Raw genomic sequence first — 51,474 nt, forward strand, 5'->3', positions numbered from 1 at the left:
ACGGCAAGGAATTCCTCGGCGGAGATCACGCTCAGGCCTTGGCCGCGGCGGTCTTGGCGCCCGCGCTTTTACCAGCGGACGAAGCCGCGCCCTTGGCCGCCGCCGGCGCGGATGCCTTGGCCTTGTCGGCGGCGTTGTCGGCGGCAGCCGCCTCTCCCTTGGCCGCCGCGGCCGTGGCCTCCTCGTCTTCGGCGAACTGGTCGGCCGGTGCGAGCAGACCGAAGGCGGCCTTGACCTTGTTCTCGATCTCCTCGGTGATCTCGGGGTTGTCCTTGAGGAACTTGCGCACGTTCTCGCGGCCCTGCCCGAGCTGGTCGCCCTCATAGGTGAACCAGGAGCCGGACTTCTTGACGACATCGACCTGCTGGGCCATGTCGAGCACGGAGCCCTCGCGGGAGATGCCCTCGCCGTAGAGCATGTCGAATTCGGCGGACTTGAAGGGCGGGGCCATCTTGTTCTTGACGACCTTGACGCGAGTGCGGTTGCCGACGGCCTCGTCGCCGTTCTTGAGGGTCTGCACGCGGCGGATGTCGAGGCGCACCGACGAGTAGAACTTCAGGGCCTTGCCGCCGGTGGTGGTCTCGGGGTTGCCGAAGAAGACGCCGATCTTCTCACGCAGCTGGTTGATGAAGATGGCCGTGGTGCCGGCCTGCGCGAGCGCGCCGGTCATCTTGCGCAGCGCCTGGCTCATGAGGCGGGCCTGAAGGCCGACGTGGCTGTCGCCCATCTCGCCCTCGATCTCGGCCTTGGGCACCAGGGCCGCCACCGAATCGATGACGATGACGTCGAGCGCGCCGGATCGGATGAGCATATCGGCGATCTCCAACGCCTGCTCGCCGTTGTCGGGCTGGGAGACGATCAGGGAGTCGGTGTCAACGCCAAGTTTGCGGGCATAGACCGGGTCGAGCGCGTGCTCGGCATCGATGAAGGCCGCCACGCCGCCGTTCCTCTGGGCATTGGCGACGACGTGCAGGGCAAGCGTCGTCTTGCCGGAGGATTCGGGGCCGTAGATCTCCACGATGCGACCCTTGGGCAGTCCCCCGATGCCCAGGGCCATGTCAAGCGCGAGGGATCCGGTGGGAATGACCTCCACATCCTGTTCGGGACGGTCGCCAAGTCTCATGGCCGATCCCTTGCCGAAGCTCTTCTCCACCTGCGCCAGGGCGGTGTCAAGCGCCGCCTTGCGCCTGGGATCGAGCTCATGCGCCCCCTGCTTCTTCTCCTCGGGCTGGGCCGTCGCCTTCGACGCGCCGCTTGTCTGCTGTGCCATGGTGTCTCCTTTGCAGGTCGTTCCGAATGGTCGCCGCCCACGGTATGCCCCGGATCCGTCGGAAGGCAAGCCCGTCCGGCCAATGTGGTCGGAGGCTGTTCTCCCTAGGCGTAATCGTCGCGCCATGCCGGCGACGCATCCGTTTAAGGTCACGGGTGTCCGTCGCTGTGTTCCACCATAGCGTCCATAGCGAACATTTGTTCGAATACATCGAGCGACACGCCGGAGCGCACCGCCGACACGCCGACGTCCGCCGGCTCAGCGCGCGGGCATCGGCGGGGCATTGTGGTCGCGGCCCCAGCGCTCGGCATCGGGCACATCCATCTGATCGCACAGGACGTTCCACACCACGCGCGGCTCCACGCCGCTCTCAAGCGCCTCGAGCACGGTCATGCCGTCCAATCTCACCAGACTCTGGTCATGCGCCAGCGAACGGCCATAGGTGCGGCCGAACACCTCCTCAAGCAACTGCCAGAATTCCCGTTCACGCATGCCCCTACCCTAACGCACGCCCAAAGACGACGAGGCCCGCGGCCTGTCCGGCCGCGGGCCAATGCAAAACCAGCAAGACGGAGGACTACGCCTCCTCGCCGGACTCGAGGTAATCGGCCACCAGCCGCAGCATCTGCGCGGTGCTCACGCCCAACGACCGGGCGATCGAACTCAGCAACTCGGAGCTGGCCTCCTTCTGCCCACGCTCCACCTCGGAAAGATATCCCAAAGACACTCCGGCCTTCTCGGCGACCTCGCGCAGGGTCTTGTGATCGCGCAAACGCAGGTCACGCAGCACACGGCCGATGGCATCGCGCAGCGACAGGCTGGCGGGCTCGCGCTTGCGCTCGGCGACTTTGGCCGCCGCCGGCGCCGCATCGGCGTCCTCCTGGCTCCACATGCGGTTCAGCGCCGCCTGGCGGTCGTCCTTGGCCTTCTTCGCAGCGCGCGCCTTGAGCACCTGCTGCTGCGCGAACATCACCGCACGGCGTTGCGCCGGCGTCAGCTCACGCATGCGCGCGGACCCGGGCCTGACCATCGTCGGCGCCGCGACCTTCGCATCCGCCGCCTCGATACGGGTCATCGTCTCCATATCCCATCCCCTTTCGTCGGTTGTCCATTCATGCGTTCCATAGGGAACAACCCGCGAAGGGGAATAATATTCCTGCGAAAACCCTGTGAAACCGCTAGGCTTCCCCTGAAGTCCCGCCGGACCGCATGCCCAGGGCCTCGTCAAGACGGGCCAGCAGCCGCGCCACGACTCCCCGGCGCACCTCCTCGCGTCCGCCGAGCACATGCAGCTCGAAGGGCCGCGTATGTCGTTCGCCGCCCACAAGGCAGGGGGGCAGGGATATACCGACGTAGGCCAGGCCGGCGGGCTTGTCGCCGTCGGGACCGGGACCGGCGACGCCGGTGGTGGACAGGCCGATCACAGCATCCCCGTATTCCGACTGCGCGTAGAGGCGAGCCGTTCCCTCGGCCATCTGCCGGGCCACCTCGGGATGGACGGCACCCTCGCGTTCCAGCAGCGCGGCATCGACGCCGAGGATCGAGGCCTTGGCCTTGATGTCATAGGTGACGGCGGACCCAAGGAAGACACGGGAGGCGCCCGGCACGCGCACGAAGGCATCGGCGAGCAGCCCGCCGGTCAGCGATTCGGCGGCGGCTATCCTCAGGCCACGCGCCTCGCATGCGGCGAGGACGCGCGCGGCGATATCGTCGCAGGATGTCGACCCATCCTTCGGGTTCGGTTCCATTGGCATGGTCCAACCTCCTTGAACTCACAATCGACGGCGCCGATATGGAAACGGGGCCGCCATGGCGACCCCGGACAGCGGTTGCTCGGCACCGCTCACTTCGTCTTGCCGGCCTTGCGGCCGGTGAAGGTGTTGATTAGATACAGCGCGCCGGAATAGAGGCACAGGACCAGCGCCACGTAGATCAGAGCGTAGGTGAGGACCAGATAGACGGTCAGCCACAGCGGATCGCTCAGGCCCGGCGCGAACTGCCAGACCGGCAGCAGCAGCATCGACAGGCCGATGCACTGGAACAGCGTCTTGAGCTTGCCCGGCCACGCGGCGGCGATGACCTTGCCGCCGGGGCGTTCCATGACGAAGAAACGCATGACGGTGATGCCGATCTCGCGAATCAGGAAGAGGATGGTGGCCCACCAAGGGATCTCGCCGAACGCGGAGGCCACAATCAGAGTGGCGCAGGTGAGCAGCTTGTCCGCGATCGGGTCCATGAGCTTGCCCAGTTCGGTGACCTGGTTGTATTTGCGGGCCATCCAGCCGTCGAGCTTATCGGTGGAGGCGGCGATGATGAACAGGATGGCCGCGGCCCAACGCATCGGATAGCTGTTGACGCCCCATGGACCGGCCGCGATGTAGAGGCCGAGGAAGATCACAACCAGCACGATGCGGGAATAGGTGACCAGATTCGCGGGGGTGTTCCAGCCGTCGAACAACGAGGATTGCTTGGAAGCGGAGACGTTCTGTCCTTCAGTCATGCGCTTCACCTTACCCGCGGCGCTCTACCTTGGCTGGAGAATGGACGCGGCGTGGCTGGCAACGGGATGAGAAAACGCTGGCGCAAAGCTCTCCTATTCGCCGAGCTTGGGCTGTTCGACCGAGGGCACGATGCCATCGGTCTCGCCACGGATGAAGGCAAGCACCTGCGGCAGGTCGCCCGGCTGAACCAGCACCTCGCGCGCCTTCGAGCCCTCGGAGGGACCGACGACGCCACGGGTCTCCAGCAGATCCATCAGGCGCCCCGCCTTGGCGAAGCCGACGCGCAGCTTCCTCTGCAGCATCGACGTGGAGCCGAACTGCGAGGTGACGACCAGCTCGGCCGCCTGCAGCAGCACATCCATATCGTCGCCGATCTCCTCGTCGATCTCGCCGCGCTCGGCCTTCTTATCGGCTTCGGCGGCCATCTGCTCGATGTCCTCGCGATATCGCGGCTTGCGCTGCGTCTTGACGAAATCGACGGCCTTGCGGATCTCCGATTCGTTGACCCACGCGCCCTGCACGCGCAATGGCTTGGCCGAACCCATCGGCAGGAAGAGGGCGTCGCCCTGCCCGATCAGCGACTCGGCACCCACGGTGTCGAGGATGACGCGCGAATCGGTGGCCGAGGAGGTGGCGAAGGCCAGACGCGAGGGGATGTTCGCCTTGATCAGGCCCGTGACCACATCGACGGAGGGGCGCTGCGTGGCGAGCACCAGGTGCACGCCGGCGGCGCGCGCCAGCTGCGTGATGCGCTGGATCGAGCTTTCGACGTCGTTCTTGGCGACCATCATGAGGTCGGCCATCTCGTCGACGACGACGAGGATGTAGGGATACGGAGCCACCTTGCGCTGGGACCCGGCGGGCGCATGCACCTTGCCGGCGCGCACGGCCTCGTTGAAATCCTTGATATGGCGGAAGCCGAAGTATTCGAGGTCGGAATAGCGCGCGTCCATCTCCTTGACCACCCATTCCAAGGCCTGCGCGGCCTTCTTCGGATCGGTGATGATGGGCGTGAGCAGATGCGGGATGCCGGCGTAGGCCGACAGCTCCACGCGCTTGGGATCGACCATGATCAGGCGCACCTGCTCGGGCGTGGCGCGCATGATGATCGAGGTGAGCATCGAATTGACGAAGCTCGACTTGCCGGAGCCGGTGGCGCCGGCGACCAGCAGATGCGGCATCTTCGCGAGGTCGGCGGTGACGAATTTGCCCTCGACGTCCTTGCCGATGCCGGCGAGCATCGGATTGGGGTCGTTCATGGCCTTGTCGCTTCGAAGCACGTCGCCCAGGTGCACGATCTCGCGGTCGACGTTCGGAATCTCGATGCCGATGGCTGATTTGCCCGGGATCGGCGAAAGGATGCGCACATCGGAGCTGGCCACCGCGTAGGCGATGTTCTTCTGCAGGTTGGTGACCTTCTCGACCTTGACGCCGGCGCCGAGCTCGACCTCGTATTGCGTGACGGAGGGGCCGCGCAGGAAGCCGATGACCTTGGCATCCACATGGAACTGCTGGAAGGTGGAGGTCAGGGCGGCGATGACATGGTCGTTGGCCGGGGTGCGCGCGGCATGCGGCTGGCCCTTGGCCAGGATATTGAGATCAGGAAGACGATACGGAGCCACGGCATCGTCAGGCGCATCGTTCCCTTCCCCGCCAAGGCCGGCAACGCCCTCGGAACCTCCGTCGCTTCCCGTCGCCGCGTCGGCGGGCATGGCCACGGTGCCGGCCCCGCCGTCCGCGGCCACGATCGCGGCCCACGGGTCGTCGCCAGCGGCGCGACCGGCGGTGTCGCCGCCCAACCGGCTTCCCTCCGCGCCGGGGAGCGGGGTCGTCGCATCCTCCGGACGGGAGCCGGCGGACTGCCCCATCGCAACGGTTCCGTCCATGCCGCCGATGCGCGGCGAACCGGGCATATGGGCGGCGTCAAAGGCAGTTCCAGAAGCCGTTCCCACAGTCGACGACACGGTTCGCGGCACAGCCGTGGCATCCGCGGCATCCGCATCCAGCAACGAGGTCTCCGCGGCCTCTCCATGCCGGTTCGCGGCGTTGGCGAAGGGATCGTCGCCCTCGTATCGTTCAAGCGAGCGATCCTCGTCCTTCTTGCGGCGAGAACGGGAGAACAGCCGGGAGAACAGTCCGGGCTTGCGCGCAGCGGACTCGTCTTCCTGTTCGTCAGCGCCGTCATGGGTCGGCACTCCCTCGGCGAAGGCAAGCGTGCCATCGCCGACGCGCACCTCGTTCGGGAACTGCTCGGACTGCGCGTCCTCATCCGAAGCGGAGGGCATCGGCTTGCCGGTCGCACGGGCGAACAATCCGCGCGCCACATCGGGCAGATCGGTGACATGGGTGCGGGTGATCATCAGCAGCGAGAACAGCCCGACGACCACGAAGACGACGATCGCGAAGGCCTTCGACAGGCCCCAGGCCAGAGGAGATCCGAGGAAGAAGCCGAACAGACCGCCCGCGCCTTGCAGCACCGCCATATCGAATCCGGGGACATCGGCGGCAAGCGCCACATCGATGATCGAGCACACGGACCACATCAGCAGCACCCAGCCGGAAACGACGCGCGGATTGTCGGAACCATGGCCGGAGTTGCGCATGAGCCGGATGGCGACGAGGAACAACAGCGGCGGCAGCACGACGCTCATCAGGCCGAACACGCCGGAGGCGACGGCGTGCAGGAACACGCCGAGCAGACCGGAGACGCGGAACCATTCGGAGGCCACGAAGCATACGCCGAGCAGCATGAGCAGGAAGCACAGGCCATCTCGCCGATAGGCGGGGTCATAGTCCCCCACGCCGGTGACCGAGCGCACCAGGGAGCCAAACGCCCGGGGCACGGCGAGCAGGGCCTTCTTCCAGAACGGCTCCGCCTCCTCTTGCCCGTCTGCGCCCGGTTTGGCGGCGGCGCCCTTCATGACCTTGGTGCGCGCGGTGTCGTCCCGCTCGGTGCCGCGGGATCTGTTGTTCGGAGATGTTGCATTTCGTGCCATAACGTTGTCCGATTCTACTTCAGGGCATCCACTCCGGAGGCTTGTCTTGTTCCGTAGGCGGTTTTCTCGCCCCGTAGGCGGTCACGCCGGAGTGGCCACACCAACAGTGGCGGAAAATCAAGGCTTTTTTCCAAGCTTTTCGGCCCGAACCACCTACGGAACCGAAAAACCGCCTACGGAACCGGCGACATCTTGCCAAGGCTCCGGTCCAGAGCGTCCCACGCCTCGTATGATGGGGATATGACACCGGCAGAGCGTGCGAGCGCAGTCGCATTTGCATTGAGGAACTGCGCGATGGAAGCGATGACGCCCGGCGCCGCGACGATGCGCGCCGCGACGGAATACCAACGGGGATCGATTGACGTGGCCGCTTTGATCGATGCGGCAGACGGCGAGTCCAGCGCCGCCGCGGCCTCCCGTCTGGCCGATGGCAGCCTTGACGACCATGCGGCGGACCATGCGGGCAGCGTCTTCGCGCGCACGGTGCTGCTGGCCGAACGACCTTGGCGACCCACCGGCGATCTGGCCGAGCTGACGGCCATCCACCGGGGCCTGTTCGAGGGCGTGTTCGACGACGCCGGCGCGCTGCGCACCTCGGACACGACGCGCGGCGCCAGCGACGACAAGCAACGCGCGCGGAACCCGGAGGCCTTCTTCCCGGCCGGACTGATCGAAACGGGAGCCCTCAACATCGCCACGGAACTGGCGGACCAGCGCAATCTCCAGGTGATGGACCGGCCCGATTTCGTGCGCGCGCTGACGCATGTCTACGACGAACTGGGCTATCTGCATCCGTTCAAGGGCGGCAACGCGATGGTGCTGCGCATGTTCGCCTCGCGCCTGGCGCATGACGCCGGATGGGACCTCGACTGGGGCACGGTGACGCGCGAGGAATACAAGTCGGCCAAACGCCAGGCCTATACGGGCGAGACCGGAGCATTCGAGCGCATGTTCGACCGCATCGCACGCCCGGCGAATCCCACGCGGGTGTTCCTCATCGCCGGATGGGACCAAGGCCCGGCGCACTGAGATCGTCGCGCGACTTGTCATCCTGAGCGGAGCGCGAAGTGCGAAGTCGAAGGATCTCATGGCTTCGGCGTATGAGATCCTTCGACTCGCTTCGCTCGCTCAGGATGACAGGGCAGGCCGCTCGCTCAGGATGACAATGCAAGCAATCAGCCGGCGATGTCGCCGAGGTGGTGCTGCACGTAGTCGTCGGCCTGGGCGTCGATGGCGTCATAGTCACCGGCATCGGCATGTTCGACGATGGCGAGCGCGTTGTCGAGCAGATCCGGGTTGAGCGCGTTGAGCCAGTGGATCCTCGGGTCGCGGCCGAACCATCCCATCTGTTTGCGGGCCAGACGGCTGGTTTTCTGGGCGATGTCGGCCCAGGCATCCGCCTCCTCATCCCAAAGGCCATCGATCAGATCAATCATCTGCTGGTATCCCAAGGCACGCCCTGCCGTGAAGCCGAGGCGCGGGCGCAGACGGCGCACCTCCTGTTCGAAGCCCTCCTCACGCATGCGCTGGGTGCGGATGGCGATGCGACGGTCCAGTTCCTCGCGCGGCAGGTCAAGGCCGATCTGCACGGAGGGGATGACATAGCGATATCGAGGCAGCGAGGCTGAATACGGCCGCCCGGTCAGCTCGATGACCTCCAGGGCGCGGATGGTGCGCCGAGGGTTGCGCGGATCCATGCGCGCGGCGGCCTCGGGGTCCCTGGCCTTGAGCTCCTCGAAGAGTGCGGTCGCCCCCTCGGTTTTCTCCCGCTCCTCAAGCCGGGCGCGGATCGCCGGGTCGGTGCCGGGGAAGGAGATGTCGTCGATGGCGGCGCGCGCATAGAGGCCGGAGCCACCGACCAGTATCGGCCTGACGCCACGCATTTGCAGGTCGGCGATGACCTCGCGGGCCATCTGCTGGAAGCGCGCGACGGTCATCGTGTCGTCCGGCTCGATCACGTCGATGAGATGGTGCGGCACCTCGGCCTGTTCGTCGGGCGTGGCTTTGGCGGTGCCGATGTCCATGCCGCGATACATCTGGTAGGCGTCCGCGTTCACGATCTCGGCACGTTCGCCGCGGGCGGCCAGCGCCTTGGCGAGCGCGATGCCCAGCCCCGTCTTTCCGGAGGCGGTGGGGCCGACGATGGAGATGACGCGAGGTTCAGTGGCGGACATGGTAGGTCTGCCCGGCTTTGGGATCGGGGTCGGCGATGAGATTGTGCTTGGCGGCGTGCGTGACGGTGGCGGTGACGAAATCGCCGACCTCAGGCATGGGCTCGCCTTCGGGCACGCCGATATGGACGAGCACGCCGGTCCGCTCGCGCCCGGTGACGCGATGGGTGTCGGAGTCCTTCTTGCCCTGTTGGCCGGTGACCATCACCTCGACGTCGCGGCCTTCGAAGCCCTTGAGGTTCTCGGCGGTGATCTCCTCCTGCAAGGCCACCAAACGCTCGAAACGCTCCTGGACCACGTCGTGCGGCACCTGCTCCATCTCGGCGGCCGGCGTGCCGGGGCGCGGCGAATAGATGAAGGTGAAGGCCGAGGAGAAGCGCGCCTCGCGCACGATGTCAAGCGTGGCTTGGAAATCCTCTTCAGTCTCCCCCGGGAATCCGACGATGATATCGGTGGAGATCTGCGCGTCGGGCATGGCCTGGCGCACCTTGGAGAGGATGTCCATGAACCTCGCCGTGCGGTAGGAGCGGCGCATGGCGCGCAGGATCCGGTCGGAGCCGGATTGCAGCGGCATATGCAGCTGGTGCATGACGTTGGGGGTCTCGGCCATCGCGGCGATCACGTCGTCGGTGAAGGCCGCCGGATGCGGCGAGGTGAAGCGCACACGCTCCAGCCCTTCGATATCGCCGCAGGCGCGCAGCAACTTGGAGAAGGCGAATCGGTCTCCGATGCCATATCCGAAGGAGTTGACGTTCTGCCCCAGCAGCGTGACCTCCTTGGCACCGTTCTCGACGCAGGCGCGCACCTCGGCGAGGATGTCGCCCGGGCGACGGTCCCGTTCCTTGCCGCGCGTGGTCGGCACGATGCAGAAGGTGCAGGTGTTGTTGCATCCCACGGAAATCGACACCCAGGAGCTCACGCGCGAGGCGCGCATGGCCGGCAGATCGGAGGGGAAGCATTCGAGTTCGTCGACGACCTCGACCTGCGGCTTGTCGGTGGCGCGGTTCTGGTCGAGGAGCCTGGGCAGCGCGCCGATGTTCTTCGTGCCGAACACAGCCGACACCCACGGGGCCTTCTCTGCGATCTTCTCGCGGTCGAGCTGCGCCATGCAGCCGCCCACGGCGATCTGCAGGTTCGGCCGGTCCATCTTCATGCGGCGGAACAGGCCGACCGTGCCATACATGCGTTCGGCCGCGTTCTCGCGCACCGCGCAGGTGTTGAGCACCACCAGATCGAGATCGTGCGTCTCGACCTGCTCCTCGCTGGCCGGCACGTAGCCGTCGGCTTTGAGCACGCCGGCAATGCGCTCGGAATCATGCACGTTCATCTGGCAGCCGAGCGTGTGGATATGGAACACGCCTTTGCCGCGATCCGGCAGCGCATCGGACCCGGCCGTGGCCGAGGCACGCTCCTGCCCGGTCATCATGTCTTCGTTCATGCGCCCCATCGTATCGGCGGGGCTTGTCAGCGGACGCGGCGCGACTCCGCGGCGTTTCCCCAGGCCGGCAGGTATATTGGAAGGTATTCCATCGATGGCCGACCGACGAAAGACTGACGGACGTGATACTTGACCGAAACAGCCGACTGAAATCCTCCGACCTCAGGGCACGGCTGAAAACGCTGGATCTGGAGGGCGCGAGCTTCAATTCCGATGAGGTCGGCGAATTCATCGATCTCATGCAGGTCTACGAAGGCGCGATGTATGAGATCTCGACGAAGCTGGAGATCCTCGACGACGAGTTCCAGGTGCGTTTCTCCCACGATCCGATCCATCATATGGAGCGCCGCCTCAAGTCCGTCGATTCGATACTGGGCAAACTGCAGCGCCGCGAACTGCCGCTCAACACGCGCGCGATCAAGGACAATCTCTTCGATGTGGCCGGCATCCGCGTGATCTGCAACTATCGCGACGACGTGTATTCGGTGGCGAACTATCTGTCCGCGCAGTCCGACATCCAGGTGCTGCGGGTCAAGGACTACATCAAGAACCCGAAGGTCAACGGATACCGTTCGCTGCACGTCATCTACGCGGTGCCGGTGTTCCTGTCGTCGGGCGCGCATTACACGCCGGTCGAGGTGCAGTTCCGCACGATCGCGATGGATTACTGGGCGTCGCTGGAGCATGCGCTGCGATACAAGACGGATCTGCCGGATGAGAGGTTGGCCGAGCATTCGCAGACGCTGCTCGACTGCGCGCGTTCGCTGCAGAACATCGAGGTGCAGATGCAGAACATCCACCGCGACATCAATGGCGCGCCGCAGGTCGAGGAGGCGCCGAGGAGCTGAGGTCGGCCAAGTCGGCCGAATATGGCAGGGCCCCGGATTCGCGTGAGGCGAATCCGGGGCCCTGCCGTTGGAGAAACTGCGTCAGTCGTTGCTGCTGGCGCCGACGAGGCGCAGCAGATAGAGGAACATGTTCACAAAATCGAGGTAGAGGTTGAGCGCGCACAGGATGGACACGCGCTGGATCATCTCCGGGCCCTGCGACTCGTAGGCGGCGAAGATCGCGCGCGTCTGCTGGGCGTCATACATCGTCATGCCAGCGAAAAGCACCACGCCGATCGCCGCGACGATGCGCAGCGTGGTCTCGGAGGGCGCCACGAACATGAGGATCAGCTGCGTGACGATGAGCACGATCAGACCGACCATGAGAATCGGCCCCATGCGGGTCATGTCCTTCTTCGTGGTCAGCGACAGCATGGTCAGCGCGAGGAAGAACACGGCGCAGATCGCCAACGTGGTCACGACGGTGCCGGGAGCGTAGACACCGAGGATGGAGCTCAAGGTGAAGCCCATCAGCGCGGCGTAGACATAGAACATGAGGCGCGCCGTGGCCGGGCGCATCTTCATGACGCGCACGCCGAGCACCATGGCCAGCGCCACCTGGGCCACGACCAGGCCGATCATGCCGAATGCGCCGGTGGCCATGAGGAAGCGGTAGAGCAGGCCGGTCATCTGGGTGAACAATGCGACGGCCGCCGTGACGATCAGGCCGATGGTCATCTCGCCGTAGGCCTTCGACACGGAGACGCGGCGAGCCTTCTCATAGGCGTAGGCCGCGGATGTGTCGATGGTGGCGGTGCCGCCGCCGGCGTAGGCATACTGCGGGCCGCCGGCCGGAGCGTATTGCCCCGGGGCCTGCTGTCCGTAGGGATATTGGTTGGCGGGCTGGTTGTATCCGTACTGGTTCTGGTTATACTGACCCTGCCCGTATTGCATCTGGGGGTTGAGATTGAGATTGTCGCCGCCCTGGGGCTCATACTGCCCGGTTCCACGCGGCTGCTGGCCAAATGCCATGGTCACTCCTTTGCATCATATCGTGACTCCCATCCTACCGGGGCCAACCTGACGATTCCATGAAAGCAGTGCGCCATGGGCGAACGACGAAATCTCTTACAGCGTGAAGGTATGGGTGACCTTCGACTCATCCGACACCGAGAACAAGGCGGTCACGTCGACGGTGACCGGAGAATCATCTTGAAGCACATAGCCAAGCGTCGCCGTCGCAACGGCACCGGGCTGGACCTCGGCCAAGTAGGAGTTGGCATCGTAGCCGGCCGGAGAGTCCATATAGACCGCCGTGGGCAGCTCGGTGCCATTCTGGAAGGCCTTCGGACTGGTCAGAACCGCGAAGGAATTGTTCTTCGTGGTGTTATTGGTCCATTCGTAGGTCACGAGCACAGTGGGCTTGCCTTCGTAGTCATTGTTGCTGCGAACGGCGGAGACGATCTTGACATGGACGCCTTCAATATCGCCCTCCATGTCCTGCTCGCCTTTCGCGGCGTTATCCGCCTCGGTGCCCTCATTGGAGTCGGTCTTGTTTCCGTCGCTTTTGTCCGCCGGCTGCGAGGTGGTCACGCCCTTTGAATCCTTCACCGCATCGTCAATGGCTTTGCCATACATCGCCTGTGTGCCTAAGCACAGTGCGAAGCTCAGAATCGACACAATGACGCCGGCAACAGCCAGTCCCCTTCCATGGCGCTTGCCACCCTTCTTGGTCGTCACGATGCCAATGACAGCAAAAATCAAGCCCAGCACCGAGAACAGCGGGGTGATGTTATTAACAATCGGCACCCATGAAAGCAAGATACCGACACCTCCGAGAATGAGAGCAGTGACGGCACACGCTGACAGATGAGTCTTCGATGCTTTCTCACCATATCCCGGGGTTTCGGGCTGGGTGGGTGCGAAAGGCTGAGCAGGCTGGGGGTTCTGTTCGGTCATGGTTCCTTCTTTCTCTCTGGTCCCCTATCATTTCCGATCCCTGGGGTCCGGATTGAAATCACGATAAGACAGGGGGGGGGACAACTTTTTCCGTTCTTCCCACGCTAGCGGCGGGCGATGGTTCGCGTCAGTGTACGAACGGCCATATCGGGGTGCACCTTCGGGCAACGCGGGTCCCGGGGACATGCCCGGCCGGCCAATGGCGGCGGGTGACGCGGGGCAATAGAGTGGACGGCATGAGCGAACGAGACGAAGGTCGTATGACCGCCGTTGGCAACGGCATGCCCACAGGGAACGGCCGGATGCCGGGATTTGCCGTCAATGACGAGGTGCCGGTGCGTTCCCGCTGGTGGTGCTCGGCCATCATGGTGCCGCTGGCGGCGTTCATGTGTCTGGCGCAGGTGTCGTTCGCGGCGCAGCCCTATATGCATCCGCCCCAGGGCGGCCGGTTCGTGTGGATGATTCTGGCGACGTTGCTGGGGTTTGTGTTCCCGTTCCTGCTGTTGCTACGCGACCGCCATCCCGAACCGGTGTTCTGGGTTTGCTGCGCGGTCACCGTCGTGTTCCCCTACGATCCGTTGATGGCGATGATGGCGCTGGCCTCGCTGTTGGCGCGGCGTTCGTCGCATACGCGCACAGTGCGCGCGATCGCCGCAGGCGCAGGCGTGGCCGTCTATGCGCAGCTGCGGGATGCCTTGCAGACGGCCGACGCCTCGATATGGCATATGATCTTCGCCAAACCGCACACCGGGCGGAACGGCGTGCCCATCGCCATGCTCACCGATGAGACGACGATTCTGGTCACGGCAGGCGTGTTCGCCGTGATCGAGGTGACAATCGCCACGCTTGTCGGATTGCATATCCGTTCGCGGGCCAATCTCGAAACCGCGAAGGCACAGGCAGACGCGGCCACCACGCACGCGGCCACGCTGCAATCCGACCTCGACGACCAGCATCTGGCGGATGCCATCGCCGCGGAAGCGCATGACACGTTGGCCCATTCGTTGTCATTGCTGGCGCTCAACGCCTCCGCATTGCAGGCCGAGGCGACCAAACTCGGTGAATCGCCGGCTTCAAGCCGCATCGCCAGCAAAGCCGAGGATATCCGCCGTCAGGCCGCCGGTGCCTTGGACGAGGCGCATGCGATCATCGATATGCTGCGCCACCCGGCCACGGCATGGCAGCAGCTTGCTCCGGGAGACGAAACCGCGCTGACGCGCGAATCGCTGGGAGAGCTCATCGGACAGGCACGCACCGCCGGCATGCGATTGGACACATGGATCGACATCCATCAGCTCAGCGAGCTGGACGATGCCACCGCCAAGGTCGCCTACCGGGCGATTCAGGAGGGGCTGACGAATGCGCGCCGCCACGCGCCCGGCGCGCCGGTCTCGCTGGAGGTGGATGTCTCGCCCACTTCGGGAATTCACGTGCATCTGTCCAATCCGGCGACATCCGAAAACTCCGCCAGCACCGCGTCCAACCCCGTCGCCGATGCCGTATCCGACGCCATGTCCGACGGCGCCCACACCCCCTCCGCCGACCCCTCGCCGTCCCGCCCCGCGCATGTCGGCGCAGGTCTGGCAGGGCTGACGGCCCGTGCGCAGTCGGTCGGCGGCACCTGCCGACATGGACTTGACGAGCGTGGCGCGTTTCACTTGGACGTGCATCTGCCTTGGCGTGCGAGTGCGGACCAGCACCGCCACATCGCTGATAGGTAAGATGGCATCCGTGAGCGAAACGAGACAAGGGACACCCGTGCGCGTCAGCGTCATCGACGACGATCCGATGATATGCCAGGCGATGAGCCTGATCCTCACCGACTACTCCGACGGCCGCATCGCCGTCGTCTCCACCTCGACCGATGGCGCGGACGCCGTGGCGCGCGCCGCCGAGGAGCATCCGGATGTCGTGCTGATGGACATCGCCATGCCCGGGGTCGATGGCATCGAGGCGACACGTCGCATGCGCGCCCTGCCCCAGCCACCTCATGTGCTGATCCTGACCTCGCTGTCGCCCGGCAACACCGTGGAACGAGCGGTGGAGGCGGGCGCGGAAGGTTTTGTCTCGAAAACAGACGCACCGGACGACATCATCCGCCGTGTGATCGGCGTGACCGAGGGCGCGCCGCAATTCAACACCGCCAGCCAGCGCCAGCTGATCGGCGATCTCAACGCCGCCCAGCCACGCTCGCGGCGCGACGCGGCCCGCGCCCTGCTCGACGCGTTGCCCGAACGCGAGCGCCAAGCCGTGCTGCTCGCCGCCGAGGGATGCACGAATGCGGAAATCGCCGCACAGATGTTCATCTCGGAGCGCACGGCGAAGGCGCACCTGTCGAGCGCCGGCGACAAGCTCGCGATGGGACGCGTGCAGATGGCGCGGCTGGTCGAGCGGGCGGATCTGCCGGCGCGCGGATAACGGAGCGGATAACAAGTAAGAGCCGGAATCGCCCCGTCGGAATGCGATTCCTACGCCTGCGCGGAATCGACGAGCTCGATGTCGACGTCGGCCATCTCGCGGCGGGCCGCCTCGCCGAGTTCCGCGGAAACCGGCACGGTCAGATCGGTGAACACACGCACGTCGTAGCCAAGGCGCTGCGCATCGAGCGCGGTTTCCTTGACGCAGTGGGATTCGGCGATGCCGACCACATCGACCGCGCTGACATCGGCGTCGGCGAGCGCATTGGCCAGCGTATGCCCCGCCTCAAGCCCGGCCTCGACCTCGGCGCGCGTCTGGATGGCGTCGGAATTGTCCTCGATGCCTTCGAAACCGGAATACGCCGCCGAATACTGGCCCTTCTTGAAATGGTGCTCGATGCCGAGCGCCGCGATCGCCGGGTGCAGCGCGGCGTTCGGCGTGCCCGCCTTGCCATGCACGGGCCAAGTGTCGACGAAGTCGGGCTCGTCGGACCAGTGCGAGCCCGGTTCGATATGCCAGTCCTGCGTGGTGGCGATGTAGACATAGTCGGAGCGATGGGCCGCGACGAAGGCGGCGATGCGCTCGGCGACGGCATTGCCGCCGTCCACACCGAGTTCGCCTCCCTCGCAGAAAGTCGGCTGCACATCCACCACGATAAGAGCTCTGCGCGTCATATCATCCTCGTTTTCGTTGTTCGAAGAGGGCCGTTTCCGTTCCACGACCTGTCTTAATTCACAGTATCGTCGTCCTCGGCATGGCGGGCGCGGATGAGGTCGAGGGCGTGAGACAGATCCGCGGGATATTCCGCGCAAACAGTGGTCCACACATGGGTGCGCGGATGTCGGAACTCAAGGCGGGTGGCGTGCAGCCACTGGCGTTCGAGGCCAAGGGCGGCGGCCAACACGGGATTGGCGCCATACATCGGGTCCCCCACCAGGGGGTGCCCGATCGAGGAGAAATGCACGCGGATCTGATGCGTGCGCCCGGTCTCCAGATTGACCTTGACCAGCGTGGCCTCGGAGCCGAAGCGCTCCATCACATCCCAATGGGTGACGGCTGGTTTGCCCGCCGGCGTGACGCAGAAGCGGAAGTCGGAGACCTTGGCGCGCCCGATCGGTGCCTCGATCGTGGCTTTGTTCTGCTTCAGACGCCCTTGCGCAAGCGCATGGTAGGTTTTGACGACCTCATGCTCGGCGAACTGCCGGCGCATCTCGACATAGGCGAGTTCGGATTTGCATACGAGCATCAAGCCGGAGGTGCCCACGTCAAGCCGGGAGACGATGCCTTCGCGCCCCGCCGCGCCATAGGAAGTGATATGCACGCCGCGGTCTCTCAAGGAACCGAGCACGGTGGGGCCGGTCCAGCCGACCGAGGCATGCGCGGCGACGCCCACGGGCTTGTCGACCACGACCACGTCCTCGTCCTCATAGACGACGGCCATGTCGTTGCAGATGGGCTCGGGCTCATGGATTTCCTCGGCGATATCGAATTCGACGGTATCCCCCGCCATCAGCGCGCCGGAACGCGCGATATCGCGCCCAAGCACGCGCGCCTGACCGGAGTCGATGAGGTCGGCGGCCTTGGAACGGGACACACCGAGCATCTTGGAGACGGCGACATCAAAACGCTTGCCGATGAGGGCGTCGGGGGCGGGCACCATGCGGGACGGCATCAGGCATCACGCTCCTGCGCGACGGCTGCGTCAGCCGCGTCGGCAATGGATCGATCACCGCCATCCGATTCAGCCGGCGTATCCGGGACCTGCGAGGCAAGCCGCTCCTGCCGCTCCACGGAGCGGGCGGAGAAGGGCACGTCGAGCACCAGCATGACGACGATGCCAATGCCCGCGGCCATGAGGAAGACATCGGCGACATTGCCCACCGACCAGCCGTAGTCAAGGAAATCGACGACCTTGCCATTGAGGAAACCATCGGCATAGGCCACGCGGTCGATGAGATTGCCCAACGCGCCGGCGAATGCCAATGACAGCAGCGCGGTCCAGCGCATCGACACCGTGCGCACGGCGAGCACGGCGAGCACGACGCAGGCGGCGATGGCCAGCAGCGAGATCATCCATGTCGCCGAGGACCCCATGCCCAGCGAGGCGCCGGGATTATGCACAAGCGTGAACGACAGCAGGCCTGGGATGACGCGCACGCTCCGCCCGTCGGCCAATGCGATCTGCGCCCACATCTTGGTGAGTTGGTCGATGGCCAGCGCGGCCACCGCAATGCATGCGAAGACGGCCGCGCGCACGCGCAGCCGTCTTCCTTGGTTGTCCTTATGGACCATATCGAGGTCAGTCCCGGATCACTTGCCCGCCTGCTCGGTGCTGGCGTAGTTGTTCGTATCGGTGACCTGGGAGACCAGCTGGCCGAGGAACTCGGTCAGGCGAGCGCGATATTCGGTCTCGAACTGCTTGAGGCCCTGGATGTTGCCCTCGACGACCTTGGCCTGCTGGGCGAGGTTGTCGCGCACCTGCTGGGCGTAATCGTCGGCGGCGTTGCGCGTGTTCCTCGAGTATTCCTCGGACTCGGCGCGCACCTTCCTGTCGTTCTCGGCGGCGCGGTTCTGCACGTCGGTCTCGTACTGATCGGCGTCGGAGTGCTTGTCCTTCGAATAGACGTCGGCATCCTGACGGGTCCTGACCGAGTATTCGTCGGCTTCCTGACGGGTCTTGGCCGAATAGGCATCCGCATCCTGATGGATCTGGGCGGACTGCGCGTCGGCGTCCTTATGCGTCTGATCCGCATAGGCGTCCGCATCGGAACGGGTCTTCGCTGAATAAGCATCGGCATCCTGATGGACCTGGGCGGAATACGCGTCGGCGTCCTTATGCGTCTGATCCGCATAGGCGTCCGCATCGGAACGGGTCTTCGCCGAATAAGCATCAGCATCGGTGTGGACGCGCTCGTTGTACTGGTCGGCCTCGGAGCGGGTGCGGTCGGAGTAGTCGTTGGCCTTGGTGACCAGCTCCTCGTACTTGGCCTGGCTGGCGTCGGTGATCTCCTTGGCCTTGGCCTTGCCCTTGTCGACGTACTGGTCGTGCAGCTGCATGGCCAGCGTGAGCATCGCGGTGGCACGCTCCGGGTCGGAGGCCGCGGAGCCGGCGGCGCCGGCGATCTTCTGCAGGCTGCCGGTCTCGGTGTTCGGCTCGACCTTGGCCACCTGCTCGCGCAGCTGCTCTTCGCGCTGGCGCGCCTCGGCGAGCTGACGCGTCAGGTCCTCGACCTGCGAGGCGGCCTGCTGCGCGTCGGCGAGCTGACGGCTCAGATCCTCTCTCTGGGCGCGGAACTGATCACGCTCGGACTGGACAGCGGCGATCTGCTGGGAGACGGCGTCCTGATCGCCGGAGGCCTGCGCCACCTGAGCGGTCAGCTGGTCGACCTGCGCGGACAGACGGTCCGCCTGGTCCTTGAGCTGCTCGTTGGCCGCGGCCAGCGTGTGGTTGGATTCCTCGGCCTCGGCAAGCTTGGCGGCATTGGCCTGCGCGATCTCCTGGGCGGCCTTGACTGCTTCATCATCGCCGGAGGCGGCGGCCTGAGCGGCCTTGAGGCCTTCGTTCTCCTGGGAGAGCTGCTGCACCTGCGCGGTCAGCTCGGAGATCTTCGTGTTCAGTCCGGCGACATCCGGGCCGAGCGACTGGGTCGCCTGTCCGCCCGAGACCGCCTGCTTGCCCAGCGCCTCGACCGTCTCCGTGATCTGGTCCAGGAAGTCGTCGACCTCGTCGACGTCGTATCCTTCCTTGAAACGGACCGTGGAGAAGGTATGGGTCCTAATGTCCTGCGGCGTCAAGAGAGCCATAAATCATACACCTCGCTTTGGGGCTGTGCCTCGCTGTGTTGGTATCAGCACACAACTCTATCACGCATTGCGCCCACAGCGGCCGCCATATTCCCCATGCGGGGCCATGTTCCCGGTCATAGGATGACCTGAAGCACCACCAGCGCGAAATACAGGACGATGAAGCTCACGTCGAAGGCGATCGGCCCCATCTGCAGCGGGGGGATGTAGCGGCGCAGCCAGCGCAGCGGAGGTTCCGTGAGACGGTAGACGATGTCGATCAGCGAGGCGGCGATGCCGCGCGGATACCAGCGCGGGGCGAGCATGCTGGTCCAGTCGAGGATCATGCGCGCGAAGAGCACCATGATATAGGCGCCGATGAGAACGTCGAGGATGCGGGAAATCAGCAGAAGCAGCATGCCACCCCACAATACACAACGCGCCCGAAAGCACGGGCGCGTTGAAGAAAGCGATGCGGGCCGGAACGGGGCTCAGTCGGCGAACAAATCGTGCGCGGAACCGGCGGAGGAGGGCTCCTCGACCTTGATGTTCACCTGGGCCGGGCTCAGGAGGAACACGCGCGGGGTGACGCGCTCGATGGAGCCGCGCACGCCGAAGACGACGCCGGCGGAGAAGTCGACGATGCGATAGGCGACGGCCTCGGCCACGCCCGTCAGATTGAGGACGACCGGCACGCCGTCGCGAATCGCGCGGCCGACGAGCTGCGCGTCCTCATAGGACTTGGGGTGGATCGTCGTGATGCGGCTGACACGGCTCTGGAAGGGATTCGACTCGCGCGAGGCCGAGGGCGCGGTCACGGCCGGAGCGGCGGACGACATCGGCGTGACGGAGTGGTCCGAGTCGAAGGAAGAGGTCTTCGCCTCCGGCTCCTCGTCGAGGAGGTCATCGTCCTCGGCCACGTCGGTCATGCCCAGATAGGACATCGCGTTCTTCATGAAGCCTGCCATATCGGTGTCCTTTCGGTTCAGCGAAGGAAGTCGGGGATGTCAAGGTCGCCCGGATCGTTGGCGCTGATGGCCGGGTGCTCGGAGGTCGAGTCGTCCAGCGGCATCGAGGCGGCATCGCCGGAGATCGGAGCGAAATCGGGCACCGTCGGCGTGGCCTGGGCCCCGGGCTGCGCTTCGGAGGATCCGGACCGGCCGTTGCCGGCGTTGTCCGCGGCATCGGCGGCCGGCGTGGCCACGGGCTGGACGGCCGGCTGCGCGCCGGCCTTCTTCGATGCCATATCGAACCCGGCGGCGATGACGGTGATGCGCACCTCGTCGCCATAGGCGTCGTCGAGGGCCAGGCCCCAGATGATCTGCGCCTCGGGATGGATGGCCTTGCGCACCAGCTCGACGGCGGCGGAGGCCTCCTGGATGCCGATGTCGGTCGGGCCGGCCACATTGATCAGCGCGCCGTGGGCGCCTTCGATGCTCTCCTCGAGCAGCGGCGAGCTGATGGCCAGCTCGGCGGCCTGGGTGGCGCGATCTTCGCCGCGCGCGGAGCCGATGCCGAACAGGGCCGTGCCCGCGCCCCGCAGGATGGCGGTGACATCGGAGAAGTCGACATGGATGTAGGAATTGGAGGTGATGAGGTCCGTGATGCCCTGCACGCCCGCCAGCAGCGCCGTGTCCGCGGTTTTGAAAGCGTCCATGATGCTGATCGTGCGATCGGAAAGCTCGAGCAGACGGTCGTTGGGGATGACGATCAGCGCATCGACCTCGTTGCGCAGATTGTCGATGCCCAGATCGGCGGAGGCCGCGCGCTGCGGGCCTTCGAAGGAGAACGGACGCGTGACGACGGCGATGGTCAGGGCACCCTGCTGCTTCGCCGCGCGCGCGACGATCGGGCTGGCGCCGGTGCCGGTGCCGCCGCCCTCGCCGCAGGTCACGAAGACCATGTCGGCGCCCTTGAGGGACTCCTCGATGTCGGACTGGTGGTCCTGCGCCGCCTTGCAGCCCTTCTCCGGGTCGGCGCCGGCGCCCAGGCCTCGGCTGGAGGCATCGGACAGCGAGATCTTCACATCGGCGTCGGAACGCAGCAGATCCTTCGCATCGGTGTTGATCGCCACGAACTCGACGTTCTGCAGTCCCTCTGCGATCATGCGGTTGACGGCGTTGCCGCCGGCGCCACCGACACCGACGACCTTGATATTGGTCTTGTCGTTGAACTCAGGCTGGGCAATCTCGCTCACGTCAATTCTCCTGTCCACACTTCACGGTTACGCCCAACAATAGCGCAGGGGCACGCCGTTTCGACGCATATCGTCAGGCGTGTGTGCCCCATTCGGCCCTAGGATTCCCCATGAGTCCCCACGGACGTCCATGGAGTCGGCGGGCTGCGATGCTCAGTAGCCGGCGTCGAGCGGATCGTCGCCGAACAGGGCCTCCCGCTCGGCATGCGTGGTGGTGCGCGAATCGAGCCATCCATAGGGCAGATGGACCTTCTTGGCGAAGCGCACGCGGCCGCGCGGCTTGTCGACCACGCGCGGCGGGAAGACGATCGACGGATCGAGCCTGCCGATCTCGCGCTCCACGTCGGCGAGCGTCTCGCACTCCATGAAGGCCTTGCGCGTCGAGCCGCCCACCGGGAAGCCCTTCAAATACCAGGCGATGTGCTTGCGCAGATCATGCACGGCCATGCGCTCGTCGCCGTCGTAGAACTCGGCCAACAGGCGCGCATGGCGCGCGATGACCGCGCACACCTCGCCGAGCGTGGGGTTGATGCGTTCGTCGGAGCCCTCGAAGGCTCGCTTGATGTCGGCGAACAGCCATGGCCGGCCCTGGCAGCCGCGGCCGATGGCCACGCCGTCGCAGCCGGTTTCGCGGATCATCGCAATCGCATCGTCGGCGCCCCAGATATCCCCGTTGCCGAACACCGGGATGTCGAGGGCGGTCTTGAGCTCGCCGATACGGGACCAGTCGGAGTGTCCGCCGTAATATTCGGCCGTGGTGCGCGCATGCAGCGTGACGGCGGCGCACCCCTCCTCCTGGGCGATATGCCCGGCTTCGAGGAAGGTCTCGTGCGCATGGTCGATGCCGACCCTGATCTTCGCGGTGACCGGAACCCCGGCCGGCTCGCACACGGCGACGACACGGCGCAGCAGCTCGGTGAAGATGTCGGTTTTCCATGGCAGGGCCGAGCCGCCGCCACGGCGGGTGACCTTGGGCACAGGGCAGCCGAAGTTGAGGTCGACATGATCCGCCATGCCCTCGTCGATGACGATTCTGGCGGCCTGTTCGGTGATCGAGGGGTTGACGCCGTAGAGCTGCAGCGAACGGACGCGTTCGCTGGGCGCGAAACGGGTCAGGCGCAGCGCCTTGGGATTGCGGGCGACCAACGCGCGGGCCGTGATCATCTCCGCGACATAGAGGCCGTCGGGACCGTATTCCTCGCAGATCACGCGGAACGGCCAGTTCGTCACCCCCGCCATCGGAGACAGCACGACGGGCGTCGGCACCGTGATGTTCCCGAGCCGCACCGGCGCGATTACCGGCTTTTTGTCATCGCGATGTTCCCCGTCATCCTGAGCAGAGCCCGAATAGCCCTTGTTCTCATCCTGAACAGGGCCTGCACCACTCTTCTTGTCATCCTGAGCGGAGCCCGTCAGGGCGGAGCCGAAGGATCCCGAACGCGGATCCTCCCCGGTCCGGCAGTCCTCGCGCACGTCATATACATATTCGTGTTCAGGCATGGCTGTCCTTTGCATAGCGCCGTTATGCCAGCGAAGCGAGCCGGGGAATCCGGATGCGGTGGGCATGGGGATTCTTCGACTCGCTTCGCTCGCTCAGAATGACGAAACGGAACTCCGCTCGCTCAGAATGACAAAAGGGGGCTCGCTCACTCGGAATGACAAGAGGAGAGCTCCGGTCATGGGGTGACGAGGCCGTTAACTCAGTAGAGGCCGCCGGCTTCCTGGATATGGACGGATTCCGGCCATGCCTCGCCGCCCATGGAGACGGGCTTGGCCGGCACGGACACGCGCTTCTCTCCGATGCGCTCGGCGACGTAATCGCGCACCTTGTCGAGCGCGACGCGTTCCTGGGCCATCGTGTCGCGGTCGCGGATCGTCACGGCCTGGTCATCGAGCGTGTCGAAGTCGACGGTGATGCACAGCGGGGTGCCGATCTCGTCCTCGCGGCGGTAGCGGCGGCCGATGGCGCCGGCCTCGTCGTAGTCGATCATCCACTCGTTCTGCCTCAGGTCGGAGGCGAGCCTCTGGGCCACGTTCTGCAGCTCGGGCTTCTTGCTCAGCGGCAGCACGGCGGCCTTGACCGGGGCCAGGCGCGGATCGAGGCGCAGCACCGTGCGCTTGTCGACGCCGCCCTTGGTGTTCGGCGCCTCGTCCACGTCGTAGGCGTCGACGAGGAAGCACATGAGGGAACGGGTCAGACCGGCGGCCGGTTCGATGACATAGGGAATGTACTTCTCGCCGGTGGCCTGGTTGAAGTAGCTCAGGTCCTCGCCGGAGTGCTTCGAATGGGCCGTCAGGTCGAAGTCGGTGCGGTTGGCGATGCCCTCGAGCTCGCCCCAGTCGGAGCCCTGGAAACCGAACTTGTATTCGATGTCGACGGTGCGCTTCGAGTAGTGGGAGAGCTTCTCCTTGGGATGCTCGTAGTGGCGCAGGTTCTCCGGCTTGACGCCGAGGTCGATGTACCACTGCGTGCGCGCGTCGATCCAATACTGGTGCCAGTCCTCGTCGGTGCCGGGCTCGACGAAGAACTCCATCTCCATCTGCTCGAACTCACGGGTGCGGAAGATGAAGTTGCCGGGCGTGATCTCGTTGCGGAAGGACTTGCCCATGTTCGCGATGCCGAACGGCGGCTTGGAGCGCGAGGAGGTCATGACGTTCTTGAAGTCCACGAAGATGCCCTGCGCGGTCTCGGGACGCAGATAATGCAGGCTGTTCTCGTCCTCGACCGGTCCCAGATGCGTGCGCAGCATCATATTGAAGTCACGCGGCTCGGTCCACTGGCCGCGGGTGCCGCAGTCGGGGCACGCGATGTCCTTGAGGCCGTTCTCCGGCAGCTGGTCGCCATGCTTCTCGGCATAGGATTCCTCGAGCTTGTCGGCGCGGTTGCGCTTGTGGCAGTTGAGGCATTCGACGAGCGGATCGTTGAACACGCTCACATGTCCCGAGGCCACCCACACGGCCGGCGGCAGGATGATGGAGGTGTCCACGCCGACGACGTCGCCGCGCGTGACGACCATCGAACGCCACCATTCGCGCTTGATGTTGTCCTTCAGCGCCACGCCGAGGGGACCGTAGTCCCATGCGGAACGGGTGCCGCCGTAGATCTCGCCGGCGGGGAACACGAATCCGCGGCGTTTGGCGAGGGAGACGACTTCATCGAGTTTGGACTGAGCCACAATGCACCTTCTGGTTTGAACGGTTTGGGGTCTGGTTACAACCGCCCCACAATACCGTCACTGTCTGACACGGCGCGGCGTCAGATCAGGTCCTTGGGATCGAGTTGGAACCGCAGCTCGCCGCGTTCGCGCGAGGCGACGTGGCGCGCCACCTCGCGGCGCAGACGCTCGGCCAGCTCGGCGCGGCAGGATATGGGCGCGCGCACGACCGCCTTGACGCGGTCGGCGGTTCCCTCGAGTTCGCGTGCGTCGACGGTGCGCGGCTGTGGTATCGGCACAGGTCCCAGCACGGCGGGCAGGTCCATCGCCGCCGGAGCGCCGTTCGACGCGCCCCCCTCCCCGGCCGATGGAGCCGCGAGCACGACGGCCATATCGCCGCCGAGCGCGCCGACGTGGCGCAGCAAACCGCCCACGGCGTCGCGCCGGCCCCACACGCAGGCGGCCGCCAACGCCGGCGGCAGCCCGGTCTCGGCCCGTTCCGCCAGTTCGCGGGCGGCCAGCAGCGACGAATCCCACAACATCAGCGACTGCGCGATGACGGGGTCGCTTTCCCCCAGCAGCAGGGCCTGGCCGCCGCGCGCCCTGGGCGCGCACAGCGAGACGGCCCGCATCCAGTCGGCCAGCGTGTCGACGCGCGCATCCACCCCGGGTTTGTACAGGCTCGTCCAGGCGTCGAGCACGGCCACGGCGGCATATTCGCCGTCCAGCCCGCCCGGCGTGCGCACCCGCGGCTCGGCGCCGGGCGTGGCCACGGCGATCATCGGTCCCGCCGGAATCTCTCGCACCACTCCCCCGGGCTGCGAAGGACTCGACAGCACGATGCGCACGCCGCGGAACAGTCCCTGCAATTCGGCCGCGGTGCCGGCCGCGCCGACGCGCACGACCCTCAGTCGTTCGCCTTGGCAATGCGGGCAGACCCAGTTGACCGCGGCCTTGCCGCACCAGCGGCAGCGCGGCACACGCGCGCCGGCGGCATGTTCCAGAGGCCCGGTGCAGCGCGGACAGCGGGCCTGGCGCAGGCACTTGGCGCAGCTGAGCGCATCGGCCACGCCGTCGGCGGGAATCGAGAACAGCACGGGCCCGGCATCGAGGGCCTGCCGGATGTTGGCGACGGCGGTGTGCGGCACGCGCGCGCCGATGCTCGGGTCGGCCAGACGCGCCAGCTCGGCGCGGTTGAGCCAGCGGATCCACGGGCTGACGTCCTTGGCCACGGTCGGCAACGGGCGGATGGCCTCGGAAGGGCCGGTCAGCTCGATGTCCTCCAGCCGCCCCGCGACCTCGCGTTGGCTGATCGGGCTGCGCGCGTTGGCAAGCGCGACGAACACGCCGCCGCGCCGACGGGCCCGCAGCCGCAGCACGCCGCGCGCCTGCGCATAGGGCATCATGCCGTCGGCCTGCTGATAGGCGATGTCGTCCATGATGGCGAACAGGGCCGGCCCCTCGACCGGAGCGTACATGGCGGCGCGCGAGCCGATCACGCAGCGGACCTGCCCGGTGGCGGCCGCGAAATAGGCCCGGTATCGGTCGGCGGCCGGCATCTGGGCGTTCAGCACGGCCACATCGCCGCGCCAGCCGCCGGCCCCGGTGTTCTCGCCGCCCTTCGGCGGGGCGAAGGGCTTGAGTCCCAGCGCACGCAGGGCGGCCATCACGTCCTCGGTCTCCTTGACGCCGGGCAGCACGACCACGGCCGGGCGGCCCGCGGCGAGCGCGGTCGCGGCCATCCACGCCAGGCATCGGGCGGCCTGGCCGACGCCTGGCAACGGGTCGAGGACGAAGGATGCGAATCCGGTGGAGCGCAGGGCGTTATGCAGGCGCGCCGCACGGTCATAGGAGGCGAACATGGCGGCATCGGCATGGCTCAGGGCCTCGTCCTGGGCGCTGCCATTGCATTCGCCGCCGACCGGGGGCCGTGAGAACGAGGAGACCAACCGTTGTTCGGCCTCCACCTTGGCCACGCGCGGAGGCACGGCGAGGCGCAGGATATTGGCGCGCGTGCCGCCATAGGCGTCGGCGATGGCGGCGATGTCGCCGCGCAGGGATTCGGGCACGAGGATATCGGGGCTCAGCACACGCTCGAGATATCGCAGGGCCGAGGCGGCGGTGTGGCTTTGCGAAGCGCGTTCCCATATCACGCCGGACACACGGCGGCCGCCGAATCGCACGCGCACCAGCGCGCCGGGGCGGGCATCCTCGGATTGCCGCTCGTCGACGAGATAGTCGAAGGTCTGGCCCAGATGCGTGGCCTGCACATCGAGCACGACGCGGGCGATCGGGTTTTCCGCCGCCGGCGTGTGGACCGTGGGCGCGCGGCGCCGGCGCTTGCGCGGGGCCAGCCCGTCAAGCGCCGGCTGCTCGGCGTCCATCGTGCTCATGGATTACATGATACTTATCGCTTCAGAGCCACCAAGGACGAAGAGGATAGGTGGCGCCGTGGCCGACCGGCGGCTTGACGCAGAGGTATTGGTGGATCTGGATGGTGTTGAGCTCGAAGTTGAGCGCGCATCCGGCCATGTAGAGGCCCCACAGGCGGGCCTTGGGCTCGCCGACCATCGCGGCCGCCTCGCTCCAGTGCTCCTGCAGGTTGGCGTTCCAGCGGTGCAGGGTCATCGCGTAATGCTGGCGCAGGTTCTCCTCATGGATCACCTCGAAGCCGGTGTCGTGGATCTTCGTCTCGATCTCGCCCGGAGAGGCGAGCTCGCCGTCGGGGAAGATATACCGGTCGATGAACGGACCGGCCGATTTGCCCACATAGGAGTTCGTGCGCGTGATCTGATGGTTGAGCAGCATGCCCTCGGGCTTGAGCTTGTCGTAGATCTCCTGGAAGTAGGCCGGGTAATGCCTGACGCCGACATGCTCCATCATGCCCAGCGAGCAGATGCCGTCGAAATCGCCCTCGGGCACGTCGCGGTAGTCCATGAGTCGGATCTCGGCGAGATCCTCCAGACCTTCTCGGCGGATCCAATCCTGGCCCCAGGCGACCTGCTCCTCGGCCAGCGTCACGCCGAGCACATGGATGCCGCGCTTGGCGGCCTCGATCTCCATCGAGCCCCAGCCGCAGCCGATGTCGAGCAGCCGGTCGCCGGGCTTCAGGTTCAGTTTGTCGAGCACGAGGTCGAGCTTGCGCTTCTGCGCCTCTTCGAGCGTGTCGTTGGGCGAGTCGAACACCGCGCAGGTATAGGTCATGGAGGGACCCAGGAACATGCGGTAGAAGTCGTTCGACTGGTCGTAGTGATAGCTGACCGTGGCAGCGTCGCCGGCCTTCGAATGCGGCGTCAGCCCCTCGGCGAGACGCTTCAACTTGCTCGGCCCTTCGATCGAGGGCGCCGCCGGATGATGGATGCCGTGCGAAGCGACGGTCGCCAATGCCCGCGCCAGACCGGCGGGATTGGGCCTGCGCGTATGGCCCTTGAGCGAGGTCAGCTGTTTGAACACCTCGTAGGGATCGCCGGGCTTCAGATCCGGCGAATCGATGTCGCCCTGCAGATAGGCGCGTGCCAATCCCAGTTCGTTAGGATTGTCGACCATGTAATACACGGCGCGCGAATTGCGCACGACCAGATGCAGCGGAGCGTCGGACGGACCGAAGGACGATCCGTCGAAGGCGTCGATTCTCAGCGGAGTGTCGTCCTTGAGGAACAAGGCGACCATATCGCATACGGACATACCGGACATAGATGAACCTCCCGACCCCTAGAAAAACACCAAACCACAGGTGAAGCGTAGTACCGCTTTCTCAAGGAAACGCCGGTTTTCTCGCAGAGGATATTTCCTCGAATATGACGCGGGCCCGACCGGTGAGTGCCGGTCGGGCCCGCGGAAAGGATGTCACATCACAGCGCGGCGATGGCCGCCTTGAGTTCGTCGACCCTGTCGGTGCGCTCCCAGGGGAATTCGGCGTCGTCGCGTCCGAAATGGCCGTATGCGGCGGTCTCCTCGTAGATCGGACGCTTCAGGTCGAGCTCGTCGATGATGGCGGCGGGGCGCAGGTCGAAGACCTTGCGCACGGCGGCGGCGATCTGCCCGCGGGTCACGCCGATCTCGGAGCCGAAGGTCTCGACGTTGACGCTGACCGGTTCGGCGACGCCGATGGCATAGGCCACCTGCACCTCGACCTTGTGCGCCAGCCCGGCGGCGACGATGTTCTTGGCCACCCAGCGCGTCGCATAGGCGGCGGAACGGTCGACCTTGCTCGGGTCCTTGCCGGAGAAGGCGCCGCCGCCATGATGGGCCGCGCCGCCATAGGTGTCGACGATGATCTTGCGTCCGGTCAGTCCGGCGTCCGCGGCCGGGCCGCCGAGCACGAAGGAACCGGTCGGGTTGACCAGCTGGCGGTAATCGTCATGACGCACCCCGTCGCCCAGGGCCTCGTCGAGCACCGGGTCGATGACATGCTCCTTCAATTGCGAGGCCAGCCACTCCCGCGTGGCCTCGGGATCATGCTGGGTGGAGATCAGCACGGTGTCGATGCGCATCGGGCGGTCGTCGGCGTCGTATTCGACGGTCACCTGGGTCTTGCCGTCGGGGCGCAGATGCGGCACCTCGCCGCTTTTGCGCACCTGCGCCAGGCGGAAGGCGAGACGGTGCGCCAGATAGATCGGCAGCGGCATCAGCGTCTTCGTCTCGTCGGTGGCGTATCCGAACATCACGCCCTGATCGCCGGCGCCCTGCGCCTCATATCGCTCCTCGCGGCTGGCGGTGGATTCCCTGTCCCCCGCCAGCCGGCGCACGCCTTGGTTGATCTCGGCGCTCTGCCCGGTGATGGCCACGACCACACCGCAGGAGTCGGCGTCGAGCCCCACTTCGGAGGAGGTGTAGCCGATGCGCCGCAGCACCTCGCGCACCTTGGACTGCACGTCGACGTATCCCTCGCTCGTCACCTCGCCGAACACCATGAACACGCCGGTGGCCGCGCAGGTCTCGACGGCGACATGGGAGGTGGGATCCTGGGCCAGCAGATCGTCGAGGATCGCGTCGGAAATCTGATCGCAGACCTTGTCGGGGTGCCCCTCGGTCACCGACTCGGCGGAGATCAGCTTGCGTTCTGTCATATCATCCCTCTTTCGGACTTATCGCCCCGCGCATGGCGGGGCACAATGATACGGCGATAAAAATAGTCGCCGCCTTGCCCGCAGGCAAGACGGCGACCTGAAAAGTTACGTCGAGGGCGAAACCGACGGTCAGTTGCCCTCGCTCATATCGTCCTCGCCGAGCGTCTCCTCGAGCAGGCCGTCGTTGATCTCGCGGAACGCGATCGACAGCGGCTTCTCCTGGTTCTGGTATTCGACCAGCGGGCCCACGTTCTGCAGCAGGCCCTCGTTGAGCTGGGTGAAATAGGAGTTGATCTGGCGCGCGCGCTTGGCCGCGAAGATCGCGAGCGCGTACTTCGAGTCGGCGTGCTCCATGAGATCGTCGATCGGCGGGTTCGCAAGTCCGGTCGGGGTGGGTGCGGTGCCAAAAGCCATGTGAATTCTCCTACGCGCGTGTTCCTTTAGGTCAAGCCAAGTGGATTATAGCCGCGGCGCCGGACCTGTTCCCATGCCCCGCCTTGCGTGCGCGGCCATTCCACCATGTGGGTGGCGGCTTGGGAGTGTCCCGTTGGAGGACTTGAATGGAAGGCATGGAAATGCGCTCTGAAAAAATCATGAAAGGTCGCGTCTTCGCAGGCGCGCGAGCCCTCTACCGTGCGGCGGGCGTCAGCGGCGACGATATGGGCAAGAAGCCGATCATCGCCATCGCCAACTCCTTCGACGAGTTCCTGCCCGGACACGTGCACCTCAACAAGGTGGGACGCATCGTCTCCGACGCCATCAAGGAGGCCGGCGGCATCCCGCGCGAGTTCAACACGATGGCCGTCGACGACGGCATCGCCATGGGCCACACCGGCATGCTCTACTCGCTGCCGAGCCGCGACATCATCGCCGACACCGTCGAATACCAGTGCAACGCGCACTGCGCCGACGCGCTGATCTGCATCCCGAACTGCGACAAGGTGGTGCCGGGCATGCTCATGGCCGCGCTGCGCCTGAACATCCCCACCGTCTTCGTCTCCGGCGGCCCGATGGAGGCCGGCACCACCGTGCTGGCCGACGGCACCGTGAAGAAGAACACCGACCTCATCTCCGTGATGTATGCCACCGCCGACGACAACGTGTCCGAGGAGGACCTGCTGGCCTACGAGAAGACCGTGTGCCCCACCTGCGGCTCCTGCGCCGGCATGTTCACGGCCAACTCGATGAACTGCCTGACCGAGGCCATCGGCCTGGCCCTGCCCGGCAACGGCACCATCCTGGCCTCCCATGGCTTCCGCAAGGACCTGTTCAAGCGCGCCGCGCAACAGGTCGTCAAGATCGCGCACCAGTACTACGACGAGGACGACGCCTCCGTGCTGCCGCGCTCCATCGCCACCAAGAAGGCCTTCGAGAACGCGATGACCATGGATGTGGCCATGGGCGGCTCCACCAACACCGTGCTGCATATCCTCGCCATGGCGCAGAGCGCCGACGTGGACTTCACGCTCGACGACATCGAGCGCATCAGCCACACCGTGCCCTGCATCTGCAAGGCCAGCCCCTCCGGCAAGTGGGAGATCTCCGACGTGCATCGCGCCGGCGGCATCACCGGCATCCTGGGCGAGCTCGACCGCGCCGGCAAGCTGCACCGCGACGTGCATTCCATCGACTACAGGACGCTCGAGGACAAGCTCAACGATTGGGACGTCATGCGCCCCACCTGCACCGAGGAAGCCAGGCACATGTATCTGGCGGCTCCGGGCCATATCGTCTCCCCCGAACCGTGGACGCATGAGACCCTGTTCGATTCGCTCGACACCGACCGCGTCAACGGCGCCATCCACGACATCGACCATCCGGAGATCCACGAAGGTGGTCTGGCCGTGCTGCGCGGCAACCTCGCGCCCGACGGCTGCGTGGTCAAGACCGCGGGTGTGCCCGAGGAGATCTGGAAGTTCCGCGGACCGGCGCTGGTCGTCGAATCGCAGGAGCAGGCCATCGAGGTCATCCTCAACGACACCCTGAAGCCCGGCATGGCGCTTGTCATCCGCTACGAGGGCCCGAAGGGCGGCCCGGGCATGCAGGAGATGCTCTACCCGACCTCCTTCGTCAAGGGCAAGGGCATCGGCAAGCAGGTCGCCATGCTCACCGACGGCCGCTACTCCGGCGGCTCCTCCGGCCTGGCCATCGGCCACATCGCCCCCGAGGCCGCGAACAAGGGACCGATCGCGCTCATCAAGACCGGCGACATCATCGATATCGACATCGAGAACCGTTCGGTGAACGTGGAGCTGACCGACGACCAGCTGGCCGAGCGCCGCGCCGAGCTCGAAGCCGGCGACGGCTATGTGGCCCACCGCGACCGCCATGTGAGCCAGGCGCTCAAGGCGTATGCCGCCTTCGCCCGCTCCGCGGACAAGGGTGCCACCAGGGACCCGGAGCTGATCAATAGGCTTTCGGGACTCGCCTGAGCCTGAGTCGCTTATAGACGAAAGAACGCCGGCTGGCATTGCCAGTCGGCGTTCTTGTTTACGAGATCCTTCGACTCGCTCCGCTCGCTCAGGATGACAAGTTTCGTACTGAGGTGAGCAAGCTGCTTATCACAGTCCGTATTCGGTGGCGATGACCTGCCAGAGCTCGTCGGCCGCGCGCTCGACCTCGTCGTTGACGATGACGATGTCGAATTCGGATTCGGCGGCGAGCTCGACCTTGGCGGTTTCGAGACGGCGTGACTGCTGCTCGGGGGTCTCCGTGCCCCGGCCGATCAAACGGCGCTTGAGCTCGTCGAAGCTGGGAGGCGCGATGAAGACATACACGACCTCAAGCCCCAGTTCCGCTGCGCGTTCGCGCACACGGCGGGCGCCCTGCAGATCGATCTCAAGAATCGTCGGCACTCCGGCGGCCAGATGCTCCTGAACCGGCTTCAACGGGGTTCCGTAGTGGGCCATGCCATGCACGACGGCGGTTTCCAGGAACTCGCCGGCATGTTCGCCTGCGAGGAATTGCTCCTCGGTCAGGAACCAATATTCCCGGCCGTTCTCCTCCCCCGGCCGCGGCGCGCGCGTGGTGGCGGAGACGGACACCCATACCTCGGGGTGCCTCTCGCGCAGGCAGGCCTCCACCGTGCCCTTGCCGACGGCCGTCGGGCCGGAAAGCACGATCAGGCGTCCGGACGGAGTGGCGTCGCTCATAGCGTCTCCTCCTCGTCATCGTCCATATCGTCGGGGTCGTCCTCCATCGCTTCCATCAGCGCCTGCCGCACATCGAGCGCGATGGCCTCCGTGGCCTGCGTGAGGGCGGCGATATCCGGCCCCTTCGAGGCGATGGCGCGGGACACCGTGACCAGCACATTGCCGCGGGTGCCTTCGAACACGGTTTTGAGGTCCTCGGCGTCGGCGCCCTGCCAGCCGTAGCCGGGAGAGAGAATCGGCCCGGTGAAGGCCGAGGGATCGAGGCCGCTGTCATCCAGCCACTGGCCGATGGTCGCCCCGATGATCAGGCCCACGGAGCCCATGCCTTTGATGCCGGCGTTGTGCTTCTGCGCGGTGCTGGCGATGCCATAGGCCACGGTTTTGCCTTCGTATTCGCCGGTCTGACGGATGGCGGTCTGCAGGCTGGCGCCCTCCTGGTTGGAGGTCAGGGAGGCGATGAACACGCCGCGCCCGTTGTTGAGCGCATCGTTGATGAGATTGTTGAGCGAACGCGCGCCATAATACGGCAACAACGTGATCGCATCGGCCAGCAACGGCGCGCCCGGTTTGAAATAGGCGTCCGCTATCGAGGAGATCGTCGTGCTCAGACCGCCGTGCAGGCAGTCGACGATCGTGATGATGCCCATCTGCCGGGCCGCATACAGCGCGCGCTCCAACGCCGCGAAGCCCTTGGATCCATAGCGCTCGAACATCGGGGCCTGGAATTTGACGGCGGCGGCGCGCCCGTTCGCGGCCTGCAGCATGCGCATGGCGAACAACTCGGCGCCCTCGGCGTCGATATTGTATCCCCAATCGGTCAGCAACTGGCGGTGCGGATCGATGCCGACGCACAACGGACCGTATTTGTCCATCGAGTTCTTCAGGCGCAGCCCGAAGTCGGAGCGCTGCGCCAGAAGTTCCTCGTCGGTGACGGCCGTGGTCATCGGTTCTCACGCCTTTCCAGCTCGAACAACTGCTGGGCATGTTCCTGGATGCTCATGATCTGGTAGTCGTTGCGCTTGACGGCTTCGATGGCGAGCAGCACGGCGGAGAACTCGGTCATCGTCGTGAACTGGGGCACATCGGCCGCGATGGCGGCGGCACGGATCGAATAGCCGTCGGAACGCGAGCCACGCGAGTTGGGCGTGTTGAGGATCATGTCGATCTTGCCCTCCTCGACGAGTTCCACGACGTTCTTGCCGGTGGAGCCCTCGGCGTGGTTCACCTCGACCGGGGCCTCGGGATCGGTGTCCATGCGAGTGGAGATCTTATCGACGATCTTCGCGTCGATGCCATAGCGGGACAGCACGGAGGCGGTGCCTTCGGTCGCCCAGATGGTGAAGCCGAGTTCGATCAGGCGCACGGCCACCATCGGCAGCTGGCGCTTGTCGGTGTCGTTCACCGAGACGAACACGTTGCCGCTGGTCGGCAGGCCGCCGTCGTAGGCGGCGAGCTGGCTCTTGGCGAAGGCGTGCGGGAAGTCGCGGTCGAAGCCCATGACCTCGCCGGTGGAGCGCATCTCAGGCCCCAGCAACACGTCGACGGTCTTGCCCACGGGCGTGCGGAAACGCTTGAACGGCAGCACGGATTCCTTGACGGCGACCTGCTGGCCGCGGTGGATGGTGCCGCCGTCGCCCACGGGCAGCAGCAGGCCGTTGGCGCGCTGATCGGCGATGGTCTCCCCCGCCATGATGCGCGCGGCGGCCTTGGACAGCGGCACGCCGGTCGCCTTCGAGGCGAAGGGCACGGTGCGGGAGGCGCGCGGATTGGCCTCGATCACATACAGCGTGTTGGCCATGAAGGCATACTGCACATTGACCAGGCCACGCACATGGCAGCCCTTGGCGATGGCAAGCGTGCCCTCCCTGAGGCGGCGGATCTGGTCGTCGGAGAGGGTGGACGGAGGCAGGGTGCAGGCCGCGTCGCCGGAGTGGACGCCGGCCTCCTCGACATGCTCCATGATGCCGCCGATATAAAGCTCCTCGCCGTCGAACAGCGCGTCGACGTCGATCTCGATGGCGTCCTGCAGGAACTTGTCGATCAGCAACGGCGAAGGCAGACGGCCGGACACCACGGTGTCGGCCTGGGCCTCGGCAAGCGCGCGGTCCACGTACTTCTTGAGCTGGGCGTCGTCGTAGACGATCTCCATGCCACGGCCGCCGAGCACATAGGAGGGACGCACCAGCACCGGATAGCCGATGTTGTGGGCGGCCTCACGGGCCTCCTCGAGGGACAGGGCGGTGCCGTAGCGCGGGGCGTTCATATGCTCCTTGCGCAGCACCTCGCCGAAGAGCTCGCGGTTCTCGGCCAGATCGATGGATTCCGGCGTGGTGCCGAGGATCGGCACACCGGCGTCCTTGAGCCTCTGGGCCAGGGACAGCGGGGTCTGGCCGCCGAGCTGGACGATGACGCCCTTGACGGGCCCCATCTTCTTCTCGGCCTCGTAGATCTCGAGCACATCCTCGAAGGTGAGCGGCTCGAAATAGAGGCGGTCGGAGATGTCGTAATCGGTGGAGACGGTCTCCGGGTTGCAGTTGACCATGATCGTGTCATAGTCCTTGCCGAGCTCCTGCACCGCGTGGACGCAGGTGTAGTCGAACTCGATGCCCTGGCCGATGCGGTTCGGGCCGGAGCCGAGGATGATGACGGCCTCGCGCTGGCGCGGCTTGACCTCGGTTTCGTCGGCATAGCAGGAGTAGTAGTACGGCGTGGCCGCGTCGAATTCGGCGGCGCAGGTGTCGACCGTCTTGTAGACGGGGCGCAGGCCGTAGGTCCAGCGCAGCTCGCGCACCGTGTTCTCGCCCTCGTCGCCCAGGCCGCGCAGATGCGCGATCTGCAGATCGGACAGGCCTGCCAGCTTGGCGCGCTTCAGCAGCTTCGGCGTCAGCGTCTCGCTTTCGCGCACGGCCATGGCCGTCTTGTTGATGAGGAACAGCTGCTTCAAGAACCACGGATCGATCTTCGTGGCCGCGAACAGCTGCTCGATGGTGGCGCCGCCCCAGATGGCGCGCATGAGCTGCAGATAGCGGTCCTCGGTGGGCGTGTGGATGGCCTCGAGCAGTTCCGCCACCTCGTCGGCGCCCGGCTTGTCGCCATCCCAGTTGAAGCCCATATGGCGCTTGTCGATGGAGCGCATGGCCTTGCCCAGCGACTCCTGGAAGTTTCCGGCCAGAGCCATGGCCTCGCCGACGGACTTCATCGAGGTCGTCAGCGTCGGGTCGGCGCCCGGGAACTTCTCGAAGGCGAAGCGCGGCACCTTGGTGACCACGTAGTCGATGGTCGGCTCGAAGGAGGCCGGCGTGGACTGGGTGATGTCGTTGCGGATCTCGTCGAGCGTGTAGCCCAGCGCCAGCTTGGTGGCGATCTTGGCGATCGGGAAGCCGGTGGCCTTCGAGGCGAGGGCCGAGGAGCGGGAGACGCGCGGGTTCATCTCGATGACGATGATGCGTCCGGTGTCGGGGTGCACGGCGAACTGGATGTTGCAGCCGCCGGTGTCGACGCCGACGCCGCGGATGATGGCGATGCCGATGTCGCGCAGCTTCTGGTATTCGCGGTCGGTCAGCGTGAAGCAGGGGGCCACGGTGATCGAGTCGCCGGTGTGCACGCCCACCGGGTCGACGTTCTCGATCGGGCAGACGACGACCACATTGTCCTTGCGGTCGCGCATGAGCTCGAGCTCGAATTCCTTCCAGCCCTCGATGCCTTCCTCAATCAGCACCTCGTCGGTCGGAGAATAGTGGATGCCGGCGCCGGCGATGCGGTGCAGCTCCTCCTCGTCGTGCGCGATGCCGGAGCCGAGGCCGCCCATCGTGAAGCTCGGACGCACGACCAGCGGATAGCCGAGCTCGTCGGCGATGCGGTCGCATTCCTCGAGGCTGTGGGCGATGCGGGAGCGCGCGGATTCGGCGCCCGCCTCGTCGACGACCTTCTTGAACAGCTCGCGGTCCTCGCCGCGGTCGATGGCCTCAAGGGAGGCGCCGATCAGCTCGACGTTGTACTTCTTGAGCACGCCGGCCTCGCCCAGGGCCATGGCCGCGTTGAGCGCGGTCTGACCGCCCAGGGTGGGCAGCAACGCGTCGGGGCGTTCCTTGGCGATGATCTGCTCGAGGATCGGCGTGGCGATCGGCTCGATGTAGGTGGCGTCGGCCATCTCCGGGTCGGTCATAATGGTGGCCGGGTTGGAGTTGACGAGGATGACGCGGATGCCCTCCTCACGAAGGACGCGGCACGCCTGGGTGCCCGAATAATCGAACTCCGCGGCCTGTCCGATGACGATCGGGCCGGAGCCGATGACCATCACGGATTTGATATCGGTGCGCTTGGGCATGTCACTTCCCTTCCTTCGCGGACTTCATCAGCTCCACGAAACGATCGAACAGATACGCGGCGTCATGCGGGCCGGCTGCGGCCTCGGGATGGTATTGCACGGAGAAGGCCGGGATATCGACGCATTGCAGGCCTTCGACGACATCGTCGTTGAGATCGATGTGGGAGACGAAGACGCGGCCGAATTCGCCGTCGTTATACGGCGCGGCGACGGTTTCGCCGATCGGCGCATCCACGGCGAAACCGTGGTTGTGGGCGGTGACCTCGACCTTGCCGGTGGTCACGTCCTTGACGGGCTGGTTGATGCCGCGGTGGCCGAACTTGAGCTTGTAGGTGCCGAAGCCCAGGGCGCGGCCCAGCAGCTGGTTGCCGAAGCAGATGCCGAAATAGGGCAGCTTGGCGGCCAGCACCTGGCGCAGCACCTCGATCTGGCGTTCGGCCTGCTCGGGGTCGCCGGGGCCGTTGGAGAAGAAGACGCCGTCGGGGTTCAGGGTCGCGATGTCCTCATAGGTGGAGCCGGCGGACAGCACATGCACGCGGCATCCGCGCTCGGCCATGCGATGCGGCGACATCGACTTGATGCCCAGATCCAGCGCGGCCACGGTGAACAGCGGTTCCTTGCCCTCGTATTCGCCGCAGGGCTCGACCACATAGCCGTCCTTGGTGCTCACCTCGTCCGACAGGCCCAGGCCGGCCATCTGCGGGGTGTCCTCTACCTCGACCATGAGGTCGTCGAGCGTCTTGAGTCCGCCGTCGGCGCGCTTCAACGCGTCGCCGGAGAAGATGCCGGCGCGCATCACGCCCGCGGAGCGCAGGTGGCGCACCAGCTTTCGGGTGTCGATGCGGGCCATCGACACGATGCCCTGTGCCTTCAGATCGGCGTCGAGATCGCCCTCGGCGCGCCAATTGCTCACGATCGGGCTGGGCTCGCGCACGATGTAGCCGGCGACCCAGATGCGCCCGGACTCGGGATCCTCGTGGTTGACGCCGGTGTCGCCGATATGCGGGAAGGTCTGCACGACGATCTGTCGGTCGTAGCTCGGATCGGTGAGCGTCTCCTGATATCCGGTCATACCGGTGGCGAACACGATCTCGCCGGTCGTCGCTCCGAGCGCGCCGTAGGGCTCGCCCACATACACCTGTCCGTCCTCGAGGACCAGTACCGCGTCATCCGGCTCCCAGACCACGGCGGCGTCGTTCTTCTGGCTCACCTGAACCCCCTTTTCTCACGGGCTTAATCTTTCTAAGGTTACCTAGCGGAGCGGACGCTCGACATACCGGCGGGTCCGCCCAAAAAAACGCCTCCCTGGTATGGGAGGCGTTGAAAAATCAAGATTCCGCATCACCGGAATCATCGGGATGCCCGTCGACGGGAGCATCGGGACGGGTGTCGTCCCCCGCGGTCTCGGACGGCGCGTCCTGCGCGGCTGCCGTATCGTCGGCGGACGCGTCGGTCTCGGCGGCCTCGGCGTCATCGGCCGGCGCGAGCGCGGCGAGGATATGCTCCTTGTCGTCGCACACGGCGGACAGCAGGCCATGGATGAAGGACGGGGCGTCGTCGTCGCTCAGGGTCTTGGCCAAGGCCAGCGCCTCGTCGATGGCGACCTTGTCGGGCACCTCGTCGTTGAACAGCATCTCCCAGGCCGCGATGCGCAGGATATTGCGGTCGACGACGGCCATGCGACGGACCTTCCAACCGGTCGAATGCTCGTCGAGCGTGCGGTCGATGACGTCGGCATGGTCGGCCACGCCGCGCACGATCTCAATCGCATAGTCCGGCAACGGCGTCTGCGCGCCGGGGACGGCGATGCGCTCGGCGAGCAGGGAGGGAATGTCCTGTCCCTTCTCATCCGCTTCATACAGGGTGTTCAGAGCCCTTTTGCGGGCGGTGGAACGTGCCATGGAAGCCTGCCTTCGGTTGCTGTCGTATCGGGATTTGGTTCGGTCGTGGAATCAGTTCTCGCGGCCGGTGTAGGAGCCGTCCTCGGTGTTGATCTTGACCTTGTCGCCCTCGTTGATGAACAGCGGCACCTGGATCTCGGCGCCCGTCTCGACGGTGGCGGGCTTGGTGCCGGCGTTGGAACGGTTGCCCTGCAGGCCCGGCTCGGTGTGGGTGACGGTCAGGACCACGGAGCCCGGCAGTTCGACGGACAGCGGGGTCTCGTCGTGGAAGGAGACGACGCAGTCGGTGCCCTCGAGCATGAACTTGGCCTTGTCGCCGACGAGATCACGCGGGATCATGATCTGGTCGTAGGTCTCCATGTCCATGAACACGAAGTTCTCGCCGTCCTCATAGGAGTACTGCAGATTGCGGTTGTCGACGGTCTCGAAGTCGACCTTCATGCCCGCGTTGAAGGTCTTGTCGACGATCTTGCCGGAAAGGACGTTCTTGATGGTGGTGCGCACGAAGGCCGGTCCCTTGCCGGGCTTGACGTGCTGGAACTTGACGACGCTCCACAGCTGGCCGTCGAGGTTCAGGACGGAGCCGTTCTTGATGTCATTGGTAGTCTGTGCCACGATATTCACCTATTTCTTGACGTGCTATGGCAAACCCTAAAAATTGCCTTGGCTATCATAGCGTATCCCCCGGAAATGCCCGGAACCAAGGCCCGGAACGATCCGACGTGGCAGCTCGCCTATCGATTCCGCAAGTCAGGCGCGACGGCGACGCACGCACAGCGCGGCGCCGGCGGAGGCCAGCAGCAGCGCGACGGCCGAGACCGCGGTGACCGATGCGCCGGGACATCACCCAGATTGGCATGAAAAGACAAATTCTTCATCTTATATAAATGAAGATTCGATATAATCTTTGTTAGAAACGAATGAAGATTGTCAGGAGCCGTCATGTCGCTATCCACGCTTATCGCCGAATATCTTGCGTTTTCGACGCCTCCGTACACCCCGCGGCCTGACATCGATCTCGATCTGCCGGTTCCCGCGCGCAACAACGTCATCTACACCATCACCGGGGTAAGGCGATGCGGGAAAACCTATGCCATGTACCAACTCATGGACAAACTGCTCGCCAGAGGGGTGCCCCGCGACAGACTGCTGCACATGTCGTTTGACGACGACCGTCTCATGCCGTTCGCCGACCACACGCTCTCCGACCTCATCGACGAATACTATCGCATGGTGCCGGGCGCCCTCGATGGATGCTATCTGCTCTTTGACGAGATCCAGGAGGCACCCTACTGGACGAATTTCATCCGACGCATGGCCGAACAGCATAACGTCACCATCGTGCTGACCGGATCGTCATCGAAGCTGTTGTCGTCCGACATCCCGACGAATTTCCGGGGACGGTCCATTTCCCGCGAAATGTGGCCCTTGAGTTTCCGCGAATATTGCCTGTTCCATCATGTCGAAACCGACTCCATCGCCGGAACGTATTCGGGAGCGACCCGCCGCGCACTGCAAAACGCTTTCAACGAGTACATGGATATCGGCGGGTTTCCCGCCGTGCAGCAGATGCCGCCCATGCTTCGCACACAACTCCTGCAGGGATATGCCGACGAAATCGTGACCAAAGACGTGTTGGAACGCTTCGAGACCACCTCGCTGAGGGTTGCGAAGCGTTTTTCGCGCAACGCCCTTCGCTCCACGGGGCTCAAGTTCTCCGTCAACGCGCAGATCAAATCCATGCGCGGAACGGGATTGCCGGTCTCAGGCGGAAAGCTCTACGACCTGCTCGATGATTTCGAAGACGCGCACCTGCTGTTCAAAGTCAGCGATTTCACGCTCTCCATCAAGGACAATCCCAAGGCCTCCCACAAAGTGTATGCCGTGGATCCAGGTCTGTCTCTCGCCATCGCACCCGCAAGCCATCTTGATCTCGGACAGCGTCTGGAGACCGCCGTGTTCGTGGAACTCAAGCGCCGCTACGGCGGCAATCGCAACGACGTCATCGCCTCATACTCCGCGAGCGACTGTCCCGAAGTTGACTTTGTGATCGGAGACATCGCCATGAACGAACCATATCAGCTCATTCAGGTCGCAGCCCACACCGGACTCGACACGACTTCCGTCGCTGATTTCAACGATCGGACCCTCAGCGACAAGTTCCGCAGCGAAATCGGCAACCTTGCCGCCGCCATGTCAAACACAGGCGTGGGCCAAGGCATCGTCATCTCCATGGACGAGGAAGGAGAGGTCACCGTCCCCGCAGGAAACATCGAAGTCATTCCAGCGTGGCGCTGGTTCCTGCAAACGGCATAAACGCGGCGAGCGAAGAGGTGCGCCCGCGAAAGCGTCAGTCTGCGCAATACGAATGAACCCCGGCTCCTTTGCGGAACCGGGGTTCATTTACGCAGCTAAACTACAGCGCGTGTCTGTCTTCGTCTGAAGGAAATCAGGCGAGGATCTTGGTGACACGGCCGGAGCCGACGGTGTGGCCACCCTCACGCACGGCGAAGGTCAGGCCCTCCTCCATGGCGATGGGCTGGATCAGCTCGACCGTGAAGGTCGCGTGATCGCCCGGCTGCACCATCTCGACGCCTTCCGGCAGAGCGATGACGCCGGTGACGTCGGTCGTGCGGAAGTAGAACTGCGGACGATAGTTGGAGAAGAACGGCGAGTGACGGCCACCCTCGTCCTTGGTCAGGACGTAGACCTCGCCCTCGAACTTGGTGTGAGGCGTCACGGAGCCCGGAGCGGCCACAACCTGGCCACGCTCGACATCGTCGCGGCCCAGGCCACGGAGCAGCAGACCGGTGTTGTCGCCGGCCTGGCAGGAATCCATGGTCTTGTGGAAGGTCTCGATGGAGGTGACGGTGGTGGTCTGGGTGTCGCGGATGCCGACGATCTCGACCGGGGTGTTGACGGGCAGCTGGCCACGCTCAACGCGGCCGGTCACCACGGTGCCACGGCCGGAGATGGTGAAGACGTCCTCGATCGGCATCAGGAACGGCTTGTCCAGATCATGGGTCGGGGTCGGGATGTACTCGTCGACGGCGTCCATGAGCTTCTTGACCTGCTCAACCCACTTCTCGTGATCCGGAGCATCGTCATGCAGCGCGCCGTAAGCGGAGACGTGGACGACCGGGCAGTCGCGATCGAAGCCGTTCTCGTCGAGGAGGTCACGGACCTCTTCCTCAACGAGCTCGATGAGCTCCTCATCGTCGACCATATCGCACTTGTTCAGCGCGACGAGGATGCGCGGCACGCCGACCTGACGGGCGAGCAGCACGTGCTCGCGGGTCTGGGCCATCGGGCCGTCGGTGGCGGCCACAACGAGGATGGCGCCATCCATCTGAGCGGCGCCGGTGATCATGTTCTTCACGAAGTCGGCGTGGCCCGGGCAGTCGACGTGAGCGTAGTGACGCTTCTCCGTCTGGTACTCGATGTGGGAGATGTTGATGGTGATGCCGCGGGCGGCCTCTTCCGGAGCGGAATCGATCTGGTTGAAGTCATACTCGGTGTTGACATCCGGATACGCCTCATACAGAACCTTGGAGATGGCCGCGGTCAGGGTCGTCTTGCCGTGATCGACGTGGCCGATGGTGCCGATGTTAACGTGCGGCTTAGTACGCTCGTACTTTTCCTTTGCCATTACTTTGTCCTCCTGGACGTTTCGTAGGTTTACTGGGTTTCTGGGTTTGTGCCACGCGGCTCCAGAACCCAGTCAGCGGGCACTAGTTTACCGCTGACTGGGGACTGTCGCCACCATTGAGGCTTGGCGTGTCACTCGCCGCGCTGAGCCTTGATGATCTCGTCGGCGATGGACTTCGGGACCTCGTCGTAGGAATCCATCTCCATGGTGAAGACGGCGCGGCCCTGGGTCTTGGAACGCAGATCGCCGATGTAGCCGAACATCTCGGACAGCGGGACCTTGGCGTCGATGATCTTCACACCGGTGCCGTCGTTCATCGAGGTGATGTTGCCGCGGCGCTGGTTGAGATCGCCGATCACATCGCCCATGTAGTCCTCGGGCGTGCGGACCTCGACCTTCACGATCGGCTCGAGGATGACCGGCTTCGCCTTGGGAGCGGCCTCCTTGAAGCACATGGAGCCGGCGATCTTGAAGGCCATTTCGGAGGAATCGACCGGGTGCATCTGGCCATCGGTGATGGTGGCCTTGACGCCCACGACCGGGAAGCCGGCCAGAATGCCGGATTCCATGGCTTCCTTGACGCCTTCCTCGATCGGCTTGATGAACTCGCCGGAGATGTGGCCGCCGGTGACCGTGTTCTCGAACTCGAAGGTCTGGCCCTCGGTGGTGTCGAGGGGCTCGAAGTTCATGAGCACCTTCGCGAACTGGCCGGAGCCGCCGGTCTGCTTCTTGTGGGTGTAGCCCTGCTCCATGACGGCCTTGCGGATCGTCTCGCGGTAGGAGACCTGCGGCTTGCCCTGGTTGCACTCGACCTTGAACTCGCGGCGCATGCGGTCGACGATGATGTCGAGCTGCAGCTCGCCCATGCCGGCGATCAGCGTCTGGCCGGATTCCTCGTCGGTGGTGACCTGGAAGGTCGGGTCCTCCTCGGAAAGCTTGGCGAGGGCGATGCCCATCTTCTCCTGGTCGGCCTTGGTCTTCGGCTCGACGGCCACCTGGATCACAGGATCCGGGAAGGTCATGGAGTCGAGGGTGATCGGAGCGTCGATGGCGGACAGGGTGTCGCCGGTGGTGACGTTCTTCAGGCCCACGAAGGTGTAGATGTTGCCGGCGGAAGCCTCGTCCACCGGGTTCTCCTTGTCGGCGTGCATCTGGAAGATCTTGCCGACGCGCTCCTTCTTCTCGCGGGTGGTGTCGAGCACCGAGTCGCCGGGCTTGACCACGCCGGAGTAGACGCGCACGAAGACGAGCTTGCCGTAGAACGGGTGGGTCGAGATCTTGAAGACCAGCGCGGAGAACGGATCGGAGTTCACCGGCTTGCGGTCGATCTCGATGGACTCGTCCTTCGGATCGTAGCCCTTGATGGCGGGCACGTCCTCGGGGGACGGCAGGAAGTCGATGACGCCATCGAGCATGGGCTGCACGCCCTTGTCCTTGAACGCGGAGCCGCAGAAGACCGGGAAGGCTTCCTTGTTGATGGTCAGCTTGCGGATGCCGGCGCGGATGTCCTCCTCGGAAAGGGTGCCATCCTCGAAGAACTTGTTCATCAGGTCCTCGTCGGCTTCGGCAGCGGCCTCGACGAGCGCCTGGTGGTACTCCTCGGCCTTCTCCTTGTATTCCTCGGGAACGTCGCCCATCGAGTAGTGGGCGCCCAGCTCGTCGCCGGTGTTCCAGTCGTAGGCCTGCATGCGCAGCACGTCGACCACACCGTGGAAGTCGTTCTCGGAACCCATCGGGATCTGCATGACCAGCGGGTTGGCGCCCAGCTTCTCCTTGATGGTGTCGACCGAGTAGAAGAAGTTCGCGCCCAGCTTGTCCATCTTGTTGATGAAGCAGATGCGCGGAACGCCGTACTTGTCGGCCTGACGCCACACGGTCTCGGACTGGGGCTCCACGCCCTCCTTGCCATCGAACACCGCGACGGCGCCATCGAGCACGCGCAGGGAGCGCTCCACCTCGGCCGTGAAGTCCACGTGGCCGGGGGTGTCGATGATGTTGATCTGGAACTTGTCCTTGGTGTCGTGGGTCTGGCGGGTCCAGAAGCAGGTGGTGGCGGCGGACTGGATCGTGATGCCGCGCTCCTGCTCCTGCTCCATGAAGTCCATGGTGGAGGCGCCGTCGTGGGTCTCGCCGATCTTGTAGTTCTTGCCGGTGTAGTAGAGGATACGCTCGGTGGTGGTGGTCTTACCGGCGTCGATGTGGGCCATGATGCCGATGTTGCGGACGTGGGTAAGGTCCTGAAGCACCTCTTCAGCCATTGTTGTTCCTTAGCTTTCTGTGGCTTATCGGGTTTTCGACTACCAACGGTAGTGGGCGAAGGCCTTGTTGGCCTCGGCCATCTTGTGGGTGTCCTCGCGACGCTTCACGGAAGCGCCCAGGCCGTTGGAGGCGTCGAGGATCTCGTTGGCGAGACGCTCGGCCATGGTCTTCTCACGACGGGCGCGGGAGAAGTCGGTCAGCCAGCGCAGCGACAGCGTGTTGGCGCGGTTCGGCTTGACCTCGACCGGCACCTGGTAGGTGGCGCCGCCGACGCGGCGGGAACGCACCTCAAGGGACGGGCGGATGTTGTCCAGCGCGCGCTTCAGCACGGCGACGGGCTCCTGCTCGGTCTTCTCCTTGACCATATCGAGGGCGGAGTAGACGATGTCCTCGGCGATCGACTTCTTGCCGTCGAGGAGGATCTTGTTGATCAGCTGAGCCACGACGGTCGAGCCGTAGATCGGGTCGGGCAGCAGCACATGCTTCTTGGCGGGTCCTTTACGTGACATATCTCTTACTTCGCCTTCTTTGCTCCGTACAGGGAACGACCCTGCTTGCGGTCCTTGACACCCTGGGTATCGAGCGCGCCACGCACGATGTGGTAACGCACACCCGGCAGATCCTTCACACGGCCGCCGCGCACGAGCACGATGGAGTGCTCCTGCAGGTTGTGGCCCTCGCCCGGGATGTAGGCGGTGACTTCGATGCCGGAGGACAGACGGACACGGGCGACCTTACGCAGTGCCGAGTTCGGCTTCTTCGGGGTGGTGGTGTAGACACGGGTGCACACGCCGCGACGCAGCGGGCTGCCCTTGAGCGCCAAAGTCTTGGACTTCTTCGGCTTCGGCGAACGTCCCTTGCGGACGAGCTGTTCAATAGTAGGCAACTGATTCTCCGATTCAGTGTTCTTATTCCTCTGTGGGGCCGCCACGCCGCAGCCACACTCCCCCGTGTCAAGAACACGCCCGGGCGAACCCGAATCGGAAGATAGCCACTGCCCACCGGCCCGATGGCCCGCTCCTCTCTCGCCGCCGCATTGCTGCGCGCGATTCATGCGATTCACGGGATATCCCAGCACGCACGCCTGTTACATAAGGCATGCCGCTGGCACACACAAATATCTATGATACGGATCCGCCGGACAACGCCACGCCCATTGCGACGCATCGGCTGCGGCCCGGCTTCCGGCACGACCCGGCATAAAGATGGGCCGGGACCCGAAAGGTAGGTCCCGGCCCATCCGGTTGGGAAGGAGGTCATGGTCCGCCACTATCCGCCGCGCTTCCCTGCGCGGCACTGCACAACGTGTTCTCGACATCCTCTGGTGCGGCCCGGCTGCCAGCCGTATCGCCTCGCCGCCATGCGGACCACTGTTCAATTATCCTCGCGTTCCCGCGAAGGCGTTGCGCTTGCTGCCTTACGGCCTTCGGCGCTTCGTTGCGACCTGCCGGTCATTCCCGGCCGATCTTGAACTCCGGCCTTCACTTGAAAGTATATCACGAAACGAACATCGGTCAAGCCGCGCGACATCCGATTTTCCCAATGTTCAGAAGCGTTCCAAGGCAGTTCACGAATAGAACAAAAACTCACAATCCACTAGGGTCAGTGTTCGCAATCGAACAAAAACGGGCCCTTGGCGAACCAAGGGCCCGAAACCGGAATCCGCTTTAGACGCTAGGCCTCGGCGCCATCGTTGCCGATGGCCTTGGAGGCTTCCTTCTGCTCGGCCACGAACTCATCGGCGGCCTCGAGCTCGCGCTTGTTCTCCGCCTTCTGCGCGGCAGACTGCTCGATGTCGTCCTTGTGGTCGAACTGCAGCTGATAGGGCGCGATGTTGTTGCGGGTGAGCAACAGGCGCATCTCGCGTTTCAGGCTGCGCTCCAGCGCGGCGCGGTCCTTCTCGGCGCAGCGGGCGACCACACGGATCGTCATCGCCGAGCTGGTCAGGTTCACCACGCCCTTGTAGAACGGGCCGTCGAGCACCGACGGCAGACGGCGCGCGATATTCGGCAGCTCCTCCGAAAGGATGTTCTCGACGTAGACGAGGTTCTCGCCCACGTTGAGGTCCACATCCACCGAGGCGAAGGAGTCCAGCTTGGTCTTGTTCGTCACGTTGCTGATCTGGCTGTTGCGCAGCACCAGCACGTTGCCCGAGCCGTCGTCGATCTTCGTGGTGCGCACGCCGATCTCCAGCACGGTGCCGGACGAGGTGCCGACCTGGATCACATCGCCCACGCGGAACTCGCCCTCGAAGATGATGAACAGACCGGAGAGGATATCGGAGACCAGCTGCTGTGCGCCGAAGCCGATGGCCAGCGTGAGCAGGCCGGCGGAGGCGAGCAGCGTGGCGGTATCGACGCCGAGCAACGACAGCGAGTAATACAGGATGCCGATCACGGTGCCGTATTTGATCACGCTGTTGAGCAGGCGGATCATCGTCTCGCCGCGCGCGCCGGTCACACGGCCCGCGAGCTTCAACACCTCCTGGATGATCGCGGCGACCGTCACGATCACGCAGGCGCTCATCAGCGCGCCGGTCAGGGCGAAGACATTGAGCCCCTTGTTCCAGCCGCCGCCCAGGATGTAGGAGAAGACGGACTGGGAGCCGAAGATCTCGTCCTGGAAGATCACGCCGACGCACACCAGCAGCACGAACAGGCCGGCCGCGAACTTCAACACCGTGCCGAGCTTGCCCTCGGGGGTCTTGGAGTTCCAGTCGAAGGTCGTGTCCATCCAACGGCTGGCCGCGGACTGCGTGCGCAGCTTGCGGCCGGAGCCCGGATGCTCGACGGTGAAGTTCGCCGGAGTGCCCTTGGCCTTCTTCTCCGTGGCAGCGGCGTCGCCGGGCGTGCCGGAAGCGGCCAACGCCTTGCGGTCGTTGGCACGGATCGCCTCAAGCGTCTTGCGCCGGTCGAGGACCAGCACCAGGAAGATGAGGATCTGTGCGATCAGTCCCATGCCCGCGGTGACCGCGCACAGGGGCACGCGCTCGGCCATCAGCTCGGAATCGCCGCCGGTGACGTAGAGGTAGTAGTCGGAAGTCTCCACGGAGGAGGCGTAGTACCTCGTGTCATCGACGGTCAGATAGTCGGAGAAACCGCCCTTGATCTGGGAGGCCTTGATGCCGACCTTGGTGGCCGCCTTGCCCTGCACGAGCTCGTCGGGGAAGTAGGCCATCCTGCCGCTCTTCTTGTCGATGGCGAAGGCGAAGCCGTCGTCGCCGACCTGCACGCCCTCGAGCACCTTGTCGATATCGACGCTATCCATGAGCTCGTTCAGCATCTTCGGATGCACGCCGATCTGCACGATGCCGTTGACCATGCCCTGATCGTCGTAGGTGGGCACGCCGACGTATTGGCGCAGCGTGCCGGTGCTCTCGTCCTTCTGCGGCTTCTGCACCAGGCTCTCGGAGCCCTGCAGCAGCCGGCGGAAAGCATAGGACTGATCCTCGGGATTCTCGCTCAGCGTGAAGCCGCGGTCGGCCTCGGTGGAGGCCACGCGCTTGCCGGTGGCGTCGAAGACGCTGATCATATCGACCCTGAGGTCGTCGGCGAGCTTGGTCAGATCCGCGCGAGTCGCCAGCGCGGGGTTCTCATCGACGGCATAGGCCGCGATCCTCGCCTTGTTGAGATAGCGGGTGCTGAACTCCTTCTGCAGCGCGTTGGCGCGCTTGGTCGTGTTCTTCATCGTCTGCGCGATCGAGGCGGCGCGGTCGGCGTTCACCATCGACTCGCTGGACAGGGCGAACAGCGTCTGCATATAGAACGACACCACCGTCACGACGACCAGGCCGACCACCGACAGCACGATCGCCTTGGAGCCGACCTTCTTGTTGTAGAGCAGCGGACCGACCGCCACCTCGTCCTCGGTGCCGTGGCCCCGGCGCTCGTCCTCGCGGATCACGAACATGCCATAGAGCACGACGGCCGCCATCACCACGGCGGAGACGAAGAGGATCACGCCCACCGTCACATTGCGCGAGGCGGACAGAGCCTTCTCCGGAATCGAGGAGATGTAATACATGTCGCCGATCTTGGTGACCCCGGAATACAGGCGCGTGCCGTCGAAGTCCATATGGAAGAACTTGCCGTCCTCCAGATCGGCCACGTCGAGGCCTTCGTCCAATGCGTCGGTGCCGATGAGCTTGGCGTCGGGATGGTATTGGACCGTGTAATCCTTGGCGGACACGGCCATCACATAGCCGTTCTGGCCGACCGTGATGTCCTTGAGCGTGGCCTTGAGCGAGCTATTGGCCGCGACGATGTCGTCCATGCGCTTGGGCGTCATCTCAAGCACCGCCATCGTGTCGGCGTCGATCTTCGAGGCGTAATAGCGCTCGTTCCAGTCACGGTCGGGCAGCGTGATTTCCACGGCCTCGGAGGGCCTGCCATCGTCGAAGACGGTGCGCAGGCGGTTGAAGCGGGAGTGCGCGAAGTCGGCCTGGGTGTCGCCGGACCTGGCGATGATCGAGCCGTCCTTGGACACGAGGAACACATTGTCGACGCCGAGGATGCGCTTGTATTCGCTCATCTTGGCATCGGTGCGCTCGAAACCGGTGTTGTTGTCGGCCAGATAGGCCAGAGCGGCGGCCTTCGCCTCGAAGGTCTCGTCGAAGCTGTCCTTGGTGTCCTGGGTCTCCAGGTCGGCCTGCTTGAGCGTGGCCTTCAGGGAGGCGTTCTGCTGGCGCATCTCGTCGGTGTATCCGCTCAGGGACAGCGACTGCTGCACGCCGGAGAGCATGAATCCCGCCCCGGCCAGGCAGGCCAGCACGATCACGACAAGCAGCGCGGCCTTCGCCTTGAGCCGCTTGGACATGGGTTGATAGGTCATCTCGTTCGCATCCCCTTTAGTTCCACTTGTCGATGTATTGCTCGATGGTGCCGTCGTCGAGCATGTCCTGCACCGCGGTCTTCACCTTGGCGGACAGTTCGGAGCCCTTGCGGGTGGCGACGCCGTATTCCTGCGGATCGATGCTGAAATCGGGCAGGATGCTGCGGTATTCGTTCATATAGGTCTGCGCGATGGCGCCATCCATGGCCATGCCGTCGACCTCGCCCTCCTCGAGCGCATCGGACAGCTCCTGATAGGAGGGATACTGCACCAGACGGTAGTTGTCGTAGGTCTGGTCGTCGCCGTCCTCCTCGCCCTTGAGCAGCTTGCCGTCGGAGAAGCCGATCTCGGCCATCTTCTGGTTGAGCATCGGGGCCGTGTTGGAGCCGTTCATCGTGCCGATGACGCCGCCCTTGAGACCATCCAGATCCTCGATCAGGGAGCTCTTTTGCACGATCATCTTGACGGAATTGGAATAGTATGCGGGCGAGAAATCGAAGTTCTTCCTGCGGGTGTCGGAGATCGAATAGCAGGCGACGATGGCGTCGATCTTGCCGTCGAGCAGCATCTCCTTGCGGTTCTCCGGGGTGACCGTGACGAACTTGACGTCCTTGTATCCCATGCGGGAGGCCATCTCGTTGGCAAGGTCGATCTCCATGCCGTAATACTTCTTGGTCTTCTCATTGAGATAGCCGAAGCCCATGATGTCGGCGCGCACGCCGACGGTGAGCGTGCCTTTGCCTGCGGTCGAGGCGCCGGCCGTTCCGCAGCCGGACAGCAAGGCCAGGGCAAAGGCCAGGAACAGCGCAAGCGCCGCGACAAAAGCGCGGCGCCCCTTGATGATGGTGTTGGTCATGCCGATCACTTGCCGCCCAGCACCTTGTTCACGAGATCCTCGGGCAGGCCGACCTTGGAGGCCAGCGCCGCCAGATCGAGGTCGCCGGCTTTGTCGGCCGCCAGGTTCTTGAGATCGCCGAGCTTGGCGCCCAGCTCCTCGGGGGTCAGGCCATACTGCTCGGCGATGTCGCCCAGCTTGCCTCCCAAGGCGGTCAGATCGTCGAGGCCGAGGCCGTCGTCGAGGTTGATGCCGCTGTTCTTCGCGAAGTCCTTGATCGAATCGAGGATGGACATGCTCTCTCTCCTTTCCGTAAGTCCCCGACTACATGCGGGGACACATACGGCCCCACCGTAGGTCACCGCATATGGCGCCAATCGTTCCCAATGCGGGCACATGCCCCTTTTGGGCATGTGCCCGCGCCGATTCGATACCCCAGACACACCCATCGCACGTCGCGGCACGCCGATGCGCGTGTCGTCCGCCGAATCGTGTAGAGTATCCATCTGTTGCGCGAATCCGGCTCACCCGGGTTCAAAGCCACATGGTGGACGTAGCTCAGTTGGTAGAGCATCTGATTGTGGTTCAGAAGGTCGCGAGTTCGAGCCTCGTCGTCCACCCCAATGAAATCAAGGCCTCCCGGAATGAACCGCACCCCGATTGTTGGACTGAAGAAATTCAGATTCGATGATTGGAGGTGTGGTTCTTTCGTATGCGAGAGGATCGAAGGAAACGTT

The 51,474-nt window shown here is 64.9% G+C and carries 43 protein-coding genes, 1 tRNA gene and 1 riboswitch (1 of these 45 cut by a window edge); of the genes, 7 read left to right on the forward strand and 37 right to left on the reverse strand.

What is annotated here, in order from left to right:
• From AC1AUD_RS10800 to AC1AUD_RS10830, 7 genes are all read right to left on the reverse strand, one after another.
• A protein-coding gene (locus tag AC1AUD_RS10800; RefSeq protein WP_476574390.1) for a regulatory protein RecX crosses the window boundary here: on the reverse strand, positions 1–29 show its beginning. The gene continues 610 nt to the left of window position 1, outside the view; 29 of the gene's 639 nt are visible here — the first part of the coding sequence; it begins with the start codon at positions 27–29; its stop codon lies beyond the left edge, outside the window.
• 2 nt (positions 30–31) lie between these two features.
• Positions 32–1,270: a recombinase RecA gene (gene recA / locus AC1AUD_RS10805; RefSeq protein WP_476574391.1), complete on the reverse strand. Its 1,239-nt coding sequence runs from the start codon at positions 1,268–1,270 to the stop codon at positions 32–34.
• A 258-nt stretch (positions 1,271–1,528) separates the two neighbouring features.
• On the reverse strand, positions 1,529–1,762 hold the full coding sequence (locus AC1AUD_RS10810; protein WP_476574392.1) for a DUF3046 domain-containing protein: 234 nt from the start codon (positions 1,760–1,762) through the stop codon (positions 1,529–1,531).
• An 85-nt stretch (positions 1,763–1,847) separates the two neighbouring features.
• The gene (locus tag AC1AUD_RS10815; RefSeq protein ID WP_476574393.1) at positions 1,848–2,354 is read right to left on the reverse strand and encodes a helix-turn-helix domain-containing protein; all 507 of its coding nucleotides are present in this window, start codon (positions 2,352–2,354) and stop codon (positions 1,848–1,850) included.
• 94 nt (positions 2,355–2,448) lie between these two features.
• Positions 2,449–3,024 carry a CinA family protein gene (locus AC1AUD_RS10820; RefSeq protein WP_476574394.1) on the reverse strand — a complete coding sequence of 192 codons (576 nt, stop codon included), beginning with the start codon at positions 3,022–3,024 and terminating at the stop codon, positions 2,449–2,451.
• A gap of 89 nt (positions 3,025–3,113) precedes the next feature.
• Positions 3,114–3,770 (reverse strand): CDP-diacylglycerol--glycerol-3-phosphate 3-phosphatidyltransferase, encoded by a 657-nt coding sequence (gene pgsA / locus AC1AUD_RS10825; protein WP_476574395.1) that lies wholly within the window; start codon positions 3,768–3,770, stop codon positions 3,114–3,116.
• A gap of 93 nt (positions 3,771–3,863) precedes the next feature.
• Entirely contained in the window at positions 3,864–6,767 is a 2,904-nt protein-coding gene (locus AC1AUD_RS10830; protein ID WP_476574396.1) for an FtsK/SpoIIIE family DNA translocase, read from the reverse strand.
• Between the two features lie 240 nt (positions 6,768–7,007).
• On the opposite strand from AC1AUD_RS10830, the gene AC1AUD_RS10835 reads away from it, so the two are divergent.
• Positions 7,008–7,796 (forward strand): Fic/DOC family protein, encoded by a 789-nt coding sequence (locus AC1AUD_RS10835; RefSeq protein WP_476574397.1) that lies wholly within the window; start codon positions 7,008–7,010, stop codon positions 7,794–7,796.
• A gap of 146 nt (positions 7,797–7,942) precedes the next feature.
• Here AC1AUD_RS10835 and miaA read toward each other — a convergent pair whose 3' ends face one another.
• Together miaA and miaB are read right to left on the reverse strand one after the other, a co-directional pair.
• The gene (gene miaA, locus AC1AUD_RS10840) at positions 7,943–8,941 is read right to left on the reverse strand and encodes a tRNA (adenosine(37)-N6)-dimethylallyltransferase MiaA (RefSeq protein ID WP_476574398.1); all 999 of its coding nucleotides are present in this window, start codon (positions 8,939–8,941) and stop codon (positions 7,943–7,945) included.
• Positions 8,928–10,376 (reverse strand): tRNA (N6-isopentenyl adenosine(37)-C2)-methylthiotransferase MiaB, encoded by a 1,449-nt coding sequence (miaB, locus tag AC1AUD_RS10845; RefSeq protein WP_476574399.1) that lies wholly within the window; start codon positions 10,374–10,376, stop codon positions 8,928–8,930. The genes miaA and miaB overlap by 14 nt, the downstream gene beginning before the upstream one ends.
• Before the next feature lie 113 nt (positions 10,377–10,489).
• Here miaB and AC1AUD_RS10850 point away from each other — a divergent pair, with 113 nt between their 5' ends.
• Positions 10,490–11,224, forward strand: a complete 735-nt coding sequence (locus tag AC1AUD_RS10850) for a GTP pyrophosphokinase (RefSeq protein ID WP_476574433.1) — start codon at positions 10,490–10,492, stop codon at positions 11,222–11,224.
• A gap of 81 nt (positions 11,225–11,305) precedes the next feature.
• Here AC1AUD_RS10850 and AC1AUD_RS10855 read toward each other — a convergent pair whose 3' ends face one another.
• Positions 11,306–12,235 (reverse strand): Bax inhibitor-1/YccA family protein, encoded by a 930-nt coding sequence (locus AC1AUD_RS10855; RefSeq protein ID WP_476574400.1) that lies wholly within the window; start codon positions 12,233–12,235, stop codon positions 11,306–11,308.
• Between the two features lie 96 nt (positions 12,236–12,331).
• The gene (locus tag AC1AUD_RS10860) at positions 12,332–13,162 is read right to left on the reverse strand and encodes a DUF5067 domain-containing protein (protein ID WP_476574401.1); all 831 of its coding nucleotides are present in this window, start codon (positions 13,160–13,162) and stop codon (positions 12,332–12,334) included.
• A gap of 365 nt (positions 13,163–13,527) precedes the next feature.
• Here AC1AUD_RS10860 and AC1AUD_RS10865 point away from each other — a divergent pair, with 365 nt between their 5' ends.
• Positions 13,528–14,883: a sensor histidine kinase gene (locus tag AC1AUD_RS10865; protein WP_476574434.1), complete on the forward strand. Its 1,356-nt coding sequence runs from the start codon at positions 13,528–13,530 to the stop codon at positions 14,881–14,883.
• Between the two features lies 1 nt (position 14,884).
• Positions 14,885–15,580, forward strand: a complete 696-nt coding sequence (locus AC1AUD_RS10870) for a response regulator transcription factor (protein WP_476574402.1) — start codon at positions 14,885–14,887, stop codon at positions 15,578–15,580.
• A 50-nt stretch (positions 15,581–15,630) separates the two neighbouring features.
• Here the strand turns inward: AC1AUD_RS10870 and AC1AUD_RS10875 are convergent, their stop codons facing one another.
• The 13 genes from AC1AUD_RS10875 to rpoZ form a co-directional block, all read right to left on the reverse strand.
• On the reverse strand, positions 15,631–16,254 hold the full coding sequence (locus AC1AUD_RS10875; RefSeq protein WP_476574403.1) for an isochorismatase family protein: 624 nt from the start codon (positions 16,252–16,254) through the stop codon (positions 15,631–15,633).
• Positions 16,255–16,307: 53 nt separating this feature from the next.
• A complete protein-coding gene (locus AC1AUD_RS10880; RefSeq protein ID WP_476574404.1) occupies positions 16,308–17,252 on the reverse strand; it encodes an RluA family pseudouridine synthase in 945 nt (314 codons plus the stop codon).
• Complete coding sequence (locus AC1AUD_RS10885) at positions 17,252–17,872, reverse strand: signal peptidase II (RefSeq protein ID WP_476574405.1); 621 nt, start codon at positions 17,870–17,872, stop codon at positions 17,252–17,254. Before AC1AUD_RS10885 ends, AC1AUD_RS10880 begins: the two co-directional genes overlap by 1 nt.
• 18 nt (positions 17,873–17,890) lie before the next feature.
• Positions 17,891–19,384, reverse strand: a complete 1,494-nt coding sequence (locus tag AC1AUD_RS10890; protein WP_476574406.1) for a DivIVA domain-containing protein — start codon at positions 19,382–19,384, stop codon at positions 17,891–17,893.
• A 116-nt stretch (positions 19,385–19,500) separates the two neighbouring features.
• Positions 19,501–19,782 (reverse strand): YggT family protein, encoded by a 282-nt coding sequence (locus AC1AUD_RS10895; protein ID WP_476574407.1) that lies wholly within the window; start codon positions 19,780–19,782, stop codon positions 19,501–19,503.
• 72 nt (positions 19,783–19,854) lie between these two features.
• Complete coding sequence (locus AC1AUD_RS10900) at positions 19,855–20,331, reverse strand: cell division protein SepF (RefSeq protein WP_476574408.1); 477 nt, start codon at positions 20,329–20,331, stop codon at positions 19,855–19,857.
• A 17-nt stretch (positions 20,332–20,348) separates the two neighbouring features.
• Entirely contained in the window at positions 20,349–21,560 is a 1,212-nt protein-coding gene (ftsZ, locus tag AC1AUD_RS10905) for a cell division protein FtsZ (protein WP_476574409.1), read from the reverse strand.
• Between the two features lie 153 nt (positions 21,561–21,713).
• Positions 21,714–23,060 carry a tRNA dihydrouridine synthase DusB gene (gene dusB / locus AC1AUD_RS10910; protein ID WP_476574410.1) on the reverse strand — a complete coding sequence of 449 codons (1,347 nt, stop codon included), beginning with the start codon at positions 23,058–23,060 and terminating at the stop codon, positions 21,714–21,716.
• A 200-nt stretch (positions 23,061–23,260) separates the two neighbouring features.
• On the reverse strand, positions 23,261–24,736 hold the full coding sequence (locus AC1AUD_RS10915) for a glycine--tRNA ligase (RefSeq protein ID WP_476574411.1): 1,476 nt from the start codon (positions 24,734–24,736) through the stop codon (positions 23,261–23,263).
• Between the two features lie 80 nt (positions 24,737–24,816).
• The gene (locus AC1AUD_RS10920) at positions 24,817–27,108 is read right to left on the reverse strand and encodes a primosomal protein N' family DNA-binding protein (protein ID WP_476574412.1); all 2,292 of its coding nucleotides are present in this window, start codon (positions 27,106–27,108) and stop codon (positions 24,817–24,819) included.
• A 22-nt stretch (positions 27,109–27,130) separates the two neighbouring features.
• Positions 27,131–28,408: a class I SAM-dependent methyltransferase gene (locus tag AC1AUD_RS10925; RefSeq protein WP_476574413.1), complete on the reverse strand. Its 1,278-nt coding sequence runs from the start codon at positions 28,406–28,408 to the stop codon at positions 27,131–27,133.
• A gap of 158 nt (positions 28,409–28,566) precedes the next feature.
• Positions 28,567–29,784 carry a methionine adenosyltransferase gene (gene metK, locus AC1AUD_RS10930; RefSeq protein WP_476574414.1) on the reverse strand — a complete coding sequence of 406 codons (1,218 nt, stop codon included), beginning with the start codon at positions 29,782–29,784 and terminating at the stop codon, positions 28,567–28,569.
• Positions 29,780–29,837: riboswitch (SAM riboswitch) on the reverse strand. Its footprint overlaps the gene before it by 5 nt.
• A 76-nt stretch (positions 29,838–29,913) precedes the next feature.
• Positions 29,914–30,198 carry a DNA-directed RNA polymerase subunit omega gene (rpoZ, locus tag AC1AUD_RS10935; RefSeq protein WP_476574415.1) on the reverse strand — a complete coding sequence of 95 codons (285 nt, stop codon included), beginning with the start codon at positions 30,196–30,198 and terminating at the stop codon, positions 29,914–29,916.
• Positions 30,199–30,359: 161 nt separating this feature from the next.
• Here rpoZ and ilvD point away from each other — a divergent pair, with 161 nt between their 5' ends.
• The gene (gene ilvD, locus AC1AUD_RS10940) at positions 30,360–32,216 is read left to right on the forward strand and encodes a dihydroxy-acid dehydratase (protein WP_476574416.1); all 1,857 of its coding nucleotides are present in this window, start codon (positions 30,360–30,362) and stop codon (positions 32,214–32,216) included.
• A gap of 129 nt (positions 32,217–32,345) precedes the next feature.
• On the opposite strand, the gene gmk is transcribed toward ilvD, so the two are convergent.
• From gmk to efp, 6 genes are all read right to left on the reverse strand, one after another.
• The gene (gmk, locus tag AC1AUD_RS10945; RefSeq protein ID WP_476574417.1) at positions 32,346–32,936 is read right to left on the reverse strand and encodes a guanylate kinase; all 591 of its coding nucleotides are present in this window, start codon (positions 32,934–32,936) and stop codon (positions 32,346–32,348) included.
• Positions 32,933–33,880, reverse strand: a complete 948-nt coding sequence (gene pyrF / locus AC1AUD_RS10950) for an orotidine-5'-phosphate decarboxylase (RefSeq protein ID WP_476574418.1) — start codon at positions 33,878–33,880, stop codon at positions 32,933–32,935. The genes gmk and pyrF overlap by 4 nt, the downstream gene beginning before the upstream one ends.
• Positions 33,877–37,263 carry a carbamoyl-phosphate synthase large subunit gene (gene carB / locus AC1AUD_RS10955; RefSeq protein WP_476574419.1) on the reverse strand — a complete coding sequence of 1,129 codons (3,387 nt, stop codon included), beginning with the start codon at positions 37,261–37,263 and terminating at the stop codon, positions 33,877–33,879. Before carB ends, pyrF begins: the two co-directional genes overlap by 4 nt.
• A 1-nt stretch (position 37,264) precedes the next feature.
• A complete protein-coding gene (gene carA / locus AC1AUD_RS10960) occupies positions 37,265–38,473 on the reverse strand; it encodes a glutamine-hydrolyzing carbamoyl-phosphate synthase small subunit (RefSeq protein ID WP_476574420.1) in 1,209 nt (402 codons plus the stop codon).
• 118 nt (positions 38,474–38,591) lie between these two features.
• Entirely contained in the window at positions 38,592–39,164 is a 573-nt protein-coding gene (gene nusB / locus AC1AUD_RS10965; RefSeq protein WP_476574421.1) for a transcription antitermination factor NusB, read from the reverse strand.
• A gap of 51 nt (positions 39,165–39,215) precedes the next feature.
• Complete coding sequence (gene efp / locus AC1AUD_RS10970; protein WP_476574422.1) at positions 39,216–39,779, reverse strand: elongation factor P; 564 nt, start codon at positions 39,777–39,779, stop codon at positions 39,216–39,218.
• A gap of 327 nt (positions 39,780–40,106) precedes the next feature.
• On the opposite strand from efp, the gene AC1AUD_RS10975 reads away from it, so the two are divergent.
• Positions 40,107–41,480 (forward strand): ATP-binding protein, encoded by a 1,374-nt coding sequence (locus AC1AUD_RS10975; RefSeq protein ID WP_476574423.1) that lies wholly within the window; start codon positions 40,107–40,109, stop codon positions 41,478–41,480.
• A 133-nt stretch (positions 41,481–41,613) separates the two neighbouring features.
• Here the strand turns inward: AC1AUD_RS10975 and tuf are convergent, their stop codons facing one another.
• From tuf to AC1AUD_RS11010, 7 genes are all read right to left on the reverse strand, one after another.
• Positions 41,614–42,813, reverse strand: coding sequence for an elongation factor Tu (gene tuf / locus AC1AUD_RS10980; RefSeq protein WP_476574424.1), 1,200 nt, complete (start codon positions 42,811–42,813; stop codon positions 41,614–41,616).
• 131 nt (positions 42,814–42,944) lie between these two features.
• Positions 42,945–45,071: an elongation factor G gene (gene fusA, locus AC1AUD_RS10985; RefSeq protein WP_476574425.1), complete on the reverse strand. Its 2,127-nt coding sequence runs from the start codon at positions 45,069–45,071 to the stop codon at positions 42,945–42,947.
• 39 nt (positions 45,072–45,110) lie between these two features.
• Positions 45,111–45,581 (reverse strand): 30S ribosomal protein S7, encoded by a 471-nt coding sequence (gene rpsG, locus AC1AUD_RS10990; RefSeq protein WP_476574426.1) that lies wholly within the window; start codon positions 45,579–45,581, stop codon positions 45,111–45,113.
• A 5-nt stretch (positions 45,582–45,586) separates the two neighbouring features.
• Positions 45,587–45,958, reverse strand: coding sequence for a 30S ribosomal protein S12 (rpsL, locus tag AC1AUD_RS10995; protein ID WP_003825774.1), 372 nt, complete (start codon positions 45,956–45,958; stop codon positions 45,587–45,589).
• Positions 45,959–46,746: 788 nt separating this feature from the next.
• Positions 46,747–49,902 carry a cache domain-containing protein gene (locus AC1AUD_RS11000; protein WP_476574427.1) on the reverse strand — a complete coding sequence of 1,052 codons (3,156 nt, stop codon included), beginning with the start codon at positions 49,900–49,902 and terminating at the stop codon, positions 46,747–46,749.
• A 16-nt stretch (positions 49,903–49,918) separates the two neighbouring features.
• A complete protein-coding gene (locus AC1AUD_RS11005) occupies positions 49,919–50,758 on the reverse strand; it encodes a transporter substrate-binding domain-containing protein (RefSeq protein ID WP_476574428.1) in 840 nt (279 codons plus the stop codon).
• Positions 50,759–50,763: 5 nt separating this feature from the next.
• Positions 50,764–51,033 (reverse strand): hypothetical protein, encoded by a 270-nt coding sequence (locus AC1AUD_RS11010; protein WP_476574429.1) that lies wholly within the window; start codon positions 51,031–51,033, stop codon positions 50,764–50,766.
• 251 nt (positions 51,034–51,284) lie between these two features.
• Between AC1AUD_RS11010 and AC1AUD_RS11015 the strand changes: the two genes are divergently transcribed.
• A tRNA-His gene (locus AC1AUD_RS11015) sits at positions 51,285–51,360 on the forward strand.
• Positions 51,361–51,474 lie beyond the last annotated feature (114 nt).

Source organism: Bifidobacterium sp. LH_730 (assembly GCF_056355835.1).

What these genes read in the sequence shown, in the direction of transcription:
- AC1AUD_RS10855 (WP_476574400.1), bottom strand. Translation starts at nt 12,235, where the DNA reads ATGGCATTTGGCCAGCAGCCGCGTGGAACCGGGCAGTATGAGCCCCAG.
- rpoZ (WP_476574415.1), bottom strand. Translation starts at nt 30,198, where the DNA reads ATGGCTTTTGGCACCGCACCCACCCCGACCGGACTTGCGAACCCGCCG.
- miaB (WP_476574399.1), bottom strand. Translation starts at nt 10,376, where the DNA reads ATGAACGAAGACATGATGACCGGGCAGGAGCGTGCCTCGGCCACGGCC.
- gmk (WP_476574417.1), bottom strand. Translation starts at nt 32,936, where the DNA reads ATGAGCGACGCCACTCCGTCCGGACGCCTGATCGTGCTTTCCGGCCCG.
- AC1AUD_RS10885 (WP_476574405.1), bottom strand. Translation starts at nt 17,872, where the DNA reads ATGGTCCATAAGGACAACCAAGGAAGACGGCTGCGCGTGCGCGCGGCC.
- AC1AUD_RS11010 (WP_476574429.1), bottom strand. Translation starts at nt 51,033, where the DNA reads ATGTCCATCCTCGATTCGATCAAGGACTTCGCGAAGAACAGCGGCATC.
- AC1AUD_RS10810 (WP_476574392.1), bottom strand. Translation starts at nt 1,762, where the DNA reads ATGCGTGAACGGGAATTCTGGCAGTTGCTTGAGGAGGTGTTCGGCCGC.
- tuf (WP_476574424.1), bottom strand. Translation starts at nt 42,813, where the DNA reads ATGGCAAAGGAAAAGTACGAGCGTACTAAGCCGCACGTTAACATCGGC.
- carB (WP_476574419.1), bottom strand. Translation starts at nt 37,263, where the DNA reads ATGCCCAAGCGCACCGATATCAAATCCGTGATGGTCATCGGCTCCGGC.
- AC1AUD_RS10860 (WP_476574401.1), bottom strand. Translation starts at nt 13,162, where the DNA reads ATGACCGAACAGAACCCCCAGCCTGCTCAGCCTTTCGCACCCACCCAG.
- AC1AUD_RS11000 (WP_476574427.1), bottom strand. Translation starts at nt 49,902, where the DNA reads ATGACCTATCAACCCATGTCCAAGCGGCTCAAGGCGAAGGCCGCGCTG.
- AC1AUD_RS10925 (WP_476574413.1), bottom strand. Translation starts at nt 28,408, where the DNA reads ATGTCCGGTATGTCCGTATGCGATATGGTCGCCTTGTTCCTCAAGGAC.
- AC1AUD_RS10830 (WP_476574396.1), bottom strand. Translation starts at nt 6,767, where the DNA reads ATGGCACGAAATGCAACATCTCCGAACAACAGATCCCGCGGCACCGAG.
- fusA (WP_476574425.1), bottom strand. Translation starts at nt 45,071, where the DNA reads ATGGCTGAAGAGGTGCTTCAGGACCTTACCCACGTCCGCAACATCGGC.
- AC1AUD_RS10865 (WP_476574434.1), top strand. Translation starts at nt 13,528, where the DNA reads ATGGTGCCGCTGGCGGCGTTCATGTGTCTGGCGCAGGTGTCGTTCGCG.
- AC1AUD_RS10920 (WP_476574412.1), bottom strand. Translation starts at nt 27,108, where the DNA reads ATGAGCACGATGGACGCCGAGCAGCCGGCGCTTGACGGGCTGGCCCCG.
- AC1AUD_RS10975 (WP_476574423.1), top strand. Translation starts at nt 40,107, where the DNA reads ATGTCGCTATCCACGCTTATCGCCGAATATCTTGCGTTTTCGACGCCT.
- AC1AUD_RS10895 (WP_476574407.1), bottom strand. Translation starts at nt 19,782, where the DNA reads ATGCTGCTTCTGCTGATTTCCCGCATCCTCGACGTTCTCATCGGCGCC.
- AC1AUD_RS10890 (WP_476574406.1), bottom strand. Translation starts at nt 19,384, where the DNA reads ATGGCTCTCTTGACGCCGCAGGACATTAGGACCCATACCTTCTCCACG.
- AC1AUD_RS10820 (WP_476574394.1), bottom strand. Translation starts at nt 3,024, where the DNA reads ATGCCAATGGAACCGAACCCGAAGGATGGGTCGACATCCTGCGACGAT.
- AC1AUD_RS10900 (WP_476574408.1), bottom strand. Translation starts at nt 20,331, where the DNA reads ATGGCAGGCTTCATGAAGAACGCGATGTCCTATCTGGGCATGACCGAC.
- AC1AUD_RS11005 (WP_476574428.1), bottom strand. Translation starts at nt 50,758, where the DNA reads ATGACCAACACCATCATCAAGGGGCGCCGCGCTTTTGTCGCGGCGCTT.
- ilvD (WP_476574416.1), top strand. Translation starts at nt 30,360, where the DNA reads ATGCGCTCTGAAAAAATCATGAAAGGTCGCGTCTTCGCAGGCGCGCGA.
- nusB (WP_476574421.1), bottom strand. Translation starts at nt 39,164, where the DNA reads ATGGCACGTTCCACCGCCCGCAAAAGGGCTCTGAACACCCTGTATGAA.
- rpsG (WP_476574426.1), bottom strand. Translation starts at nt 45,581, where the DNA reads ATGTCACGTAAAGGACCCGCCAAGAAGCATGTGCTGCTGCCCGACCCG.
- AC1AUD_RS10815 (WP_476574393.1), bottom strand. Translation starts at nt 2,354, where the DNA reads ATGGAGACGATGACCCGTATCGAGGCGGCGGATGCGAAGGTCGCGGCG.
- miaA (WP_476574398.1), bottom strand. Translation starts at nt 8,941, where the DNA reads ATGTCCGCCACTGAACCTCGCGTCATCTCCATCGTCGGCCCCACCGCC.
- recA (WP_476574391.1), bottom strand. Translation starts at nt 1,270, where the DNA reads ATGGCACAGCAGACAAGCGGCGCGTCGAAGGCGACGGCCCAGCCCGAG.
- AC1AUD_RS10880 (WP_476574404.1), bottom strand. Translation starts at nt 17,252, where the DNA reads ATGCCGTCCCGCATGGTGCCCGCCCCCGACGCCCTCATCGGCAAGCGT.
- AC1AUD_RS10875 (WP_476574403.1), bottom strand. Translation starts at nt 16,254, where the DNA reads ATGACGCGCAGAGCTCTTATCGTGGTGGATGTGCAGCCGACTTTCTGC.
- metK (WP_476574414.1), bottom strand. Translation starts at nt 29,784, where the DNA reads ATGACAGAACGCAAGCTGATCTCCGCCGAGTCGGTGACCGAGGGGCAC.
- pyrF (WP_476574418.1), bottom strand. Translation starts at nt 33,880, where the DNA reads ATGACCACGGCCGTCACCGACGAGGAACTTCTGGCGCAGCGCTCCGAC.
- pgsA (WP_476574395.1), bottom strand. Translation starts at nt 3,770, where the DNA reads ATGACTGAAGGACAGAACGTCTCCGCTTCCAAGCAATCCTCGTTGTTC.
- dusB (WP_476574410.1), bottom strand. Translation starts at nt 23,060, where the DNA reads ATGCCTGAACACGAATATGTATATGACGTGCGCGAGGACTGCCGGACC.
- AC1AUD_RS10870 (WP_476574402.1), top strand. Translation starts at nt 14,885, where the DNA reads ATGGCATCCGTGAGCGAAACGAGACAAGGGACACCCGTGCGCGTCAGC.
- AC1AUD_RS10835 (WP_476574397.1), top strand. Translation starts at nt 7,008, where the DNA reads ATGACACCGGCAGAGCGTGCGAGCGCAGTCGCATTTGCATTGAGGAAC.